This is a genomic window from Halobacillus sp. GSS1 (assembly GCF_017307035.1).
GTDB lineage: Bacteria > Bacillota > Bacilli > Bacillales > Halobacillaceae > Halobacillus > Halobacillus litoralis.
In genome coordinates, this window is sequence record NZ_JAFLHE010000002.1 from 1 (window position 1) to 57671 (window position 57671).

Genomic DNA, 57671 nt, shown 5'->3' on the forward strand with positions numbered 1-57671 from the left:
ATGGTGAGACCCCACAGGACGCAGTCCGAGGAGGCTCACCGCGCTCCCGCGGAAAGCGAGCTATTCCCCGCAGCCCCCATCCACCCAACAAAAGTCTCGAAACTGAGTCTTCCACAAACGGGAGCTTATCTGTAATTTCTAAAGCGATGAGAGGGGAAGGACGTTTTTTCGAGGACATTTTAGGAAATGGATAAATAAAGCATACATTAAAGGCATCTTCCACATTCTATACACAGCAGACATTACAAATGCAAAAGAAGTGTATAGAATAGCATTTAACAACTGAATGATTATTCGGTATAATAGAAGATGACTAATGATAAGGGAGTAGATCAATGAATTGGTATGAGAAGTTGAACGAGTATTTCCCAGTAGAGGAAATGAAATCGAAAGAACACATGGAAGCATTATTAAAAGAAAAAAGTAATGTGTACTACAAAGATGAAGGAGAAAACCACGTCCTTATGTACGCGGAATTCGATTCTTTTCTTTTTATCGACTATGTATACGTTTCCACTGCTTCGCGTGGTCAAGGACTTGGTCATAAACTCATCGAAAAAATGAAGGCGAAAGGGAAGCCGATCATCCTTGAAGTTGAACCTGTCGACTATGAGGACTCGGATACTGAAGCAAGACTCCGCTTTTATCAACGTGAAGGATTTAAGCATGCAAAATCCATCGGTTATACAAGGCGTTCGGTTGTTACAAACGAACTCAATCAGATGGAAATCCTTTACTGGTCTCCTGAAGATGCATCTGAAGAACAGATCTATGAGCAAATGAAAGAAATGTACACAGAAATCCATACGTATAAGGATAAAGAATTCTATGGGAAGTCCTATCAGCATGTTGATGAAGTTCTGACTCACGATGAAGATCGTGATACAAAGAACATTTTAGAACTGGATAAAACCAAAAACTGATCACACATACCCACCTTACATTATGGTGGGTATTTTCAATGGAAGGCGAGTAGTTGAAAATACAGTGTTTTTATATTTTCTATAAAAAAAGGTGTTTATCACTACATAAAACGTGGTATAAGTACATGGAAACGATTTATAATTGCTTTCTGTAACATATGTTCGTGTTTTCATAGATAAAACTTGACAGGTGTGTTATAGTAGAATCATGGTTAGATTATATTGATTACAAATAAAAATAAGCAATTAAAGTTCTACCATAAAATATTGAGGAGTGAAGTTTCTGTATGGTTACACTTTATACCTCACCAAGTTGTACATCATGTCGAAAAGCTAAAGCATGGCTGGAAGAGCACGATATTCCTTATACTGAGCGAAACATCTTCTCTGAGCCGCTAACGTTGGATGAGATTAAGGAAATTCTCCGTATGACGGAGGATGGGACGGAAGAAATCATCTCTACACGCTCAAAAGTATTCCAAAAACTGAAGGTAGATTTCGATCAGCTGCCTATGCAGGATCTCTTTGACTTGATACAGGATAACCCTGGTTTGTTACGCCGCCCGATTATTCTGGATGACAAACGTCTGCAGGTAGGTTATAACGAAGATGAAATTCGACGTTTCTTACCTAGAAGTGTTCGCACATTCCAATTGAAAGAAGCACAACGCTTAGTCAATTAATAAATAAAAAAGCTGTGATGGTAATCTTACCATTACAGCTTTTTTTATTCACTAATGCTTACTAAGAAAATGGGTGTTTTTTTCGTTAGAATGCCGTGCCTTTTCTTTTGTTGGAAAAATAACCTAGAGTAACGACTGCTATTACCATAACTACTGCAAACCACTGATGGATGAATGGGTATGCCTCCGTGTATTGGAGGACGTAGCGGTCTTCCATGACCATCTCGGCAGCTGTGTAAGTTAAAATTCCTGCTCCGAAATAAATCAGGAGTGGAAACTTGTCCATGAGCACGAGGATGATACGACTTCCCCAAACGATGATAGGGACAGATACGAGAAGCCCAATCATGACAAGAATAATGTTGTTGTGAGAGGCTCCAGCTATGGCAAGTACATTATCAAAACCCATCACGATATCTGCAAACACAATTGTTTTTACAGCAGCAGCCAGACTGTCACCTGCTTTGATGTTATCGGTCTCTTCTGTATCAGTTAGCAGTTTCATGGCAATATAAAAGAGAAGCAATCCCCCGATTAATTGAAGGAAAGGGATTTGGAGAAGATAAAGTGCAACCATAGTCAAAAGGACTCTGGCAGCAATCGCTAAGCCTGTCCCAAGAATAATCGCTTTGTTTCTTTGTTCAGGCGGTAAATTGCGGCTGGCCAGTGCTATGACTACGGCATTATCACCGCCAAGAATGATATCAATACTGATAATGATAAGTAATGGTTCAAGCAAGTCCCAGTTCATTGAAAAATCCTCCTGCTATGTAGTGACAAACCTAAGGGAATAAGCTAAAATAAAAAGTCAATCAACCGAATGAGGGCCTATTTCCATGTTTATTCATGACACAAATGGTTATATGCTGAATTCGAGCATTTTGTTTTCCAAACAGCCATTGCTGTCATACAATAGAAGTACATCAACCCTTATCTCTACACATCATTACGGTTGAAGCTTTGGCCTAACGGGTAAGGTTTTATAAGCGACGCAAGGGTGAGTGTTCCCTTCCCCCTTAAAACATGACAAGAAGGGAGAGAAACGTATGGAAATCGAACGCATTAATGAAAATACCGTTAAATTTTACGTGACATATCAAGATGTAGAACAAAGAGGTTTTGACAGAGAAGAAATTTGGTATAACCGAGAACGCAGTGAACAGCTCTTTTGGGAAATGATGGATGAAGTGAACGATCAGGAAAACTTCCAGGCTGATGGTCCGTTGTGGATTCAGGTCCAGGCGATGGACAAAGGACTAGAAGTGATCGTGACGAAAGCCCAGGTATCCCAGGATGGCCAAAAGCTCGAACTTCCGAATGAGGACGGTAAGGCAATTGATGTTCCGGTGGATGAAAAGCTGGAATCACTGCTTGATGATAAATTCCATTCTTCCGAGGACTATGATCATAAGAGTGAATACGATGAGGATCAGGAGGAGTCAGATGAACCTCTGACATTCACACTCAAGTTTAATGATTTTGAAGATGTGATCCAACTGAGCCACTACGTATTGCCAGCTGAAGCAATGGAGCAGCGTTTATTCCATTTTGAAGATCGTTACTATTTATATATTCAATTCAACGATGAAAATATGAGCGATGACGATCAAGAAAATGTGTTGAGTCAACTTATGGAATATGGACATGAGTCAACCCTTACGATTCACAGGTTAGAGGAGTATGGAAAGACGATATTCAACGAGCAGGCATTGGAATCAATAAAAGAATATTTTCCTGTCGATTAATTCAACGAGCACACAACTATGTGTGCTTATTTTTTTTGATTTAAAAAGCTGTACCTTATTTTTTCTTAAAAGTTCTAGTAAGGTTCGGCTAATGTTTGGAAGTTGTAGGTCTTTATGGAGCAGGAATATTGGGGTATTATGTCGAATAAGAGGGGGAGGAGGTGTTTGAATAGGTGTTGTATGCTTTGAATACAAATGGAGACCTAAAATCTTTGTATCAGCTGAGGCAAGAGGAAATAGAACTGGCAAAAAAGTCACCTTATTTTTGTCCAGTTTGTCACGAAAGGTTACAAATACGATCAGGATCACGGACGATTCCTCACTTTTCCCATCTTCCCAAAAGCGATTGTACGATGATAAAAGGAGGAGAGACAATCGAACACAGTCGAGGGAAATGGAGATTGTTTCATTGGTTGAAGAATCAAGGTTATGACGTTCACCTCGAACAATATTTGCCAGAGATTAGACAACGACCGGACTTATATTTATTGGCCAATGATAAAAGAATCGCCATTGAGTATCAGTGTGCTTCGATACCCAAGCTCGAAATTGATAAAAGAACGCTCTCCTACCGGGATGCAGGGGTTTTTCCTCTTTGGATTCTTGGTGCAAAACATCTTCATTCCTCTAACTTCAATCATTATTCCCTCAGTGATTTTACACGCTCTTTCCTTTATCACTTCAATGATGACTATCGATTGTACTTTTTTCATGCTTCAAAAAATATCATCTGGGTGATTTCGAATACTAAATCCGCAGGCGGACGACGGGTATTTGCGAATACTTTCTCTTCCACTATCACTAACCTCAATTTCCCTCAGTTATTTTCCTCTGTACCATCGAGTTACATGGAGGGTCAATTCTTAAGTGAAGTGGAGAGATTATGGTATAAAAATAGGACCGTTTATCAGAGTCAGGTAAGCTCTGAAGAACGGAATTATCGTCAATATCTTTATTTAAGAGGATATCATTTTTCGTTAATCCCAAGCATCTGTTATTTGCCTCTCCCAGGCCAAGTGCAAACCGGGAGAAGGCCTTATGTATGGCAGACGCGCTTATTCCTTGATCATTTCTTTCACCTCCCCTTAGGTTCTCGTGTCGAATTCCCTTTCATCAAAATCCCTTCCACTCCCAATGGATACATCCCTCATTTAAGTCAACAATATTTAGACTTACTTACTCAATTAAATATCATAGAAAAAACAGGGAAGAATAATTATATCAAGATCAAACAGGTCCCCTTCCATAAGCGAGTGGAAGATGCGTTGGAAGATGATCGCAGGACGTTGGAACAGTTGAAAAATTTACAAAGAATTAAGATTTAGGAAGGGATTTACACCTGAATAGAGAAATTTTTAGGGTGACGAATTATTTTGAAGGAGGATGTTGGATGTCGTCTGCGAAAGAGCTACCAAAACGAGAAGAAATACCTGTTGAAAAAACATGGGACCTTGAAGCCATGTTTGCAACAGATGAAGAATGGTATAAAGAACTAGAAGAAGCGAAGAAGCTGCTTCCTGAATTAGAAAAGTACCAGGGTAAACTTGGGGAATCTGCAGAGCAGCTCTATGATCTGCTTTCTTTTCAGGATAAAATCTCCCATAAGATAGGCTTGTTATACACGTATGCTCATATGAGAAATGACCAGGATACAACGAATGCTCATTACCAGGAGATGAATGCTAAAGCTGAAAACTTATATACGAAGATCGCCTCGGCTATGAGCTTTATCGTTCCGGAGATCCTCGCTCTTCCTGAGGGGAAAGTGAAGAGCTTTATTGAATCTTATGAGCCCTTAGAGCTGTATGAACATACACTTGATGAAATCACACGCCAACGGGCACATGTATTGAGTGAGAAAGAAGAGAAATTGTTGGCTGGTTTCTCAGAGATTGGTGCCAATCCTTCACAAACATTCGGAGCTTTAAACAATGCGGATCTTACTTTTCCGACCATCAAAAATGAAAAAGGAGAAGAGGTGGACCTCACTCACGGGCGTTATATCAATTTTCTGAAGTCCCATGATCGGGAAGTGAGAAAATCTGCGTTTGATGCGATGTACGATACGTTTGGATCCTTCAAGAACACATTTGCCTCCACTCTGGGTGGTCATGTGAAGAAGAACAACTTCAATGCGTCTGTAAGGAAGTATGATCGGGCACGACAAGCGAAGCTGGACAGCAACAATATTCCTGAATCAGTTTATGATAACCTGTTGGAAGCGGTCAACGAGAGACTTCCTCTCCTGCATCGCTATGCAGAGCTGCGAAAAGAAGTGCTGGATCTTGATGAAGTTCATATGTATGACTTGTACACTCCGCTTGTGAAAGATGCAGAGATGGAAGTTTCATACGAAGAAGCTCAGGACTTGGTCATCAAAGGCCTGGAGCCGTTAGGGGAAGAATACGTCAATATCTTAAAAGAGGGATTTGAAAATCGCTGGATTGATGTAGAAGAAAATAAGGGGAAACGAAGCGGTGCTTATTCATCCGGACACTATGGGACGAATCCATATATCCTTATGAACTGGCAGGATAATGTAAACAATTTATTTACCTTAGCTCATGAACTGGGGCATTCTCTTCATAGCTATTACACACATAAAAATCAGCCATATCGTTATGGCAATTATTCCATTTTCGTTGCCGAGGTAGCTTCCACTTGCAATGAAGCGCTTCTTAATGACTATATGATTAAGAAAACAAATAGTGAAAAAGAGAAACTTTATTTGTTGAATAACTTTTTGGAAGGATTCCGTGGGACGGTTTTCCGTCAGACGATGTTTGCGGAGTTTGAACATGAGATTCACATACAAGCCCAAAATGGAGAAGCTTTGACGGCTGAAAAACTAACAGAAATTTATTATGATCTCAATAAGAAATATTTCGGGGATAATATTGTCATTGATGAGAAAATTGGACTTGAATGGGCACGGATTCCACATTTCTATATGGGATATTATGTGTATCAATATTCTACCGGCTATGCGGCAGCACAGGCATTGGCAGGTCAAATCCTTGAAGAAGGGGAACCGGCGGTTGAGCGTTACAAGAACTTCTTGAAAGCGGGTAGCAGCGATTATCCAATTGAGGTTCTAAAGCAGGCTGGAGTCGATATGACATCGAAAGATCCGATCTTATCAGCACTGGATGTCTTTGAAGAAAAGTTAAATGAAATGGAACAACTTCTGAAAAAGTAATACACAGGTAAACCCACAGAACAAACGGTTCTGTGGGTTTATTTAAATCCCCGGAATGTTTTCTTGTGGGATGGAATGGATACAATGAAGTAAATCGCCATGAATAATAAAGGAGAGCTGATGTAAATTGGATATAAATTCATGAGTGCAAACAAATGAAAAGCAGATAGAAATACAACACTGATAACGAAGAGAAGGATCATCCAAATTTTCATCGCCACATACACCTCCATGGTTCATTTTATGGAGGTGTATGGGTCCACATGACTCCTTGCCATAGAAAAAACTCCCGTTTCCGGGAGTTTGATCAACTTTCGATATATTGCCAGAAAGCTCCATGCTTAACAGGCACTTCCCGCACTTTCTGCTTTAGTACCAGCTTTTTCATTTCGCGTTTGGCTTCTTGTTCTGTCCAGTCATAAACGACTGCAATCTCTTTGTTGGCGACAAAGCGATAGTGTTGCAAGAAATCCTCCAAAGCTGGTTTTATGCCAGGCTTTGGATCTTTTTGCAGCATTTCTTTCAACACTTTCACATAAACGTCGTAAGTGTATAGTCCTGTGATTTTTAAGCCGGCATCTTCTTCTGATTCATTAAAGACGACAATGGTTGGAGTGGAATCCACATCCATCTCATGAGCTAATTTTAAATCGCACTGTAAAGCTCTTCTGGCTGCGTCTCCTTGGAGATCTTTTTTGAATTCAGTAACATCAAGATGGGATTTTTCTGCACACTCAATTAAAATCGATTCATCAGAAATGTTCTGTTTTTCCAAGAAAACATATTCCTGAACCTTTCTTAAAAAGCGCATTCCCGCCTTTTTCCCTTGCAATTCAGCTGCTTTTACTGCTAGAGCCGTGGCAAGTGGGGAAGATACTGGGTTTTCAAGCCATACATCCCCATCACAGCACATACCTGTACGTGAACCGGTCTTGTCCCATGCCTCTTTTAAGTTTTCAGGCTTCTTCATCTTATTCTGGTGTAAAGAAGCAAGCTTCCCGCTGATGATCGGCCGGAGAGTAAAGAAACGTCCATATTCGATCGTGAGCTTTTTGAGGAATGGTTCCAGTGACCAGCATTCAGGGCATAAGGGATCAATGAAAACATAGATCTCAATCGGTCGTTTCAGTAAATCGAAAAAACCGCTAGCTGTTCCTGTTTTCCCGCTGTCACTGTTTAAACTTTTCCAACTCACATCGATTCTCCTTTCTCATCTTCTGGTGAATTCATCATATGATTTGCTGTCATCGTAAGCCTTTCAAACATGAAAGAACGATGTGGTTCTTGAATATCAACTTCATTCATAGCACCTGACATGCAGGATAACCATGCATCTCTTCTTGTAGGGGTGATTTTGAATGGAAGGTGTCTTGCCCGTAACATCGGATGGCCATGTTCCTCAACGTAGAGTGGAGGCCCGCCGAAAAACTGGGTTAAAAACTGTTTTTGCTTTCTTATCGTTTCTGTAAGATCGTCCGGAAAGATGGGAATCAAATCCGGATGCTTACTTACACGTTTATAAAAAGCTTCTACAAGCTCATCAATTTTTTCTTTTCCAATTTCCTCAAAAAACGTTTCTCGTTGTTGCATAACATCCCTTCCTGTCTGTTCATCATTTTAGCAATGAGGGCTAGAGCACGGCAACTATTCTGATTGTAGTTGCTTTCTGTCATAGAAACGTTTGATCTTATTATCTGTTTCACGGTTAGGAATATTGCATGTGCGCAGAATTTCTTCCATCACTTTATTTCCAGCCTCTTTAGATCCGGCTTCTACTTCCAGTTCATAATCTTCCTTGTCATAATAAAGGCTGTGGTCAAGGACGACGGTGGTCCCTTTGTAGTCAAGTTCTTTCCGTCTCGTTGTAAGAGAACCGAGGTAGTAAAGATCTTCAAAGGAGATACCTAGATCATTCAGTTGTTTAGATACGTGAGGCTTTTCCGTCATTTTGTTTTGAATCCAAAGGTTAGCTTCTTCTTCTGTAAGTGAATCATGAGTTTCAAGCAGACCTTCTGGGTGGGGCTGTTTAAGAGTCAATGTCCATTGAGCATTTTTTTGACGAATCCTCAAAGCAGAACCTTGCTGTTTTAACTTTAGGTCTTCTGTTTCAAAATAATAATTGGTTTGCTCCTTGAGTTCAACTGATTTGAATGGTAAAAAATGATAAACCTTTTCATATTCGTCTTTTGTTAATAAGTTTTTAAATTCGATTTCAATTTCCTGTGCCATAGTTAAGACCTCCTGATCGTAGTATAATGTCAGGCGCTCTGCTTATTCTGCAGGCTAACTTTATGATACAATGAATGATGAAGAAAACGCACATATTTACTATGAAGATTGGATACATAAAGGTGGTTGCTTGATGAATTGGGATATATTTATAGCACCTTATGCACAAGTAGTGGAGGAATTAAAAATTAAATTAAAAGGCATGCGACGGCAGTTTGAATATGAGGAGGAACAATCTCCTATTGAATTTGTAACCGGACGCGTGAAGCCGAAATCAAGCATTATTGAAAAGGCTAGACGAAAAGCCATTAATCCTGAAAACATCGAGGAAGAACTGCAGGATATAGCCGGAGTGAGAGTAGTCTGTCAATTTGTAGATGATATTTATGCCGTTGCCACTATGCTTCGGAACCGCCATGATTTTGAGATTGTCGAAGAGAAAGATTACGTTTCAAGGAAAAAGGAAAGTGGGTATAGATCTTTTCATGTCATTATTCGTTACCCTGTGGAAACCATTCATGGAGAGAAAAAAGTATTGGCAGAAATTCAAATTCGTACCCTTGCGATGAACTTTTGGGCAACCAATGAACACTCATTAAATTATAAATACTCGGGGAAAATACCATCAGAAATAAAATCACGGCTCAAACGTGCCGGTGAAGCTGCCTTTCAGCTCGATGAAGAGATGTCAAAAATTAAAAGTGAGATTCAAGAAGCCCAGCGAGCATTTTTGAGAAAAGAAGAACAAAAGAAGAACCCTAGAAAAACTTAAAGGAGTGGGTGGACCGATGAAGTTCTCGATCCTTTCCAAAGGTGATCAAAAATCGAACGAAATCCGTTCGAAAATTAAAAACTATTTGACGGAGTTTAAGTTGGAATACGATGAAGATGAACCCGATCTTGCCATTTCTGTCGGTGGAGATGGTACATTGCTGGAAGCATTCCATACGTATGTTCACCGGTTGGATAAAACAGCTTTCATAGGAATACATACCGGACATCTTGGTTTTTATGCCGATTGGATGCCCGAGGAATTAGAAAAGCTGATTATTGAGATTGCGAAGACCCCGTTTCAGGTGGTCGAGTACCCACTTCTGGAAGTGACCATCCGTCCGAAAAGCGGGGGAGAAGAAGACCGATATCTTGCACTGAATGAGTGTACGATCAAAACCTCTGAAGGCTCGGTGGTTATGGACATTGAAATCAAAGGTGATCATTTTGAGACTTTTCGTGGAGATGGGCTCTGCGTATCTACACCATCTGGGAGTACAGCCTATAATAAGGCGCTGGGTGGAGCGATTCTGCATCCATCACTTGAAGCTTTTCAAATTGCAGAAATGGCTTCCATTAATAACCGTGTGTTCCGTACGATAGGTTCCCCGCTTATTTTACCCAGCCATCATACGTGCATGTTCAAGCCAAAGCATGACCGCAGCTTTCTTTTCACCATTGATCACATCACTCGTACTTATAAAGACGTAAAATCGATTCAGTGCCGCGTTGCTGAAGAAAAAGTGCGGTTTGCTCGGTTCCGTCCGTTCCCATTCTGGAAACGTGTCCACGATTCCTTTGTGGCCGATGACTACTCAGAGTAATGTGACAAAGAGTTGGCGGGTGACAGATGTTTACACAGGTTATTCCATTCGTGATTTTTTGCTGCAGGCAGGTGAGTTTTCCAGGCAGTTGATCAAGAAGGTACGTATGGATGGTGTGGTATTGATCAATGGAATTCAGGAGAAAATGTGGCGTACATTAGAGGCCGGCGATGAAGTTGTGGTCGTTTTTCCTGAAGAAGAAAAAGGAGCGATTCTCCCTCACCAGGGCCCATTACCGATTGTATTTGAGGATGAAGATATCATGGTCCTTAATAAGCCCGCAGGCATTCCTGTAGTTCCTCCTTTTGACCAAAAAGAGACTTCGATTGCAAGTTTCCTGTTATTTGAATATGAACAAAGAGGATATCCTTGTACCGCTCATATTGTCACGAGGCTGGACAGAGATACGTCAGGATTGATGTTGATTGCTAAACACGCTTATAGTCATAGACTTCTTACCCAGAACCTGGACTTGATTTCCCGGCAGTACGTGGCCATTGTCGAAGGGGAATTACAAGTTAAGGAAGGTTTGATTGATGAGCCAATCGGCCGTGCAGAGGACTCGATCATCCGAAGGGTCGTATCTTCAAGAGGCAAGCCCTCAAAAACTCTGTATCACCTTATTCATCAAGAGAAAAATTACTCAAGGGTCCGTTTTAAACTTCTCACCGGGCGGACGCACCAAATTCGAGTTCATATGGCTTATAAGGGGTATCCTTTAGCTGGAGACACATTGTATGGTGGGAAAAAGGTGGAAGGTATGGATGGTCAGGCGTTGCATTGTGAGCGGCTTCATTTCATCCACCCATGGACGAAGAAAAAGATGACTTTTACATCAGAACCACCAAGAGAATGGGAAGCATTTGCTTGAACAGCAGGACTTCCTAGGAACATACTAAAAAAAGCAGGAGCCATAAGTGCTCCTGCTTTTTAATATCTGAACTTTTCTTCTACAAAAGGCATGCTTGATGGGACACTGAAAATTTCTTCTTCGGGCAATCGGAAAGCAGTCAACCTGCCTCCGAACACGCACCCTGTATCTATGTTAACGGTTTTGTTAACAAAACGGGGTTCGCGGACAGGCGTATGTCCATAGACGATCCATCTTCCTCCCTTGTAATGCTGAGCCCAGTCTCTTCTGACGGGACGACCATCTGGAAGCTTTTCACCAGTAATATCCCCGTAGAGTACGAACGTTTCGATCTTTTTACTTTTATGACCGATATCTTCTTCTCGGATTCCGGCATGAGCAACAACGGCATCCACATCTTTTAAAATCAAATGCAAGGGGGCCTGCTCATACAAATGCTTGAATTGTTGTTTAACATCCATCTGTTCTTTTTTTGACAAGGAACGGTATTCCTCAGCGGTCGTCTCCAATCCGTGCTTTTCCTTGACTGGATTCCCTAGAAAGAAACGATACAATTTGTTGCAATGATTTCCCGGGACATAATGGGCCCCTCTTTCCGTCACTAAACGATAGACGAAGGTAATACATTCTATGGAAGAAGGTCCTCGGTCCGTAATGTCTCCTACGAATACGGGTGTACGTCCCTCTGGGTGTTCCGGCAGGCCATCATTCCATTCATAGCCGAGTTTTTCAAATAACTGGATTAATTCGTCTAAGCAGCCGTGGACATCCCCGATTATGTCGTAGTACATAGTCATTCTCCTTTTTAGTCTCAATAATGGTCTTGGTTCTTTATAGATTGAGCGCTGTCCTATATATGGAAGATATTTTTCCCAAGCCTTCGAAATACTAAACATACGGGGAGTATATTCCCTAACATCGATTCCTTCTGTTAAACTACATTTATGTGATGAATTTGACTGTTGAAAAATTGAGTAACTTTCGTTGACAAACAGGTGTAACGCCATTAAGATTAAACGGTCAAAAACGAAATAGACACTGGGGAGGGTTGCTTATGGAACACTTAGATGACCAGGAGCGCCAAGAAGTTTGGACGAATATTAAAGATGCCTTGTTCAATGATCATATCGACCAGTTTCGTGCAGAATTTCTCGAATTGCATCCATATGACCAGGCCCGTATTTTTGAAGATTTGGATAAAGAAATCCGAATGCAGATTTATACCTACCTCTCTCCGGAAGAGGTTGCAGATGTCATGGAGCACATCGATTATGATGAAATTGAACCTTTCTTTACTGAAATGGACCCGACTTTTGCTGCGCAAGTCTTCGCTGAAATGTCGACGGATGATGCTGTTGATATTTTAAACGAATTAGATAAAGATAAAGTGGCGAGTTTCTTGACGATCATGGATGATGATGCAGCTGACGAAATTAAAGACCTGCTTCATTATGAAGAAAAAACCGCTGGTTCTATCATGACAACAGAATTCGTTGTCGTTAAAGCCGGTATGACGATCAAGGAAGCGATGGTTCATCTCAGAACAGAAGCCCCGGATGCCGAGACGATTTATTACACATATGTCATTAATGAAGATAAACGGCTCGTTGGTGTTATTTCGTTGAGGGATTTGATTATATCTGAAGAAGAATGGCTGATATCAGACGTTATGAATGAACGAGTGGTATCGGTCTCAGTCGGTGAAGACCAGGAAGAAGTGGCACGTATGGTGCGCGACTACGACTTTCTTGCCTTACCAGTAGTTGATTTCCAGGACCATCTTCTTGGAATCATCACCGTCGATGACATTATGGACGTCATGGAAGAAGAAGCAAGTGATGACTATTCTAAACTTGCTGCCGTTTCTGACGTTGACAGCCCTGATGACAATGCTTTTGCTTCAGCCAAAAAGCGTTTGCCCTGGCTTGTCATTCTACTTTTCTTGGGAAGTTTAACAGCCAGTCTTATTGGGCGTTTTGAGGACACCTTGGATCAAGTAGCTATTCTCGCTATTTTCATTCCGCTGATTGCCGGAATGGCGGGAAATACTGGAACGCAGGCACTAGCCGTTGCTGTCCGCGGTATCGCTACCGGGGAAATTGAAAAGCAAGGGAAATGGAAAATGATGATGAGAGAAGCAGGGACCGGCATCATTACCGGGCTTTCTTGTGGTGTATTGATCACTCTTATTGTATATATATGGCATGAAAACTTCTATCTAGGCGCATTAGTTGGATTGTCCATCTTTATGACCTTGGTTGTAGCAACATTGGCTGGCTCTCTCGTTCCCCTTCTTATGCATCGTTTAAAGATCGACCCTGCTGTTGCTTCAGGTCCATTCATCACAACGGTGAATGACTTGATTTCCATTCTGATTTACTTTGGACTCGCGACAGCTTTCATGAATTTATTGATTTAAGGAAGGAGGGCGAGTATGGAACATGGTGCATCAGTAACTTCTCTAGTTATTGTAATTATCGCAGCATTCATAACTCCCATCTTACTACACCGTTTTAAATTGAATATCATTCCGGTTGTAGTAGCAGAAATCATCGTAGGATTAATCATCGGTCAAAGTGGATTTGACATAGTAGAACAAGGAAGCTGGTTAGAAATCCTGTCTACATTAGGGTTCATTTTTCTGATGTTCCTCAGTGGGTTGGAAATTGATTTTTCTATATTTGCAAGTAGAAAGAAAAAAGCGAAGCCGGAAAACAAAGGGACAGGTGCTCCGAATCCTGTATGGGTGGCGACTACGGTCTTCATTGGTATTTTCGTTATATCTCTGGCACTTTCTTATCTATTTGTTCTGGCAGGTTTCATTGACAACGCCTTCCTGATGACACTGATTATTTCCACCATTTCATTGGGAGTAGTCGTTCCAACGTTGAAGGATGCACAAATGATGAAGACTACGATTGGTCAGACAATTCTCCTTATTGCGGTCATCGCCGATCTTGTGACGATGATTTTACTGGCTGTTTTCGTATCCATTTATGGGGAAAGCGGTGGAAACACATGGTTACTGCTTATACTTTTTGCAGCAGGTGTGCTTTTCTATTACATCGGCAAAAAGTTTCGTCACCAGTCGTTCGTCGAGACGATGGCCAAAGGGACCATCCAGATCGATACGCGTGCTGTGTTCACACTCATCCTTCTGCTAGTCGCTTTATCGGAAACGGTAGGAGCAGAAAATATTCTTGGTGCTTTCTTAGCAGGTACACTTGTTTCGCTGTTGTCTCCAAACCCGGAGATGGTCAAGCGCTTGGACAGTTTCGGATATGGCTTCTTAATTCCAATCTTTTTCGTAATGGTTGGTGTGGAAATTGATATATGGAGTCTATTTACAGATTCACGTGTTCTCATATTAATTCCACTGTTATTTATCGCCTTGCTCGTCTCTAAGATTGTTCCTGCATTAATTTTGAGTAAGTGGTATGATAAGAAAACAGTTTTTGGATCAGGTTTTATTCTTACTTCCACACTCTCTCTTGTGATTGCTGCGGCTGCCATTGGGAAGCGGGAAGGGATGATTGATGACCAAATGGAAGGAGCCCTGATTCTAGTGGCTGTCCTGACATGTCTTGTGGCACCGATTGTTTTCAAAAAGATTTATGGACGTTTTGAAGATGAAGACCATAAGACGGTCGTTTCCTTTATCGGTTCCAACCGCATGACCCTACCAGTGGTTCGAGAACTGGACATTCATGCTTATGAAACTCATCTATACCATACAAAAATGGATAAAATTGATGAGCGGATCAGCCGTAATTGCTTTGATATCAAAGAGTTAGATGGATATGATGTCGAAAAGATGAAAGAACTTGGAGTCTTCGAGGTAGACTTGTTAGTCGCTTCTACGGGCGACGAAGAAAGAAATGCTGAGATTGCCCGGTTTGCTAAAGAACAAGGAGTAGAGCGAATCATTGTCCGAGTGGAGTCCCCAGACTTATCTCAGGAAATGAAAGACCTCAATATCAATGTTTTCTCCGTATTCTTATCATCAAAAGCACTTCTTAAAGCGATGATTGAAGCGCCAAATGTTGTCGACATATTAACCAAACAAGATAGTGCGCTTTATCAAATCAATATGAACAACTCGGTTTATAATGGCATTCACCTTCGTGAGTTTCCTTTTACTGGAGATGTGATCATGGTTCGTATTTTCCGCGGGAAAGATTCCATCGTCCCTCACGGAGATACAGAATTGAAAATGGGTGACCGTCTAATCGTTACAGGCTCTCATGAGTACGTGGAAGAACTAAAATTGGAACTGGAGTATTGTGAATGGTGTTAACCTATAACCGCTCTTTCTCATCACGAGAAGGAGCGGTTTTTTATATTTCCCTTCTTCCACTATAGCTCCCGTTTGTGGAAGACTCAGTTTCGAGATTTTTGTTGAGTGTATGGGGACTGCGGGGAATGACTCGCTTTCCGCGGGAGCGCGGTGAGCCTCCTCGGACTACGTCCTGTGGGGTCTCACCCTGCACTTTTTCCTCCTAGATATCCGGTTCCGGCGCCTAGCGTCTAGTGAGACTTCCCTCGCTTCTGTACGATAAGTCAACATCGAATCACTTCGTTCTTCGTGTTTCCTTTATCTCCTCCAGCTCAGTCCAGTCCATACGCCGCTGATCAAGGCGCCTGCACACTTAAGATAGGAGTCTCGCCATTCCCCTCCGCCCCTTTGCTATATCAGTGTCTCGAAACCACTTCATGAATAATCAGCTATTCTATTTGATGAGAGTATAAGGATAATACTCCCAAGCCGAGGTACTTGAACCCTGAAAGCTTGATACAGAGCGTTTTATGCTTACACCAACCGGGATAAGACCATCCAACTTTGGTGAAGGGGTTCGTTTACCCCCTCTTTGAATGGGGTGGTTGGGAAGCTGGGAGACTCCCGTGGGAGAAAGGAGATCGGCGAGATCCCGCAGGGCGTAGCCCGAGGAAGCTCGCCACTCCCCCACAGGAAAGCGAGTAGCTTCCCAGCCACCCCCCCTCTGACGCCCAATAGCATAACGAACCCCGAAAATATCTCGATACTGAGTCTTCCACAATCCTGCCAGTTTATTGTATAACATCATTTGTGTTCCTGTTTTTGGATAGGGAGTGGGCTTATGTGAGTGGAAATAGGGAATGGATAAAGGGAGGTTTGTTTTTCGAAAGTTTATGGTTTAAAATAGGAGCAGGTACTAATAACAAATACTAATTCTTATACTACTACCTCAAGGAGGGTGTTCAATATGAACTTTTCACTAGAAGGACGCACGTATGTCGTCATGGGAGTGGCGAACAAACGAAGCATTGCCTGGGGAATTGCCCGCTCGCTTCACTCTGCTGGAGCACGTTTGATTTTTACAGTTGCATCAGAGCGTTTCAAAAAGTCGGTCCAGGATCTTGCTGACACTTTGGAAGGTGGCGAGGAGTCACTCGTTTATGAGTGCGATGTAACAGACGATGAAGCGATCATCCGGACGTTTGAACAGATCAGCAAAGATGTAGGGACGATTCACGGCCTTGCGCACTGTATCGCATTCGCGAATCGTGAGGAATTAAAAGATGAGTTCTTGAACACAAGCCGGGACGGTTTTCTTACTGCCCACAACATCAGTTCTTACTCTCTCACTGCCGTCGCTCGTGCGGCTCAACCGTTAATGGTGGATGGAGGAAGTATCGTCACCCTTACTTATCTTGGTGGAGAACAAGTTGTGAAAAACTATAACGTCATGGGTGTAGCGAAAGCAAGCCTGGATGCCAGCGTCAAATACTTAGCGAACGACCTCGGCAAACATAACATTCGGGTGAATGCTATTTCCGCCGGTCCAATCCGTACCCTTTCCGCTAAGGGAGTCGGGGATTTCAATCAAATTCTTAAAGTGATTGAGGAACGGGCACCATTGGGACGTCCTGTTACCCAAGAAGAAGTCGGTGACACTGGTTATTATTTAATGAGTGATTTATCCCGAGGTGTGACCGGAGAAGTGATTCACGTGGATTCTGGATTCAGCATTGTAGCATATTGATTCAACTCCAAAACCCCGTTTCTACATAGAGTAGAAACGGGGTTTTTTATGAGAATCAGAATCTAAGATACGGCCATATATTTTCTTCCATTTTATTATCACAGGAGGCAACCAACCGCACCACTTCCGTTATGGGAAGCACTTTATTTCCATTAGAACCTTGGATGAGGGCAAAGTGGTGATCATAGCTTCCATGATAAGAAGAGATCCATGTCAATATCTCAGAACATGTAGTCCACTTATCAATTTTCAAAGGAAACATTTGACTGTTTCTTTCTTGCTTCAACTGTTCAGAAATGGATCTTGGCAACGGGGGAGGGGGATAACTTGGCTTTGCAAAATAATACCCTTGCATAAGGGAGATTCCCATTTGAATTAAACAAAGACATTCGCCTTCTCTTTCCACTCCTTCTGCAATAATCCCTGCACCTAACTTCTTTCCGATGTGTTGTAATGCCTCCACCATGTATTGTTTTTCGCGAAATTGATCGATATCGATAATTAAAGACCGGTCAATTTTTAAATAATCCGGTTTTAATTCAGAAATCATTTGCAGTGAGGAATACCCTGCACCCACGTCATCAATCGCTATTTTAAATCCTTGTTTCCTATAATGTTCAAGAAGCTTTCGAAAGTTTTGAAAATCAGAAATGGCGGAGTGCTCTGTAACTTCAAAAACAATCTGGTCCGCGGCGACCCCTGTATTTTTTAATACGGTGTGTGTGAAACCAGGAGTGAAAGACTCGTCATGAATGACATTCGGAGTTAAGTTCACCCACAATTGCTGTTCCTTATGCAGATGGTGGGCAATTGAATCGATGGCAAGTTCTCGTGTGTGTTTTTCGAGATGAAATAATCGGTTCGTTTGATCGGCAAACTGGAAAAGCTCGACGGGGTTGGTAAAGGAAGCGTTCGGAGGGAATCTTGTCAGCGCTTCGTAACCGATTACGCATTCTTTATGTATATCGACGATGGGTTGATAATGGATAAAAAGCTTGTCTTCCTTCATGTATGTAGCAAAAACATCTTCTGATGACTTATGCTCTCGTTGTTGAGCAAGGCTCATGAAAACACTCCTAATCTGTGGTCTACATTTACTTTATCAATCGTAAGATAAAAGAATCGTCGGGTTCTGTTAAATTAGTGTAAAATTTTGAGAGGTTTTGTCAAATGAGGACAGAAGTGAACATGGTCTGCAACTTGGGCATATATATAAAATGATGACCGAATGGAAAAGGAGAGATCTTGATGGCAGAAGAAAAGAGACTTGCTAAGCAGCCGATGCTTTATATTGTCCAACCTAAAGGCTTGAAACCAGCGGAAGTTCCGATGCAAACAAGCTTTCGAAGCCAACGGCCTTCTAAAACAGAAGAGAAGACAGAGCAGCCGCAGGCAGAAGCTCCATCGACTGAGCATGAAATACGGATGCGCAGACAGAACTCCCCCCACCGTCAAGAGCTGGCCAAATTGAACAGATCCGATGAGGGGGAGACAAGTGGTAAAGAAAAGAGTGGAGACCCTTCCTCAGTAAGTACAGAAGAAAAGGATGCACCCCGCGATCGCAGGCAGCGTTTCCATGACATGACGCTTGAGGAAAAAGTTTTATATTTCTTCAATCTTTCCCCACATGTACCGAAAATGAAGTGTGAAGTTTCTACAGAGGAAGAAAGCTATCGTGGGTATATTACGGACTATGTAGATGGAGTCGTGCATATGAAGGTTTTTCAACGCCCGTTTCAGCGGGAGGTAGTGTTTGAAAAAATTAAAGATATTAGGCTTCTAGGGTTTTAGTGAATGATAAAAAACCGCGCATTTGTGCGCGGTTTTTTGTGAATCTTAAAGAGTTGCTGCTGCCGGTAGACATGTTACGTGGCAGAAGCAATTCAAGTCTACTGTGATACAGATTCCTGAAGCACGAAGGTTTCTGCAGCTTTGGTCAGCTGGTGATTTTGGATCGAAACCTCTGTGATGTCTGGATCCTTCCACGTCGTCATCGTCGTCACCATGCCAGCGGTCAGCAAAAAGAAGTTCAAGGATGGCGCAACCATCGTCATCTACAGATTTAACTCTGAAGAAGAAGCTTCCTTTCACTTCACAATCGTCGCCACTTCGTTTTGAACCGTAACCTTTAAAAGGTGTACATCCATCTTTGCAGTAAAGAATGACAGGGACCGTATCAAACCCGGAACCTCCACCAGTGTCACCTAAAAGGTCTGCGATTGAACGCTCACAGCTTGTTGTGCAATCGTGCATGACGTCATTCTGTGCATCGACGATATCTTTAAGAATATCAATCACACATGAACCTGAATCGTATTTTTTTCCACAGCTCATTTTCTAATTTCCCCTTTCCATACGCATTGACGTATTGTCTTTACTAGAATATGAAATGTGTCCGTGTAGGTGTGGGCATTTGTCTCTTTTCTCTTCATCCGGACTTTTTTTGTCGTTCATGGGCAGGAGACTATACCCAACAGGGGCAAACGCCATAGAGTAGAAGTGAATTCGAATAAGGAGTGAATGGAATGTCTGATAAAAAGAAGGTCATCCATGTGAAAGACCTTGTCATTAAAGCGGATAATGTCGTCATCGAGCCTCAGCGTCATGACCGTCATGACCGTGACGACCGTGTCGATCCATTTTTCGGCGGACCGAAACGACGTAGAGAAGAAGATGTAAGAGATGAAAGCAGTTCAAGTAAACGTCGCCATGAAGATGAATCTTCTGACCGCCGTGGGGGATTCCGTTGGTTTTAAGTAAATAAAGAATGAGCCACTACAAGGAACGTAGTGGCTTTTTCTTCATGGGAGAGAGGGAAAATGATGTTAAGTGTGATGGAAATCGTATTGCTGGCACTGGCCACTTTTCGTCTGACACGCCTCATTGTCAGAGATTACATCATGGAATGGGTACGCCGACCTTTTATCGAAGTGAAGGTCATCCAGAATGAGCACGGCATTGAAGAAGAATGGGTGGAACCAAAAGGTTTTATCGGTGAAGGACTCAGTTGTCAATGGTGTGTGGGTGTGTGGTCTGCTTTCATAATGCTTTTCTTCTATATAATAATTCCGTATGGAGAGTGGCTGGTGCTATTACTCGCTCTGGCAGGCTTGCAATCCATCATTTATACGTGGGTCGACCGACAGTGACGGATAAAAAAGAAAAGTCTTTGTTTGAAGTATTAAAGGAAATTGATATGGAAACGTCGAAAATGAATGGAATCATTAAACATCCTGAAAAGAAATTCAACGGATGGGAAAAGGACTTTCAGGCCTGGGATCGTCGCTTCTCGAAGCGGATGACAGATATGGAAAAGTTTCTAACCAAACAAATGGGAAAGATGGAACGTTTCTTTGAGTAGGAAAAAAGGTATAGATAAGCAAAGGAGGCGTCGGGATGGGATATATTCTGCCTGTCAATCATTATCAGTACCAGGATTATCAAATCAGAACGACCCAGCATGAGCGTTCACCTTTTGTCCTTGAAAGAATTTTCAAAGCCACGTTGGATAACAAGATGAAACACAATCAAACTCGTGATCAGGAACCTTTGGGAGACCAGCGGAGGAGTTCAATCCATATACCTGCGAGTACCCACGTAGTGAACAGCATTCATCCTTCATTTCAGAGAAGTGGGACAGAGAAGATTCTTTCTCATATGACAGGAAAAGGACGTCACTTTAGCGAAACTGTATGAAAAAGCTAAAGGAGTCGTGTATATGTCTTTTCAGCAGTTGAATGAATGGTGTTATTACTATCAGGGTTCCGTTAATATTGGATACGTACATCAAGGGGAGGATGGGTTACTCATCGATGCAGGTATCGATGCTTCATCCGTGAAAAAGGTGCTCAAGGAGCTAGAGGAAAGAGAGCTCCCTTTGACGCACCTTTTTATTACCCATGCCCATGCGGATCATTATGGAGGGGCACGGTTTGTTCAGGAAAATTATAATGTACATACTGTAGCTCCCGTATTTGAAGAAGCTATTTTAAGAAATCCAGGCCTTGAACCTCTTTATTTATTCGGAGGGAATGACCCGCTTCCGGAGTTACATAATAAATTTTTGGAAGGACCGGCGATTCGGGTGGATGAAGTCGTGGGGGAAGGGAAAGTAAGGTTTGGTTCGCTAAGAGCGGAAGCTTACCATCTTCCTGGTCATAGTTATCATCAGTTGGCCTTAAAGGTCCATGAAATTCTCTATGCGGCTGACAGCTATTTTAGTGTAGATACCCTGAAAAAGCACAAAATTCCTTTTTTGACGGATGTCAGTTTGACACTGGACAGTTTAGACCGTGTCTCTCAAATTCTATGCAGTGGGGCGGTTCCTGGTCATGGGAAGTTTGAAACTAATCCTATGCTGACGATACAAAACAACATGGATTACCATGAACAGCTGTCTGCCTGGCTGCATCAATACCTTGCTGAAGAGGGTCTGGTTGCACACGAAGTCATCGTCAGAGCTATGTGTAACCAATACAATGTCGAAGCCCAGGGTTTATCCCAATGGCTGTTATTCAGAACGGCGGTCACTGCCTATTTGATTGGATTAAAAAAAGCGGGCCTTGTAGAGGACCGCATCATGAACAATACGTGGAGTTTTTCTATCACAGACCAATAACGAATAAGTCCGGCTCGCCTTCTTTGTGTTCTGCGTACATGATTTCAGCAGGATCGTTGAAGTTCTGTGCTCTCAGTTGTTCTTTTAGCCACTTCTCATCCAAACCTGCTTCTTTGAGATTATCCCATACGACTTCCCCATCACTAATGATCGTACGAGGAAGAGGAACGGGTTGAGGGGCTAAGTTCATATCATCGCGAGTGACATTTTGGTACTGGGATGCTTTTAAAACAGAAATCGTACCGTCTGTCTCAAGGACAGCATATTGAACTTCCTGTATAGAAAAAACATCCTTAGAGCGCAGCAAGTGCTGCAGTTGATTAAGGTCCAGCTTATTCTTCTTCAGTTGATCACGATCGATTTTTCCTTTATATATGACGAGGGAAGGGCTTCCTTCCAAAACCTTACGTGTTCCTTTAAATTTTTGGGTAATCACTTCTGTCGTGTAGATGAGAATAGTCCATAACAAGATGGCAAATCCAACATTAAGTATTCCGACATCTTTATCGTATAAAGCATTACCGACAAGTTCTCCCAGGACAAGAGCAGAAATGAAGTCAAATGCAGTAATTTGGGTGATCTGTGTTTTTCCAAGCAATTTCGTCATAATAAATAGTGCAGAAAAACCAAAAAGTGTTTCCAAAGTAATTTGTAAGTATTCCATACTTCTCACGACCCTTATCTGTAGCCTATACGCATCATTTTAGACAAAAGGGTCTGAGGATAAACGAAAAAACTCCGGAATCCCGGAGTTTCTTTTATTATTATCATTTTATAATTTTTTCACCATCGTTACGTGAGGGATTCCGGCATCCATGAATTGGTCTGAAATGGTCACATATCCAAGAGATTCATAGAAAGATTCTGCTTGGGTTTGAGCGTTCAATTTGGCTTTATCATAAGCATAATCACGGATGACTTCTTCCATAGAATCAATGATTTGTTTACCTAACGATTGGCCCCGGTAATCCTTTAGGACACAAATTCGTTCAAGTTTTCCAAATCCATGAACAAAACGTAGTCGTGAAGCGGCAACCGGCTGTTTTCCCTCATACCCTACAAAATGGATGGCGGAATCATCAAACTCATCGATTTCTATTTCCAAGGGAACCTGTTGTTCCTCTACAAAGACGACGCGTCTCACATAGAAAGCGTCGTCTTTCTGCTGTTTATTCTTCACTTTAATGATATCCAAGGAGCATCACCCTTTGCCGAGGCGGAAGGTTTCATACACACTCCATGCCCCGTTTTCGAGCTGATAAAGCAACTGGAAGCGATCAACTTTATCATTCAAGTCGAACTTCAGCATGCGCAGGCTGCCATATACATCAGAAAACTCTTCATCCGAAAGTTTTTGGGCAATTGTAATATGTGGGACAAACGCGAAATCTTTTTCCTCGGGAAGTTCACCAGCGTGCAATTTGTCATTCAGTTCAAAGATCTCATCGGACGGTTCAATTTTTAAGTAAATCGTATTTGTAACGGGAGAGAAAGAGCTCACCTTGTACACGCCATACGAAAAAGGCTGCGTGTTTTTAGCAATTTCACTCAATTCAGGAATGATTCTATTTTCAATTTCTTCTTCTTCTGCTTCAAAAGCTTCTTTCATCGTGATATGTGGGGGAATCAACGCATAGTGGGGATCGTACCGCTTGCGGTATGAATTCGCCACATCCTGTACTTTTTTTGATGGAAAAACTGCTATTCCGTATCTCATTGGACTAACCCTCCTGTTTCCTTCTATATCGCTATTCCTTACCAAACATCTTCAATAAAGCACGTTCAAAATCCTTCTGCCATGTGCCCCAAGTATGGTCACCGTCTAATTCATGATACGTGTAGGCGAGTGGCTGGCGATTTAAAAAATCGCGCAGTTCACGGTTCGGAGCAAGAAAATTCTTTCTTGCTCCTTCAGTCGTTTCAACATCTGTTTCATCCAACCCAATGGTATGATAAATGGTCAAGGAAGAAAAGTCTTTGGTGGATTGCACGACCTCTTTTACATGTTCATCGACATAAGGACTCTGCATGATGACATTGCCGAATATGTTCGGGAACTTCACTGCTGTCATCAACGCGAGCGTTCCTGCTAAAGAGTCACCGACAAGCGTCCGTCCTCTGCCCATGCAGTAACCAGGCAATTCTTCATCTAAGAAAGGCACAACTTCGCGAATGAGAAAATTTACGTATTCGCCTTGTTTCTTTCCGTCTGGATGGTATTTGTCCTGGCGGTCATATTTGTCATTATAATGGATACCGATGAAAATAGTGTTCTCAATTTCTTGTTCTTTATGGAGCTTGTCACTCAATGTGGCCGCGCGTCCCATCGAGTAATAATCGTTTCCATCCTGCATGATACAGAAATGGTATTTGTATAATGGAGAGAAATTCTTCGGGGTGTACACCCTTAGTGTCATTGTCTCCTGTAAGTATTGACTATCAATGGTATATTCTGTCATGGATCCGTCTCTACCCATTTTCCGACCACCTCCTTACAGCATGGAAAGTTCCTTTAGGCATTCCCATAAAATTTTTCGTATAAACGTTCCATTATTCATTTTATCATATAATTGTCGAAAAAGTTGAAAAGATGATAGTTGGATTTTCAGGTAAAATGTTCTTATGTATTCTTATCGAAGGCCAGGAAATGTCATTCATTATTTCAACGAGACATGGATTCCTTTGAGGATGCCCGGTATGCGCTCCCGCGGAAAGCGAGTCATTCTCTCCATCCCCATCCGCCCAACATCGTTTCGAATCGGAGTCTTCCACAAGCCGGAGCTTTAGTGAAGGAATGGAGCTGCTATTTAGCACGAGCTTGTTGACATGGTTCGTATTTCATAGTATATTATTTCTTGTCAGCAAGTTAAACTCCTTACATACGATTCCGTAGCTCAGCTGGGAGAGCGCCACCTTGACAGGGTGGAGGTCGTTGGTTCGAGCCCAATCGGAATCACTATTAAAAAAGAGAGCATTCATATTGAATGCTCTCTTTTTTTTTTGTAACCTTTAAAATGATGAGTTTAATTTGGAAACGAATTGGCCTATGAGTTACTATCAGGCCCGGGACGTCCCTAGACTTGCTATACTATGACTTTTGTAAGCGGAAGTTTTTATTACAGGCTTCTGCTAATTTTTCTACTTCATTATTAAATCTCTTGAAATCGAGTTTATCCAATTCCTCAACTTTTACAGCATTGATAATCGTTTTTCCGAATATCCAAACATCCTCTTGAATGGCTTGGTCGTGCATGGCGGCGATTTTGTACAAAGATTCGACGACACTATTCATAACAGATATGTCATGATAGCCATATATTTTGATTTGGTAGAAACTCTTATACAAATATTCTTCAAAGGATTTCGGTTGTGCTATTAAGCGAAGTTCCTCATCACCATCAATGTAGTAGCGGATCGGCTCATAAACAGAGGCGAGCTCTATAAGAAGAGAACCAATCCGGTTTATGCAGTTGGTCGCTGTATGAGGATCGTTCAGGCTTGGAGAGATGGCTCTGACTGCAATCTCAACAAGCTTTTGAATAGAGAACTCGACATCCTGTGTATCGATCCGCTCATTCCCGATCAAAACATAGGCTGCGCATGACCCAGGGTTTTCAAGATCTCGATCTGAATCTTTCCAATAATAAAAAAGGGGCATACCTTTTTGGATATAGTCTCCCATTAAAAAGCTTGTTTCGAGAATGAGAGAGTGGTTTTTTGCCCACTTAATAAGGGCGCCGTACTGAACATTCTGAATATAACCCGATTTCTCAGCTGGAATCACTTGGGCTTTTGATTGGTCCAGCGCTTTTAGTTCGTTGTCATCCCATTCGGTGGCTGTATTATAATTTTTTTCTTCAAATGTTTTTACAATAAGTGCGGAGGTGCTTTTTCTTATTGAGCCAATTAAGTTATTCACTTTTAGGAACCGAGAAGAATGGTGAATGAACAATATAAAAAACGCTAAACAAATAATAGATACGATAACCGTAAAGAGGGGACTGACCAAACCTAGGCCTGGTTCTTTTCCCAATAGAAACAGGTTGATGAGAGAAAAAATAAAGCCAAAAGAAAAGACACCTAACACATGTTGAGTCACACGACTCTTCATGAAGTCTTGTAAGGTTCGTGGTGAAAACTGAGTAGTGTACGTTGTCAGTACCACCATGATGGTCGAAAAACTAATCGTGGTCATCGTTAAGATAGAAGTTACCATCGAGCCATATAACGTTTGGGCAACCGATGACTTCGTCAAAAAGAGAGAAGGGATGTTGTTCTTATATTCTGAAATAATCCATTGATCAATCAGGGCGGTTATCGCTACAGCAATGATTGAAAGGATACTGTATATTGTAGGGAGAAACCAAAAGCTGTCTCTGATATTTATCCAAACCTTACTTTTGTTCATTGAAAAACCTACTTCCTCGTATAGTGTATGTTTCTTAGTATGACCGAATTTGGCCGGGATAAAAAGATGCATTTACGTAAACTTAAAAAACTCTTAAGATTTTATTGACACTTTATTTGTTCCGTAGTATATTATTATTTGTCAGCAAAACAGCCGACAAATTTCTACATACGATTCCGTAGCTCAGCTGGGAGAGCGCCACCTTGACAGGGTGGAGGTCGTTGGTTCGAGCCCAATCGGAATCATCCATACTAAGTGCCGGAATGGCGTAGTTTCTCATCCAGGGAGAGGCTGCGTCATTTCTTTTTTTTAGGATAGGATCATCTACTTTTTCTCAAAAGAAAAGAGACAGATCTGTACTGTCTCTAAAATACTTTAAACCTTTTATACTTCCTTGAAGTTGATCGATATGATTCGGTCTGTGGATGGGTTATAGATGACTGTCCCTTCGATACTCATTGTTTCCTGAGGGGATTCCATAACAAACTTGTAAACTTCCTTCACGTTACCGTTCTGCTGGGTTTGGCTCACTTTACTGTAATCGGTAGCATTGTAATTCGGGTAGGCCGATTGAGCAATCTCTAGAAGATATTTGCCCCATTTTTCTTCTTCTAATTGAGGGTTCGGTGTGATTTCTACATTGATAACACCAAGCTCCACACTTGCACCTAAAGCTTCAAAGGCTTTTCTGTGAAGGTTGATTTTATTTTCCGGATAGTTAGGGACCTGGTCGACGACCGTGACTAACACGACCCTTTGGTTGGCAACATTTTTCACTTTGATTGTCTGCCCGCATTGGTAAGGTGAATTTTGACCGACAGCCGCTGTCATGTATCTGTTATTCGACCATGGAATGCCACATTTGGTTACTTCTCCGCCTTCTGTCCAGCTGGCCTGGCCGCGCACCGGTTGTCTTTCACTATAGCCATAGTAGTATCCTGGGTTTCTGTAGGCTTGAGGATAAGCATACCGAGAATAAGGCTGATAGGGATGTGCCCCATAGGGATAGCCATAACCATAAGGGCCATGATTAAAATTGACGTACATTCATTTTCCCCCTGTCATTACTTTAGATCCTCAATAGCCTATGTCATTTTTTGTTTTTGTGTGAACGTCCATTATGTACTCCCGTTTTTCTTTTGAAACAACATATGTAAAGCAGGGCTAATCTACGAGTACCACCCAGTGATCCCCTTTTAATGCATCAGGTGGATCTTTAAAGATGTTCTTATATACAGCCTTCATTTCATCGTACAGTTTTTTTGAATGTATGGTCCTTAAGTACTTGTCTGGATTGTCTTTATATGATTGAAGCTTCTTTAAATCAAGTCCTATCTTATAGGAGTAGAAACGTTCAGAAGACCGCAGAAAAGATTTTTCTGTTGGCTCCGCATCACCTTGGGCAAGTGGGTATTTGCTGTGAATCCGTAATCTTCTTGACGTCTTGTTATCCTCATCAAGTTCCTCACTTACGTCGTAAAATTTCATGAAGGGTGCTGCCGAATCACTATCGATATAACTGGTACGGAAACTGAACTCTACAGCTCCATGCTCACCAGATACGACACAAAAAGCGAGATATGTAATATGATCTGTGACTCCTTGGTCGATTTCCTCCTTGTTACTAAAGCAGTGACAAAAGCTTTTCCTCATGATTACACACCCTCTTCTAATAGATTTTGACCTATTATACCACGCTTAACCTATCATTCGGTGAAAATTAAATTCCAACCAATGTACCTAATCCAATTGTCTTAATTTGTTAATTTACGCTAGATTTACAGTTTTTTAACCATTGTTTCATATTCTCCAAGTAATATGCATACTGCATCGACATAAAACGAGGAGGAATGAAGTTGTTTAGTAAAAAGTATATGAAAAAACTATTGCCTGTGGCTCTAACTACATCTTTGATTCTAGGAGGTTCTGCTTTTACATTTAACGGAGAGATCCTTGCTAAATCTAAAGAAGATAAAGGAAAGGTAGAGAATATTATTTTTCTAATTGGGGATGGAATGGGACCTAACTACACATCCGCTTACCGTTACTTCAAGGATGATCCTGCTACTCCTTATACGGAAAACACAGCATTTGATGAACATTTAATTGGTATGCAGGAGACCTATTCCTGGGATCCGGAAGAGAGTATTACAGATTCCGCTGCTGCTGCAACTTCAATGGCAGCCGGAATTAAAACTTACAACAATGCAATCGCGGTGGACATGGAGAAGAATGAAGTGAAAACTGCTCTAGAGTTGGCGAAGGAAAAAGGCAAAGCAACAGGCCTTGTAGCGACATCTCAAGTCAATCATGCTACACCTGCATCATTCGGTGCTCATGATGAATCCCGACACAATTATAATGATATCGCTGATGATTATTTTGATGAAAAAGTGAATGGTGAACATAAAATTGATGTCTTGCTTGGGGGAGGTACTTCTTATTTCAAAAGGGAAGACCGCGACCTGACTACTGACTTTCAGAAAGATGGATACAGCTATGTGGAATCTCGTGAGGAACTAATGGAAGATTCCAATGAACAAATCGTCGGTTTGTTTGCGCCTAAAGGTATGGACAAAATGATTGACCGTTCTTCAGATGCTCCTTCTCTGGAGGAAATGACTTCTACCGCCTTGGACAGGCTCAGCAAAGATAAAGATGGGTTCTTCCTCATGGTTGAAGGCAGTCAGATTGACTGGGCGGGTCATGATAATGATGTAGTAGCGGCTATGAGTGATATGCAGGATTTTGAAGCTGCCTATGAAGAGGCCATTGAGTTTGCAAAGAATAATAAGAATACATTGGTTGTTACGACAGCTGACCACTCAACAGGCGGAATGACCATGGGTCGTGATGGAGAATATCAGTGGAATCCGGAACCTTTAAAAGCTGCGAAACGTACACCGGACTTTATGGCTTCTGAGATTGCAGAAGGTGCAGGGGTTGAGGAAACATTAGAGCAGTATATCGACCTTGAATTAACAGACGATGAAGTTCAATCCGTCAAAGATGCAGTAGAAAATGGATCAGTCACGGAGATTGATAATGCCATTGAGCACATTTTCGATATTCGCTCCGGTACCGGTTGGACAACTGGCGGCCACACAGGGGAAGATGTAATTGTTTACGGTTATGGGCCTCAGTCTCAGCAATTCGCAGGACTGCATGATAACCATGAGGTTGGACAAAAGGTCATGAACTTGATGGAGAATGGAAAGATGAAAAAGCAGGCACATAAATAAAAGAAAAAGCTTCCCTTCCATAGGGAGGCTTTTTTAGAAAAAGGAGAGAAACCCGTTGAAACATATACTGCTACTATTGAGTTTAGCTATTTCCATTATCCTCACTGGTTGTTCAAACCAGGTGGCTGGAGAAGAAAATGAATCGAAAAATCAACCTCCTTTATTTGAAATCCCGGAACAAACGAAGTATAAAAACAATCCCCAAGCGCCCGATGATCAGGATTTAAAGGAAGTAGGGGACCAAGCAGAGGATATGGATGGGCAGATAGCCCTTAAAGCTATTAAAGAGATGGAGAAGTATGTAGAATTGGGACCGGTCCAAATGGTGGTAAAGGATGTGAAAGTGCTCAATTATTCTCCATCGCCTGACTTGGTGGATTATTTCCATGCCTTTACTCACAATGAAACCAATTTTAATTATATAAAGTTTACCGTCGCTATAAAAAATACGGGAGATCAGAAAGTGAATGTGGCTCCTGTGGAAGTTTTGAAGACGAATACGGGTGAGAAGCTGGGGTTCAATGACGATTTTTATTTGGAAAAGCTAAAAGGAGAGTACGAACCAGGCGAAACACGAGTAGGGCAAATGGGATTCGTCCTCGAACATGATTGGGAAGAATTAGAGACTGTGATGATAGAGACCAGTGATGTTTTGGATCAGGAAGGTAATACGTTGGCAGAAGGAGAAAAAATAGAAGTACAATGGGAATAACCATTTACGTTCGGTAAATAATAGAATAGAAGAAACAAGCGGCCCTCCATCTTCTTAAGATGCAGGGACCGCTTATTTTTGTTTTTCCTCATGCGTTACCCGTTTACAGGTATTCCACCATTCACGTGAATCATTTGACCTGTCACGTAGCTGGAATCATTGCTTGCTAAATAGACATATGCAGGAGCGAGCTCATACGGCTGTCCCGGACGCCCCATGGGATTCGTTGAACCGAATTCCGCGACTTTTTGTTTATCAAAACTTGCAGGGATCAATGGTGTCCAAATGGGTCCAGGTGCGACGCCGTTCACACGGATGCCTTTACTTACTAAGGACTTGGCGAGAGAACGTGTGAATGTGGTAATGGCTCCTTTGGTTGAAGAATAGTCAATCAATTGCTCATTCCCCTCATAAGCAGTAACGGAAGAGGTGTTAATGATGGTGCTTCCCTTTTGCAGGTGAGGGATAATCGCTTTAGCCATATATACATAAGAAAAGAAATTCACCCGAAAGGTCTTCTCAAGCTGCTGATTCGTAATAGCCATGAGGTCTTTTTGCGGGAATTGCATCGCTGCATTGTTTACGAGCACATCAATTTTTCCGAAGTCTGCTTTGATACGCTGGACGGTTTCCTCACAGAACGCTGCACTTCCGATATCTCCATTATATAGGTGACATGTGCGACCTTCCGATTCAATCAGCTGTTTGGTTTTATCAGCATCTTCCTGTTCGTTGAGGTATAACACAGCAACATCTGCGCCTTCCTTAGCGAAATAAAGGCTTACTGCCCTTCCAATTCCACTATCTCCTCCAGTAATAACCGCCACTTTCCCTTTTAATTTTCCACTTCCTATATAGTTTGGATCCACATATTCCGGAAGCGGCTTCATTTCATATTCAAAACCTGGCTGCCGTTCCTGATGCTGCTTCGGCTGAATTTCCTTCTTTTGATTGCTCATCAGAATCCTCCTGTATGTAAAATACTGGATGACCTGGTCACCCAATATTAGGATGCCCAGGTCATCCAGTTTTACCCAAATCGTAAATATCCCCTTACCAAAAGGTCATTGTGTCAAAATGGGAGGTTTTTGATTTGACACTTCGTCCATTGATGTAGGAATTTTCTGAATTTATAATATATTTGAAGGGTGTAAAGGAACAGAATCTACGAGTAGAGGTGAAAAAATGGAGACAACTTTCTCAAAAAAGAATCAGGTAACGATCAAGAACTTCATTGGTGGCGAGTGGGTTTCGGCGGAAAGCGGGCAAGTGGAGGACGTACCCAATCCTGCGACAGGAGAGATCATTGCCCAAGTTCCCATTTCATCAAAAGAGGATGTAGATAAAGCGGTTCAGTCAGCCAGAGAGGCATTCAAGACGTGGAAAAAGGTGCCGGTACCAAAGCGTGCCAGAGTAATGTTCAAGTACCATCAGTTGTTGGTGGAAAATCGTGAGGAGCTTGCGAAAGCCCTCACACAGGAAAATGGAAAGACGATGAAAGATGCGACAGGTGAAGTACAGCGCGGCATTGAATGTGTGGAATTCGCAGCAGGTGCACCAAGCCTTATGATGGGTGATGTTCTACCTGATATTGCGGAAGGAATCGACTCTGGGATGTACCGCTATCCTGTAGGAGTCGTCGGTGGAATCACACCATTCAATTTCCCAATGATGGTGCCTTTATGGATGTTCCCGCTCGCGATCGTTTGTGGGAATACATTTGTATTGAAACCGTCTGAACGTACTCCAATCCTTGCGAAAATGCTCGTCGAGTTGATTCATGAAGCGGGTCTTCCGAAAGGTGTACTCAATGTTGTTAACGGTGCTCATGATGTTGTAAACGGATTACTCGAGCATGACGAAGTCGACGCCATTTCATTCGTTGGATCTCAGCCTGTTGCAGAATATGTGTATAAAACGGCCGCTAACCATGGTAAGAGAGTTCAAGCACTCGCTGGAGCAAAGAACCACTCCATCGTTCTCCCGGACTGTAACTTAGATAAGTCGGTAGAAGGTATCATCAATGCCGCTTTTGGAAGTGCAGGAGAGCGTTGCATGGCATGTTCTGTTGTTGTAGCGGTAGGTGATGTAGCTGACGACCTTGTAGCCAAATTAAAAGAAGCCGCTGACCAGTTAAATGTAGGAAATGGTTTAGATCAGGAAACCAATCTAGGACCATTGATTCGTGACTCCCACCGCGAGCGTGTTCTCGGCTATATCGAAGCCGGGGAACAGGATAATGCGAAGCTCGTACGTGATGGTCGAGTAGAACTTCGAGAGAATGAGTCCGGTTATTTCCTTGGTGCGACGATTTTTGATTACGTCACCGATGAAATGAAGATCTGGAAAGATGAGATTTTTGCTCCTGTTCTTAGTATTGTTCGTGCCGATTCACTTGACGAAGCAATCGAAACGGCCAACAAATCTGAATTCGCCAATGGTGCTGTTATTTACACATCAAGCGGAAAAGCCGTTCAACAGTTCAGAGAAGAGATGGATGCCGGAATGCTTGGTGTTAATGTCAACGTTCCTGCCCCAATGGCGTTCTTCCCGTTCTCTGGAAATAAGAAGTCCTTCTATGGCGATCTCCATGCCAACGGTAAGGATGGCTTAAATTTCTATACGAAGCGTAAAATGCTGACTCAACGCTGGTACTGATTATCTGGTGCGCGGACTTTTGAACATACCGCGCACCTTCCACTTAACATCCACAAATTCCCTGCCAATCTTACAAAAAATCTAAACAAAACATGCAACATTTAACATTATGTATAATGGAATTGTTGAATTTTTCATGTAAAGTGAAATTAGTTATTTAAAAATTCAGTAAATAAAGAAAATTAAATCATAGGAGGTGAGTCTGGATTTAAGAAATCACAATCTTGGGGGATTTGATTTCAAGGTGAATGGACAACAAAACAGGATTACATAAGGAGGAATTATAGTGTCTGATAAAGTCCAAATCGGTTTGATCCAGGCATCACATGATGTGGATGGAAGTGAGCCTGTAGAAGTTCACAAACAACATTCCATAGAAAAGCATATCAAACTAGTGAAAGAAGCAGCGGAAAAAGGGGCGCAGATCATCTGCCTTCAGGAAATCTTCTATGGTCCATATTTTTGCTCGGAGCAAAACCCGAAGTGGTACGATTCCGCAGAAGAAATTCCAAATGGTCCAACGACGATACGTTTCCAGGAGCTTGCGAAGGAGTTAGGCGTCGTCATTGTTCTGCCTATCTATGAAAAAGAGGGGATTTCGACGTACTACAATACAGCGGCGGTCATCGATGCGGATGGATCTTATCTAGGAAAATACCGTAAACACCATATTCCACAAGTAGCTGTAGGGGACAAAGGGCACGGATTTTGGGAGAAATATTACTTCAAGCCAGGAAACCTCGGCTATCCTGTATTCGATACGGCCTTTGCCAAAGTTGGTGTTTATATCTGCTATGACCGCCACTTCCCTGAAGGGGCTAGATTGTTAGGTTTGAACGGGGCAGAAGTGGTCTTCAACCCATCAGCAACTGTAGCTGGACTTTCTGAGTATTTATGGAAACTTGAGCAGCCTGCTCATGCCGTAGCGAATGGGTATTATCTTGGTGCTATCAACCGTGTCGGTTATGAAGGACCGTGGAATATGGGTGAATTTTATGGACAGTCATATCTTGTCGACCCGCGCGGAAACTTCGTCGAAACGGCCAGCCGTGATCAAGATGAAGTCCTCATTGCAGAAATGGACAAGAAGTTTATCCGTGAAGTACGTGACACGTGGCAGTTCTATCGCGACCGCCGTCCTGAAACTTACGAAAACATGGTTGAGCTTCTCCCTTAAAACCTATTCATCAGACACAAAGTAGAAGTTCTGCATAGAGCAAAAGAAAATGAACCATTTTCTCTATGTGGAACTTTTTTATTAAGAGGCCTATCCAAAAGCCTCTCTTTTATTAAAGGAGGGAAACATCTTGACCCAGTTAAAGAGCAAAGGAATTTCATTAGAAAATCTGAAGGTGAACTTCGAGGAAGTCCATGACGGACTGAATGCTCAGGAAGCGATGGAAGAATCGAACCGATGTCTATATTGTTACGACGCACCTTGTATCCAGGCTTGTCCAACAGGAATTGATATCCCGAAATTCATTAAAAAGATTGCCTCTGGCAACTTAAAAGGATCGGCGACAACCATCATGTCGTCCAATCCTGTCGGAGCGACCTGCGCCCGTGTTTGTCCGACGGAAGAGTTGTGCGAAGGCGCTTGTGTATTGAACCATTCCACTGAACCGATTTTAATTGGAGATTTACAACGGTTTGCCACAGATTGGGCCATCAAAAATGAACAGCTGTTGTTCAAGCCTGGCAAAAAGAACGGAAAAAAAGTTGCCGTTGTGGGTGGAGGCCCTGCGGGGTTAGCGGCAGCCAGAGAACTTGCCAGGTTTGGTTATGACGTGACAATTTTTGAAGCCGAAGCTGAAGCAGGCGGTCTTGACACCTACGGAATTGTTTCTTTCCGGCTTCCACAGGATATATCCCGCTGGGAAGTCGACCAAGTCGAGAAGCTTGATGTTGAAATCCGCACCAATACGCGTGTAGGCACAGATGTTTCTTTTGAAGAGCTGACCAATGATTATGATTCGATCGTTTTGACAATCGGAATGGGGAATGTTCCAATGCTAGGCATTGCTGGAGAGGATCTGAACGGTGTGCATGACGCGATTGATTTTGTGAAAAGTACAAAATCCGGACCGATCACCGACGAGCTCCTTGGGAAAAATGTCGTCGTTGTCGGAGCTGGTAACACAGCTATTGATGCAGCGACTTGTGCCGCTCGAAAAGGTGCTGGAGATGTAAAGATCGTCTATCGCCGGACAAGGAATGAAATGACTGCTTATGAGTTTGAATATGATTTCGCGAAGCAGGATGATGTCGAATTCAACTGGCTCACACAACCCGTTGAAATCATTGGTGACGATAACGGGAAAGTCACTCAATTAAAATGCGTGAAGATGGCGCTCGGTGAACCGGATGCAGATGGACGACGCCGACCATCTCCTGTGGAAAACTCTGAATTTGTTATGGGAGTGGACGCTGTCATTAAAGCGATTGGACAAAGTCGTTATACCGATCTTATTGAAGGGTTTGGGCTGGATCATGAAGGTGGCGTTGTCACAGTCGATCCAGAAACATTGCAGACATCGAACCCGAAAGTTTTTTCAGCGGGAGATGTCATTTTTGCCAAAGGTCAGGGAGAAGCGATGGTCGTGACAGCTGCACAGCAAGGAAAAGAGGCGGCGATGGCGATCCACAAACAACTGGCACCTGAACCGACGAACGCCTACAAATCTTTCAACAAGGAGGAACATACATGGCTGACTTAAGTTTGAATTTAGCAGGAATTAAATCACCAAATCCATACTGGCTCGCGTCTGCGCCTCCAACAAACTCAGGCTATCAGGTCCAGCGCGCATTTGAAGCGGGGTGGGGTGGAGCTGTTTGGAAAACTTTGGGTGAACCGATTTTAAACGTATCCTCTCGTTTTGCTGCCGTAGGGTTTAACGGAAAACAAGTGGCTGGATTCAATAATATTGAGCTGATTACAGACCGTCCATTGGAAGTGAACTTGAAAGAAATTTATGAAACGAAAAAAAGGTTTCCAAACCATGCGATTATCGCTTCGTTAATGGTTGAACCGACTCAGGAAAAATGGCATGAAATCGTCAAACGTGTCGAAGATGTCGGAGTGGACGGACTGGAGTTGAACTTCGGGTGTCCACACGGGATGGCGGAGCGCGGCATGGGGGCAGCATCCGGGCAGGTTCCAGAGCTTGTTGAGAAGCAGACGATGTGGGCTAAAGAAGTCGCACAAACGCCTGTCATCGTAAAACTCACACCGAATATTACCGATATTACTTTCACAGCAGAAGCAGCCGTTAATGGCGGCGCGGATGCGGTCAGTATGATTAACACAATCAACAGTCTAGCTGGGGTCGATATCGATTCATGGGATACGATTCCTAACGTAGCCGGAAAAGGAGCCCACGGTGGATACTGTGGTCCTGCTGTTAAGCCAATTGCATTGAACATGGTGGCTGAATGTGCCCGTCATCCGAAAATCAATGTTCCGATTTCCGGAATGGGCGGAGTATCGAGCTGGAGAGAAGCGGTCGAGTTCATGCTGATGGGCGCCACAGGTGTCCAGGTCTGTACTGCTGCGATGCACCACGGATTCAGCATCATTGAGGATATGGTCGATGGTCTGGACAATTATCTTGATGAAAAAGGCATTGATTCTGTAATGGATCTTGTTGGAAAGTCTGTCGAGAAGTATAGCGACTGGGGCAATCTGGACCTCAACCACCAAGTTGTTGCTCAAATCAATAACGATGTATGCATCAACTGTAATAAGTGTCATATCGCGTGTGAAGATACTTCTCACCAGTGTATCGACATGTTGAAGGATGCTGACGGTAACGACATTTTGAAAGTACGTGAAGAAGATTGTGTAGGGTGTAACCTCTGTAGCATCGTATGCCCAGTTGATGGCGCGATTGACATGGTCGAGTATGCGAACGGCAAGCCACCGATGACATGGAATGAAAGACAAGCAGCGATCGGTGCCGCCTCTTCATGTGATGTGAATTTAATAAAATAAATATAACGGAGGGATAAGATGAAGAAAATCATCAAAAATGGAACGATTGTGACAGCCGCTGATACGTATAAAGCAGATATTCTTATTGAAAATGAAAAGATTGCCTTGATCGGTCAAGACTTGAACGATTCAGCCGCGGAAGTTGTAGATGCGGAAGGAAACTACATATTCCCTGGTGGAATAGATCCGCATACGCACCTTGAAATGCCGTTTGGAGGAACAGTCAGTAAGGATGATTTTGAAACAGGTACGATTGCGGCAGCGCACGGTGGAACGACCACAGTCATCGACTTCTGCCTGACAGATAAAGGTAAACCTCTACAAAATTCCATTGATCAGTGGCACGCGAAATCAAAGGATAAATCCGTCATCGACTACAGCTTTCACCTTATGATTGGTGAAATGAACGAAGATGTCCTTGAGCAGTTACCAAGTGTCATTGAGGACGAAGGGATTACCTCATTTAAGGTGTTCATGGCCTATAAAAATGTGTTCCAGGCAGATGACGGCACTCTTTTCCGTACATTAGAACAAGCGAAAAAACTGGGTGCATTAGTCATGGTCCACGCCGAGAATGGTGATGTGATCGATCATCTGGTCAATAAAGCGTTGGAAGCTGGACAAACAGATCCGATCTACCATGCGTTGACGCGGCCTCCAGAAGTAGAGGGTGAAGCGACAGGTCGTGCAGCAGAATTGACGGGACTTGCTGATTCTCAGCTGTATGTCGTCCACGTGACTTGTGAACAAGCGGTCGAAGCGATTGCAAAAGCTCGTAAAAAGGGGTACAACGTCACAGGGGAAACGTGTCCGCAATACTTGGTTCTCGATCAAAGTTACTTAGAAAAGCCAGACTTCGAAGGTGCGAAATATGTGTGGTCTCCACCACTTCGTGAAAAGCACCACCAGGAAGTGTTATGGAACGCGCTTAAGACAGGAGATCTGCAAACGCTTGGTTCAGACCAGTGCTCCTTTGACTTTAAAGGTCAAAAAGACTTAGGTAAAGGCGACTTCACGAAGATTCCGAATGGTGGACCAATCATCGAAGATCGCGTCAGTATTCTTTTCTCTGAAGGGGTGAAGAAAGGAAGAATTACACTGAATGAGTTCGTAGATATTACGTCTACGAAAATTGCGAAGACATTCGGCCTTTTCCCGCAGAAAGGAACGATTTCAGTCGGCGCAGATGCGGATATCGTCATCTTCGACCCGACTGTAGAACGCACGATTTCTGTAGAAACGAGTCACATGGCTGCCGATTACAATCCTTTTGAAGGAATGAAAGTGACTGGGCAGCCGGTCAGTGTCCTCTCCCGTGGTGACTATGTCATTAAGAACAAAGAATTTGTCGGTAAACTTGGAAAAGGAAATTATTTGAAACGCTCCAGATACGGGGAACTGACATCCTCCAAAGAAGAACTTTATCAGAAGTAACCTGTCCGTATGCCATGGAATGTAGGCTGCCTCGCTTCAAGCCAGGCAGCCTTTTAAAAAACAGGTATAGGTAGGAGGAGTCCAAAAGTATGGACAAAAAAACAAATCATTTAATGTCACCAGATTTAATGCCCATCCCCCACAATGAGAAAAAAATCAGCACCCTGGGTTTTTCATTCATGTGGGTCGGAATGGCTGTTGTACTGGCAGCTTTCGCTATAGGTGGAGCGGGTGTTCAGGAGATATCCTTGATCTGGGTCGTTCTCGGCACATTGTTGGGAACGATTCTAATCGGTCTTGCCATTTCAGTAACGGCTGATATTGGAATTGAACACGGGATATCTTTCCCTGTTTACATGAGAGCCCCCTTTGGGACGATAGGTACCCATTTTCCATCTATCGTGCGTGGAGTGGCTGCATCCATGTGGTTCGGGATTAATACGTTCTTCGGTTCAACAGCTATCAACGGAATTTTAAACATCTTATTCGGTTTTGATAATTGGTTTGTTTGTTATATTCTTTTTGCTTTATTCCAATTATTCAACACGGCATTAGGAATCAAAGCGGTAGAAAAGTTCGCCGACCTGGCTGCCCCGATCATCATTTTAATTGGAGTATGGATGTATTTTACTCTTGCGGGAACAGCTTCTGAACAGGGGAAAGACATATGGAGCTGGGTGGAAAGCCCTGTAACCGGAGGAGCAGCTTTTACAGCTTTTGTAGTCGTCGTTGTTGGGAATATGGGATATTGGTCAACGCTCGCAGCTGATATAGCTTCCATCTCCCGTTTTATAAAAGCACCGAAACTGGAACGTAATTGGGTGAAAAGAAACAAAGGGGCTCTCGTAGGCAGCCTTGTAGCACTGCCTTTGACCCAAACATTCATCGTGGTTCTTGGTGCCGTTTCCTACATTGCTGTCTCCAACTTTGACCCTGTGGTCGCTTTACAGGAATCAGCCAGTGGACTTGTCTTAGGTATCCTTCTATTAATGATCGTTCTTGCTCAGTGGTCGACAAACGTATCAGCAAACATTGTACCTGCGGCTACCATCTTTTCAAATGTCGGTGGACCGAAGCTGCCATTCTGGGCCGGCGTTTTCATTGCAGGCCTTGTAGGAACAGTCATTCAGCCCTGGAGTATCTTCAATTTATTGATTCCGGTATTATTGATTGCCGCAGCCATTCTCTCTGTTATCGTAGGCATCATTTTTGCCGATTACTATTTATTGAGAAAACGGAGAATGAACGTTTATGATTTGTATAAACAAGGGGGGCAATTCCGATACGATGGAGGTGTCAACTGGGCTGGTATCATTTCATGGGTAATTGGAAGTGCTTTTGCGTATACATTTTCCACCTATTCTTTCTTCGTCGGATTTGGCGTAGGAGCCCTGTGTTATTACTTATTAGCTAAGCATTGGTATTTCAAAAAGCATCCCCAGGCAGAAATCGATAACCCAAGTGACGATGAATACCTCGGCATCACTGTAGGTCGTGACTGGGTAATTGGTGAAAAATTTGTAGAAGAAAAGCTGGGGCAGAAAACAGGTACAGAAGGATCAACACAGAAAATGGATGCATAACGAGGAGGAATTGAAATGTCTGACCATCGCGAGTTTGAAGCGGAACGTGAAAAAATTGATTTCTTATTAGAACAGGGTTATGTCATTAGCGGCGTCACTGAAAATCTGAGTGGTGCTTTCGTGGAGTTTCAATATAAGGGGAATGATTCTGATAAAAGTGGAATAGAACGACTTCACATCCTACACCCGGACTCCAGGAAGTATTTCTCTACTATACTTGTTCAACAACAGAAAAAACAGAGTGTCAAATAGAAAGAAGAGGACTGGCTCACGCCAGTCCTCTTTTATTTCTTCTCCACCTTCCACTTAAGCTCCCTTTAGTGGTAGACTCAGTTTCGAGACAATTGTGTGGTTCTAGGGGCTGCGGGAAAAGGTTCGCTTTCCATGGGGCGGGCGGTGAGCCTCCTCAGGCTACGCCTTCCGGGGTCTCACCTGTCCCACACGTCCCATAGGAGTCTCACCGTTTCCCTCCGCCCCTTTGCCATGGGAGCTTCTCTAAACTACTCCTAAAAAGTCAGCTTGTATGGATACGGGAAGTGGATGATCAGAAGACCTCCATAGTACGTAAAACCTTGATCCGGAGCGTTTTATAACTTTAACAGTTGGATAGTTGAAGACCACCCAACTTGGTACATGGGTTCGTTTCTCCTTTACATCGAAAGGAGGGTGGGAAGCTGCGAGACTCCCGCGGGAATGGATTGGCTGGCAAGACCCTACAGGACCAAGTCCGAGGAGGCTTGCCGTCATCCCCGCAGGAAAGCGAGTAGCTTCCCAGCCACCCCCGACGCCCAATAAGGTAACGAAACCCGAAAACATCTCGAAACTGAGTCTTCAAGAAACCTGCCAGTTTGTTGAAGATCAGGCGTGTGTTAGATTCACTAGGACTATTAAACTTTTTTGTAAGAAAATCTCACAATCTATTAGATTTTTCTGAAAAATTGTTGTACTTTAAAAGAGGGGTCATTCAATGAACGAACACATGTCGATTGAAAACATCCTGAAAAGGGACCATTTCGCTTCTGCTGAAGTTATTGCTGGTCAGAAGGGCATTGACCGGCTGGTCAAATGGGTTCACGTTTATGAGATGATCGAAGTGAGAAAGAACCTGAAAGGTGGAGAGCTTGTCCTTTCAACAGGATTTGGTTGGAAGGATGATGATGAGCTTTTTCTTCACTTATTAAAACAATTGATAGAAAAAGAAGTAGCCGGAATTTGTATTGAAATCGGAAGTTTCGTTGATTACATAAGCCAGGAAGCGATTGATTTTGCCGAAGCCAACGATTTTCCGATCATCTTATTCCGGGAAGAAGTTTCTTTTGTGGAAATTACCCAGGATATTCATGCGGATCTCATCAATCAGCAGTATGAGTTTATTACGAATTTAGAAGATTATTCGCAGCGTTTGAACAAACGGTTATTATCCATTGATAATTACTTTGAGATTCTAAAAAACTTGCAGCAATATGTGAATTGCCAGCTGGTCTATATTGCCAAGGATCATACGGTCGTCACGATCCCGGCTTTGAGAGAGAAAGAACGCGAGCAAGTATTGATGGAGCTGAGCAAGCCCGACATCGGATCGAGAAGGGTTTTAAAACAACCGGTGCAAGTATTCGATCGGGAATTTGCGAATATTTACTTATTGTCCAACCGTAGAGAGTTCGGTGAATTCGAATCTTTATTATTGGACAGGACGGGGACTGCGCTTGCGCAATACTTGTTAAGAGAACTTTATACTGAAGAAAAAAGAAAAGCAAAAGAAACGGAATGGCTGACGGAATGGTTGCAGGGAGAGCATGAGGAAGAGGAAATTCGTGATCGGCTTGCTGTGTACAAATTGGATAAAACCGTTAAAGGAGCCATTGTTCTAACCATTAAGTTAAATATGGTGGATAGACAGAAATCGAACCCTGATGTGACATATATGAATATGCTCATTCACAATATCTTTGATCAAAACGGCTATTATGTTTTTCCGGTGGAGAAGAGACATCAGCTTACTTTTATTCTGTTGAATAGAAAAGAAGCAGAAGATTGGAAGGAAAGGATCAAACGCGGGGTTGTAAGGCTGCAGAAGATTAGTCTGTTGAATGACTCTAGTATCTCATCTTTTCAAATTGCCGGGGGGAAATACGTCAAAGAACTTTCCAAGCTTCATGAAAGTTTTCAAACCGCCCAGGAGACTTTAACTTTACAGGAGAAGCTTCCGGAAAGTCAGTCCAAATTCTTTTATGATGACTTACACATGTACAGATTGATATCCCTTGTCCATCAGCACAGCAACCTCGATGGATTGGTGGAGGAGTACTTAGAACCGATTATCAAGTATGATGAAAAGAATAACACGAACCTCCTTGAGACATTAAGGGTCTATTTGGCGTGCAATGGATCTAAAAAAGAAACCGCTTCCAAAGTTTTTGTAGTGCGTCAAACATTATATCATCGCCTTGAGAAGTTAGAAAAACTGCTGGGACCTGACTTTATGGAATGTGAAAAAAGGCAGGTCATCGAATTTGCGCTTCTCGCTCATGAATATCAAAGAGCCGTAACCTAACCACCATCCTTAACACTTATTCTTTTCTTCTGAATAAGTGTTTTTTTTTCACCCTTTTCCTACTAAAGCTTCCTTTAGTTGAAGACTGTCTCACCTGTCCCACACGTCCTTTTGGTTATCCGGTTCCAGCGCCTAGCGGCTAGTGAGACTTCCCTCGCTTCTGTACGATAAGTCAACATCGAATTGCTACGCTCTCCGTGTTTCCTTTATCTCCGCCAGCTCAGTCCAGTCCATACGCCGCTGATCGAGGCGCCTCACCGCGCTCCCGCGGAAAGCGAGTTATTCCCCGCAGCCCCCATCCACTCAAAAAACATCTCGAAACTGAGTCTTCAACAATAAGTTCTCTTGTCATTATGTGAAAGTGGGGAGTTGACTGTTTGACACTATGTCTAATGAAAGCGCATCTTAAATGTTAGATAATTAAGATAATTCTAACAAAAGAACATTGAGGAGGAATCTCCGTTGACTAAAGCTGATGTGAAAAGCGAAATGCTTTCAAAAGATGAGAAATATGTATGGCACTCCATGAAACCTTATAATCCTGATGCAACAATGGTAGCAAAAAGTGCAAAAGGTTCCTGGATTACTGACATAGACGGGAACCGGTTCTTAGACGCCATGTCAGGCTTATGGTGTGTGAACGTAGGATATGGACGAGAAGAACTCGCGAAAGCAGCTTATGAACAGATCAAGGATCTTTCTTATATGCCACTTACACAAAGTCATGAAGCAGCGATACAATTAGGAGAGAAAATTAATCAGCTGCTTGGGGATGATTATGTTGTCTTCTTCTCAAACAGTGGTTCGGAAGCCAATGAAGCAGCGTTTAAAATGGTTCGTCAGTATCATCAGCAAAAAGGAGACCATTACCGCACGAAATTCATTTCAAGGTATCGAGCTTATCATGGAAACTCCACAAGTGCGTTAGCGGCCACAGGTCAGGCACAGCGGAAGTACAAATATGAGCCTCTTGGACCCGGTTTTCTGCACGTGTCTCCACCTGATGAATATCGGAATGATCATAGTGAAAAAGATCGGTGGGGAGCAAAGGAAATTGATGATGTGATGACATGGGAATATAGTGAATCGATTGCCGGGGTGATTATGGAGCCGATCATAACTGGGGGTGGAGTGATTGTCCCGCCGGAACAGTATATGAAAGAGGTTCAATCCATTTGTGAAAAACATGGGGCCCTTATGATTGTGGATGAAGTGATTTGTGGGTTCGGCCGTACGGGTAAGCCGTTCGGTTTTATGAACTATGGGGTGAAGCCCGATATCATTACGATGGCGAAAGGAATTACGAGCGCCTATCTTCCTCTTTCAGCAACGGCAGTCAAACGGGAAGTGTATGAAGCGTTTTGTGGAGATGATACGTATGACTTTTTCCGTCACATTAATACATTCGGTGGTCATCCGGCGGCGTGTGCCGTTGCACTTAAAAATATTGAAATTATGGAAAGAGAAAACTTGTTTGAGCGTTCGCGCGATTTGGGAGTGACGGCAATAAATGATTTGAACAACCGTCTTCAGAACCATAACCATGTGGGTAATGTGAGAGGGAAGGGCTTGCTCATTGGAATTGAGATGGTGGAGAGCAAAGAAACGAAGGAACCACTGGCCGTGGAGAAAGTTAATCAAATTATTGCCTATTGTAAAAATAAGGGTATTCTGATTGGGAAAAATGGGATGACAGTGGCTGGATTCAACAATGTCATTACTCTATCTCCTCCATTGTCTATTGAAGAAGAGGATTTGACTTATTTGCTTGATAACGTGGTAGAGGCGATTCATTCGATATGACCTTGATGGGAGGTTCCTAACATGCAGATAGGGATACCGAAAGAAATTAAAAATAATGAAAACCGCGTAGCAATCACTCCGGCTGGTGCGGTTAACTTAATCAACGAAGGGCATGAAGTTTTTCTAGAGTCCAATGCTGGGGAGCGTTCTGGTTTTTCTAATCAGCACTATGAAGAAGTTGGAGTGGAAATTGTAGGTACAGCGGCAGAAGCATGGGCTAAGCAAATGGTCCTGAAGGTCAAGGAGCCGCTTGCAGAAGAGTACCGATATTTTTATGAGGGATTGATTTTGTTTACGTATTTGCACCTTGCTGCCGATGAAGAATTGACAAAGGCATTGGCAGAGAAAAAAGTGGTCGCTATTGCTTATGAGACCGTTCAGTCTGAAAATGGATCCCTCCCCTTGCTCACACCGATGAGTGAAGTGGCTGGAAGGATGGCCACTCAAAAAGGTGCACAGTATTTAGAGCGTACCCATGGTGGAAAAGGCATTCTTCTTGGCGGTGTTCCCGGGGTGAAACGAGGGAAAGTAACCATTATTGGTGGCGGAGTTGTAGGGACAAACGCTGCAAAAATTGCTATCGGGCTGGGGGCAGACGTGACGATGATCGATCTAAGCCCAGACCGGCTAAGGCAGCTGGATGACATATTCGGATCTTCAATCAACACACTTATGTCGAATCCTTTGAACTTGAGTGAAGCTGTCAGAGAGTCCGATTTGGTTATCGGAGCGGTTTTAATTCCAGGGGCAAAAGCGCCAAAACTTGTGACAGAGGATATGGTGAAGTCGATGAGTCGGGGAAGTGTGATTGTAGATGTTGCTGTGGACCAGGGCGGGATTGTCGAAACGGTTGATCACGTCACGACTCATGATGATCCAATTTATGTGAAACATGGAGTTGTCCATTATGCAGTTGGTAATATGCCAGGAGCTGTTCCGCAAACATCAACCCTTGCCCTGACGAATGTCACGGTTCCTTATGCTATCCAAATCGCGAACAAAGGGTTTCAAAAAGCATGCATGGAAAACGGCGCCTTACTGAAAGGAGTCAATGTTGTCAATGGAAGTGTGACTTATCGTGAAGTGGCAGAAGCTCATGGGCTGGACTATATGGAGGTGGAGAAAGCGCTAGGACCGAAGTCATTTGTTTCATAAAGAATAGCGTCTCGCCCAAATGTTAGGCGGGACGTTATTTTTTTGCAGAAAGTACTTCAATCTTCTTATCATGAATAACATGGAATAAGCCCTTATTCTATATTAAAGGAGATCAACCCATGGATTTCATGATTGACTTCACCCCATATGCGGGACTTGCTGTGTTGTTATATGCGGTGAGGCAGACTAAACGCGTGCCAAACCGGTACATCCCCATCATAGCTGTTGTCCTAGGAGTTGCTTTTTCCTATTGGCAGCAGGGTATCTCTCCTTCAGCAACGGTGGAAGGGTTGAAGTATGCATTGCTTGGCATCGGAACCGTGGCAGGAGTTAAGTATTTTTTAGAGAAAAAAGAAGATGGAAAAAAGGACTGAGCACTTGTAGCTCAGTCCTTTTTGTCTTAAAAATATAGAAAACAGATCACAACAATTTGAGAGAGAAACGAATAGATAAGAGAACAAAAAGAAAAGCACATAGGAAGCATACTGTAAAAATAAGGATCAGATGACCATTTGGAAATAGGCCGGTTTATTAACAAGGGACAGCATACTCGCTACGAGTATGCTTGGGATCGCCATGATAAAAGTGAAATCCGTTGCAGCTCCTTGGCTCAATCCCATTAACACACTGCTGGTTAATAAACTCCATCATCTCCATAAACGGACACCTTTTCCTTTACGCATCCACCAAATGGTAAGGAAAGCGACTGCAGTGATGATGCCATACGTCCATATGGAGTACACCTTCATATAGAGCACAATATCACGCCACGAATCTTCAAGAACGACCCCAGTGTAGATTAGAGCTGTATTCCAAATCAAACTGCCCGAAAAGGTAAGGAAAAGAAAAGGGATGAGGGAGAAACGTGCCATTCCAGCAGGGAATGAAATAAAACTTCTGACAAGTGGAAGCATACGGCAGAAAAAGACTGCCCAATATCCATAATTCTCAAACCATTGGAAAGTTTTGTTTACATCTGTTTTCGTGAGGCGCAGATATTTCCCGTAACGATCCACCCACTCTTCCAGTTTGTGTTTGCTGATGGACATCCCGATTCCATATAAAAGAAGAGAGCCGGTCAAAGAACCTGAAGTCGCATAAATGACGACAGTCGTCACCGTTAAATCCGTCCTAACTGACATAAACCCACTGAGTGGCAGAATAACTTCTGATGGAATAGGGGGAAAGAGGTTTTCGATCGCCATCAATGCGTAAACCCCTAGATACCCGAACTGTTCCATCATCCAAATGATCCATTCTTCCATGAACTTCTCCTCCAAAAGATGATCGATGTATTGTATCGGACAAGCTCACAAAATAGAACCTGAAATCAGTTTGTGAATATGTCTTTAAGTGCATCGATATTCAACATACCCCAACTGAATTCAATGGAAAAGGTGTCCCAGTCGGCACCTGACAGCCATCCTGCCAAAAAATGACGTGAGCGTTATTCCTGAAAACAGATAGTACAGGGTTAGGCGATCATCATTTTTCTTCAACGTTTTACCCCTTTCATTATTTACGAACGCATATTCCCTTTATGATTGAGAATATTATAGCAGTTGAAAAAGCGGATAGATATATAATATTTAATTTTGATTGAACAGAATAAATCGTTTTAAAAAGTACCTTCCTTCCTTGAAATAGATGCTTTCTGGATAGGAAAAGTTAGGAATTGTATCAATTATCTTTACATACAAAGGAAGCTGTGTATAATTAAAGTGAGTAATCACTCACATAGGAGGGATCGAATTGAATTCCATGGTTGAAATGCAAAATGTCATCCATCGTTATAGTAAGAACACCATTATCGATAAGGTGAATCTTTCCATTCAAAGCGGAGAAATTTTTGGGTTGCTGGGCCCTTCGGGAGCAGGAAAGACTACACTAGTCAAGTTGATAGCAGGAATATTAAAACCTACAGAAGGAACCATTTCACTTAAAGGGACAGCATTACGTCATCTTGCGCAGATGAAGAATTATGGATTCATGGCGCAATCGGATGCTTTATATCAAGAATTGACAGCATGGGAGAATCTTGATTTTTTCGCCTCCATTTATAACCTATCCAGAAAAAGAAGGAAGGAAAGAATCAGAGATGTACTGGAAATGGTTGACTTGTCCTCTTTCAAAGATCAACCCGTCGAAACATTTTCAGGAGGTATGAAAAGGCGGTTGTCCTTAGCGGCAGCTCTTGTTCATGAACCGGAACTGATCATTCTTGATGAGCCCACTGTCGGTATAGATCCTGTTCTGCGACGTTCCATTTGGGATGAACTCTATGAGTTAAAGGAAAAAGGAGTGACGATTATCGTAACCACGCATGTCATGGACGAGGCGGAAAAGTGTGATCGTCTGGCTCTGATTAAAGGTGGAAAAGTTATTGCTCTTGATACTCCGCAGAAATTAAAGGAAAAGGTGAATGTAACGTCTATGGAAGAAGTGTTTCTGCATTATGGAGGTGAAACAAAATGAATACCTTCCATGTAATGAAAAGAATCCTTCTCCAGTTTAGACGAGATAAAAGAAGCGTTGCCCTTATGGTGGTGGCACCACTCCTTGTTTTGTCACTTATGTGGATGGTCCTGGATCATGATGATTCCAAACTGGAACTAGGAGCCGTAGACGTTCCAGAAACCATGCTTGAAAAATTGTCGTCTGACACCCTTGATATTGAAACGCTGTCTTCTTCTAAAGCAGAAGAAAAGCTGGAAGAAGGGACATTGGACGCGGTGTTATATTTTGAGAATAAGGAAATATCACTGCTTCTTGAGGGAAGTAACCCAAATACTGCAGGCGCCATACAAAAAGAATTGCAATCGCTACGGGAGGATCAGCAAAACATGGTGGACGTAGAGTATTACCATGGATCAGAGGATCTGGGGTTGTTTGATTACGTAGGACCTGTCCTCATCGGTTTTTTTGTCTTTTTCTTCGTATTTATAGTAGGCGGTGTTTCTTTTTTAAGAGAACGCACACAGGGCACATTGGAAAGATTGTTGGCTACACCAATCAGACGGTCTGAAATCGTGTTCGGTTATCTCGCAGGATTTGGGTTGTTCACTATTGTTCAGTCCCTCATTATCGCGTCGTTTTCCATATACATCCTGGGGGTCTTTATGGAAGGTAATTTCCTATATGTGCTCATCGTCACCATATTACTTGCTTTAGCTGCTTTAAGCCTGGGTACATTGGTCTCGGCATTTGCTAAGAATGAGTTTCAGATGATTCAGTTCATTCCTTTGATTATTGTTCCTCAAGTGTTCTTTTCCGGTCTTTTCCCGACAGAAGGCCTTGGAACATGGGTACAGATGATTGGTGATATAATGCCTTTGACGTATGGTGCCGAAGCTATGAGAGGGATTATGCTGCGTGATGCTTCTTTTGCGGATATCCAATGGGAAGTTTATATTCTGCTTGGATTTACCGCTCTGTTCACGACGTTAAATATATTCGCATTGAAGAAGCATCGCCGTTTATAATGGTACAAGGAAAGCCATAGGAGGATGCTTGTATGACTGATTTTAAGAAGTTGGTGGAGACATTAGATCAGACCACAGAGGAAGATCGGAAGTTAACACCAAAACAGGAACAAATATTAAAAGCAGCGGTAGAGATTTTCGCTGAAAAGGGGTACGCATCTTCTTCCACAAGCGAAATTGCAGCCAGAGCGAATGTTGCAGAAGGCACGATTTTTCGACATTATAAGACGAAGAAAGACCTCTTGATTTCTATTGTGACACCATTTATGACAAAGTTTACACTCCCATTTTTTGCTTCTCACTTTGCCAATAAAGTGTTTGAAGAGCCCCCCGAGGAGTTAGAAGGGTTATTGCGAACTCTGTTGAAGAATCGGTTTGAATTTGCCAGGGAAAACGCTCCGCTTTTGCGAATTGTGATTCAGGAAATGGCCTTTCACCCGGAGCTTCAGGAAAGGTTTCAAGATGTGTTTCTTGAAGAAATTTTTCCGAAATTCGAAAACGCTTTGAACCAATTGAAAGGAAAAGGGAAGCTTGTAGAAATCCCTAATACTTCCATCATACGTATGATCATTTCCACCGTCATCGGTTTTTTGGTTACGCGTTTTATTATTGCGCCTGATCTGAATTGGGATGACGAAAATGAAATCGATTATACCATCGATTTCATCATGCATGGTTTGGCAAAGAGCTGAAAGAAAGGTCTATCCTATAATAGGATAGACCTTTCTTTGGTTTTTTAATTTTCACAGCACCGAATGAGTTGATTGTTTCACGTCCAAATTATTTCCCCTTGACACCTTACCTGATTTCTCGAGTGCTTGCAATTTGCTTGGGTATCCTAAGATCTTAAGGTAGATTTTTGTTTTTTAATGGCAGGATGAATAAAATACTTTCTTAAGTAAAAAAAAGCGAACCATAATGGTCCGCTGAATTAGGGGGATGGTTAAGGTCATTTAATTTTCCCTACGTACAAACAACAGGCCACCACTCAATAGAAACAGCCCCATCCCGAGTAATGCATATGTAGCATACGGTGTTGCAGTTTCAGGGAGCTCACCGCCTTCTTCCTCTGAGGATTCCTCCTGAGTCCCGTTCTCTTCAGAATCTTCCATTGGTTCATCTTCTGATGCTTCTGAATCACCAGAGTCGTCAGCTGAAGAGCTGTTACCTAAACTTTCACATGGGACGCCATCTTTATCTCGGTCCAGTCTATCCGGATCGTTGTTTTCATCGTACCCATTTTCTTCCCAATATTTTTCTGCTTCTGCTGTCGTGTCAAAATCGCTGCAGTCCTTGTCTCCATCATGACTGTCCGCACTTACGACTCCTGCGCTGCCAAAAGTCAAAGTCAAGACAAACAAAAAAATCAAGAATCTTTTCATTTTGTGAAAACCCCTTTTTGATAGATTCCCATCACCCCTTGGATATTTTTGTATATCTTTCTATTGCCTATATTTTTACAAATAAAACCATATTTTGAGTATTTGTTAAATTTTATTCAAAATAAAATGATGATAGGAGATGGGTTCTCTAAATGTGAAGGCGTGCCTGTCTGAATAAAAATATGGGCTAAGAAAAAAGCATGGGGCTTGAGCCCCATGCTTTTAGTTCATTGGCATTTTTTTCTTTTTGCGTGCTTTTTCTTTTTCGATCTGCTTACTGCGCAGTTGTCCGCAGGCGGCATCGATGTCTGTTCCATGTTCCGTACGCACCCCGCATTTAATTCCGCGGTCCATCAACGTTTGATAGAACGTAAGGATCGCTTCTTTTTCACTTCGCTCATAAGGGTTGTCCGCGACCGGGTTGTATGGAATCAAGTTGACGTAGGATAAGTGACGTTTATCCTTCAACAAGTCCGCAAGTTCTTCCGCTTCTTTCTTATGGTCATTGACGTCCTTGAGTAGAATGTACTCGAAGGTGATCCGCCTGTTTGTTTTTTCGAGATAGTAATCAATCGCCGGCATCAATTTTTCGAGTGGGTAGGCACGGTTGATTTTCATAATCTGGGTACGCAGTTCATTATTTGGTGCGTGAATGGAAAGGGCCAGATTAATCTGGATACCTTCATCTGCGAACTCATACATTTTAGGTGCAATTCCACTTGTGGAGACGGTGATATGACGTGCTCCAATGGAAAGGCCTTTTTGATCGTTCACGACCTTCAAGAAGTCAATCAAGTTGTCATAGTTGTCGAACGGTTCACCGATTCCCATTACCACGATGTGGCTGACGCGTTCATCGTTGCCTTGTTGATCCAAGTGCTGTTGGACCTGCATGATCTGTTCAACAATTTCACCACTGGAGAGGTCCCGGTTCTTACGAAGAATTCCACTTGCACAGAAGGAGCAGCCGATGTTACAGCCTACCTGTGTGGTTACGCATACGGACAGTCCATAGTTGAAACGCATCAGAACAGTTTCAATGACGTTACCATCATCCAATTTAAATAGGAACTTGACGGTACCATCCTTTGATTCTTGTTTTATTTCTTCAGAAAGTGTCTCAATCGTAAAATGTTCATGGAGAACATCAATACAAGATTGATTCACGTTTTTCATTTGTGAAAAATCGGTCACACGCTTTTGGTAGAGCCAGTCCCATACTTGCTTGGAACGGAACTTTTTCTCACCATGATCTATAAGCCAATCAGTCAGTTGGTCAAACGTCAATCCGTAAATGGATCGTTTCATAAATACGCTCCTCTTTAAAAAAAATCGCTATTCCTATCATACTCGAAATGGAGAACTTAAACAACAGGATGAGGAATGTTGAAATTTTACAAACATTTGCTGGTAGGGATTGATCTGAGTGAAGAAATGTAATGAGAAAGGGGTTACTTCAACATTTTTATGGGCCAATTACCGTGAACCAAAACCTATGATGTCCATGGTCCCTTTACTGAGGCTATGGAAGCAATTTTCTGCAATTACGTTATCTTTTTAAAATAAAGGGAAGGTGTTTTTTCAGAACTTCAATTTTCACCATAACGGAGGCACGCTTATGTTTACTTTGAATGATATTCCTATGTTTATCATAAATTTTTTTCTGATTCTACCTCTCGTCACACTCGTTCATGAAACAGGTCATGTTCTAGTCGCTCGTTTATTTGGAGGGAAAATACGTTACTGTATCGGTACGGGGAAATTATTGTTCCATGTGGGCCCTTTGGAAGTGAGGCGAATGTACTTTATGGAGGGCTGGTGTCAGTATGAGAAGCTTTCCTACAATAAGACGTGGGCGCATGTGTCTATCTATCTTGCTGGAAGTATTTTCAATTTGGCCATCATTCTAATGTTGAATTTAATGATTACCAAGGAGGTCCTTCCTGTTGATTTGTTTTTCTACCAGTATTCCTATTTCTCTGTATATTTCATCTTCTTTTCACTATTTCCCTATCGAAATGGGGACGGCAAGCCGAGTGACGGCATGGCCATCTATGATGTGATTCGTTATGGAAAAGCTAAAGATCCGATTGACTAATAGAAAGAGGGGAAAGCCATGCAGGCTTTCCCCTTACCTATGATCACTCGTCTTCAATATCCAGAAGCATCGTACGATTATGGAAAGCTCCACGCTCTTTTCTGCGATGCTGGCGAATGTGTTCCAGTTCTTCGATCGTGGCCCCGTGTGAATAAGATAAGGCATGAATAACTTCCAGAAGGTCAGCAAGTTTGGTCAAGGATTCCTTGTTTTCAACAGTGTGGAAATATTCTTCAACTTCATCTTTTAATTTGTTTTTCAATGAATCATCATACTCCTTTTTATTAAGAGTTCGAGTACGGATATTTCTCCCCGAATCTCTCAGTAAGTTAGGAATGTGATCTCGAACTAGTTTGTTGTGCTCTGTCAATGTTCCACTCTCCTTTCGGCTATACCCATCCTTAACCGTTTCCAGGAAAAAGAAAACACTAAATTGTTCATACCGTTTTGTATAGTTGGTGAGATAATAATCTCTTGAAAATTAAATGCAGACAAGTGAGGGACACTTGTCTGCATTTTTTCGATTTTTAATAGGGTCGTTTTTCCCATGAATCACTTTTTACTTCTATTGCCTTTCCGTTTATTTCCAAATCGTCAATATACCAGCCGCGGTTGTTAACACTTCCATCGGTTTCATAGATGAAGCGGATATGTGTAGTATCTGATGGTAGTTCAATATTTTGTGAGACCCATCCGTTACTGTCGCCTGTAAATCGATCCAGTGTTGTCCAGGTCTTCCCATCGTCTGATACTTCTATTGTTCCGAAGTCATACCCACTTTCGATTTCAAACCATGTACGGAAGGAAAGGGAAGCCGTTCCGCTGAGATTTACTTTTGCGAGCAGCTGTTTTTTCGCTTGGTCTCCGTAACCTGCAAACCATGGATTCGCTTTTTTATCCATGTCAATTGGAATAGCATCCGCTACTTTTCGTGCAAACCCTCTTCGCGCCCCGTTCGTAGAAACTGTCTCTCTTGTAGGGTGGACACGATTCGTTAATAATATAGCGATTGTTTCATTTGCAGGGTTGACCACGATGGAGGTTCCTGTGTACCCCGTATGTCCATATGTGCTTGGGCTCGAGAGAGCATCCATATACCATCCTTGTTGGAGTTCCCACCCTAACCCGTGGTCATCACCAGGAAATTGGGGGATGCGATTTTCAGTAAGCAGCTTAACGGTTTCAGGCTTAAGAATCTCGGTGTTTCTATAAGTACCCTCATTTAAAAACATATGCGCGAATTTGGCTAAATCATTTGCGGTGGAAAAAACTCCTGCATGACCAGCTACACCATCCAGTGACCAGGCGCTTTCATCATGCACTTCTCCCCACACAAGTCCACGATTCGTCCAAGGTTGGTCTTCCGTTGCAGCAATACGGGATTTTAATTTCTCATCTGGATTATACATCGTATCTTCCATTTTTAATGGTGTAGTAATGTATTTTTCAACAAATTCATCTAATCGCATATGAGAGAGACGTTCGACGAGAGCTCCTAATGTAATCATATTTAAGTCGCTGTAAGTATAGGTTGTTCCAGGCTCATTAGCAAGGGGATATTGTAAGACATGTTGTAAACGGTCGTTTCTGTCACCTTCAACTTTATAAAGGGGAATCCAGGGTTTGAAGCCTGAGGTATGTGTCAAAAGCTGTTCAATCGTCACGCTTCCCTTACCATTTTCGGCAAATTCAGGGAGGTACTTTGCGACTGGGTCGCTTAGTTTGAACGCGTCCTGTTCATATAAAATCATAGCGGCGGTGGATGTGAAAATTTTGCTGATGGAAGCGAGATCAAAGATTGTATCTTTCGTCATGGGGACGGGGTTCTCCGATTGAGTGAATTCATCGTCCTCATACTTCATGGCGTATCCGTAAGCTTCTTCTTTTACGATATGCCCTCTCCTTGCGACAAGAACTACGGCTCCGGGCATCACATTGTCTTCTATAGCAGAGAGTAGGAGAGGATCAATTTCTTGTAAAGGCTCATTTCTCATGCCAGCTCCTCGGACAGATCCTGGATGCAGGATGGGTGAGGAAGGCCCAGGTTGATCCCAGGAAAATGCAGGGTGGACAGTGCTTGAGTTTGTATGGACATTTGTTTTTACTCCTTTCTCTATATTCGGACCAGGTGCTGCAAGAATCGTATTCGGGATTAACAGGGTGGCTCCCAGAGTCGTTATTAACAGAGGGGATACTTTTTTCTTTTTCAATTCACAACCTCCTTTTTCAGATAATTCAATCATAAGGTTTTGGAATCTAGTTGTCTATACCACTTCTGATAAAATGGTAAATTATACCGAAAAGGGTAATAATGGCATGGGCTGAAGGGATTGGGAGGGGCCTTTCGTTGATCAAATGCAACAAGAATCCTTCAGGACTTTCATCAGCTCTGAGAGACAATTCTAGACTTTTACTCCCATTTCTCCCTATATGAGGAGGTTTCATTTGATTTTGGGTCCATTTACCCTAAATGTCGCTGCGGAGTTTTACCTTTCTAAAACTGAGGTATGTATTTATAAATCCAGATAAAGGAGGAATGAAAATGAAACTGATTCGCTCGGTAATCCATACTATCGTAGATATTCTCTTATTCATTCCACGTACGATAGGAAGATTGATTAAGAGAATCGTATAATTCCTAAACATAGAAAAGGGCCGCTCTTTTAGAGAGGGCCTTTTTTAATGGAAATGAAGGTTGAAATGGTGGGGCACGAAAGTAGAGGCTCCCGTAGAAAGGGGGAAGGAAACGGATGAAAGGGAAAGGGATTGCTCTGGTTCTCATAGGGGCTGCCAGCTTTGGGTTCACCCCGATTTTTGTAAAAACAGGTTTTTCTTTCGGCTACACACTCGGTGAACTGAATATTGTCCAAATGGTGATCGCATTTGTATTTTTGTGGGGAATCAGCCTATTTAAAAAGATTTCCTGGAGAGGGACAAGCAGAGGCGATCTGTTCAAAGTTATGTTGACGGGCACATCCGTTGGTTTGACGAGTATCTTCTATTATGGTGCTATGCAGTATTTGCCAGCATCTATTGCTATCATTCTACTTTTCCAATTCGTGTGGATTGGAATGATTTACGAATGGATCTTTACAAAAGTTATCCCTACCTCAATCAATTTTCTTTCATTGGTGGTCACACTCTTAGGGGTTGTGTGTGCGTCAGGTGTAATCGGAGGCGGCTTCTTTGAGCTTCCAATGGCTGGGCTTCTGCTTGGGCTGCTTTCAGGCTTTTCTTATGCGGGGTTTGTCTTTTTCAGCGGGCAGGTGGCGACAAAGACCGATCCTATTGTAAGAAGTGCCCTGATGGTAACTGGATCGTTGATTCTTGTGCTGGTTGTATTTGTACAAGACCTACCCACACTGCCGTTATTCGATATGCAATTATGGAGCATCGGCGCAGGAGTGGCTTTAGTAGGCGCAGTCATTCCGCCATTATTTTTTGCTCAGGGTGCTCCGTTGATTCCTGGGAGACTTGCCAATGTCTTGAGTTCTATTGAACTTCCAGTTGCCATCGTTTCAGCCATGATCATCCTATCTGAATCTGTATCTTTGATTCAGTGGACGGGGGTGAGTTTAATCATAGCTGCCATTTTCCTTAATGAGCTAGGGGGATTATGGTTAAAAAGGAAATCGGCAGAAAAAAGCCAGACCTTATAAAGGCCTGGCTTTCAATCATACGACAGCTTTTTGTTTTGATGAATCTTCTTTTTTGTTCTTTACATATTGGAAAGCAGAAACGGCTCCAAAAATTCCTAAACCAATGAGAGATATGATTAGGTTCGGATACACGAGCATGAGTCCACAAAAGACAAGGGCGATTCGTTCGATCCACGTGACTTTTGTTGCGAAATATCCGATCAATGCAGAGCTGATGGCCGCCATTCCTAATAAGGCTGTAATGACACTGATGGTTAAGTTGAATGCGTTGACGTCTCCTTGCAGCAATAAAATTGGATTGGTAACGAACACATACGGAATGATAAAAGCGGCAATCGCAAGTTTTACCGCGGTTACACCAGCTTTCATCGGATTGGCTCCGGCAATACCCGCTCCAGCATAAGCTGCGAGACAAACGGGAGGAGTGATATCTGCGACAATTCCGAAATAGAAGACAAACATGTGCACGGCAATGACTGGCACGTCAAACGCTAACAAAGCTGGCGCCGCCATCGTAGCAGTTACCACATAGTTTGCTGTCGTAGGCAGCCCCATCCCTAAAATAATACAGGCAATCATAGTAAAGAACATGACAAGGAAAAACTGCCCTTGAGCAAGATCAATGATACCTCCGGCGATTTTAGGTCCGAGACCGGTAGTCGTTACTGTTCCTGCTATGATTCCTGCAGTCGCACAGGCAGCAATGACGGGAAGGGCGACACGGGCTCCTTCTTCAAGCAATTTAATGATTCCTTTCCAGGACATGCGTGTTTCTTTACGGAAAAAACTGATAACAAAAGCCGTGACGATTGCAAATAAAGCAGCATAAGTAGGTGTGCGTCCGGCAAGTAGGAATCCGATAATGATAACGAGCGGAAGAAATAAGTCCAGTCGTTTGACCAGCTTATTTGTTTTAGGAAGTTCTTCTTTTGAAAGCCCGCGGATGTTTTGTTTTCTTGCTTCAAAGTGTGTACCTAAAAAGACCCCTGAAAAATACAAAAGAGCGGGTACAATCGCGATAACGATGATTTCGTTATAAGGGATCCCCGTGTAAGACGCCATGATGAATGCTGCAGCACCCATGATCGGCGGCATAAGCTGTCCCCCTGTTGAGGCAGAAGCTTCTGATGCTGCGGCGAAGTGAGGTTTGAACCCTGCATTTTTCATCATCGGGATCGTAAATGATCCAGAGCCCACGGTATTAGCGACTGAGCTTCCGCTTACCATTCCTTGAAGACCACTTGCTGCGACAGCAGCTTTGGCTGTTCCGCCCGTATATTTTCCTGTTAAGCGGAGGGCAAGATCATTGAAAAACTGACCAATGTTCGTTTTGACGAGAATGACTCCGAAAAAAAGGAAGAGAAAAATATAGGTCGACGATATTTGAATGGGAATACCGAAAATAGCACTGGAACTGAAAAACATTTTCGTTGCGAGCGTAGGCCAGTCATTGCCTGCGTGACCAATGATAGGAATGAAGTTTCCAAACATACCATAGAGCAGGGCGACAATCGCTATGATGACAATTGGAAGGCCGACGACTCGCCTTGTCGCTTCAAGTAACAAAAGAATGCCGGCTGTTGCAACAAATTGATCCATATAGGTGAATCCGAAGATAATCGCA

General features: G+C 42.6%; 57 protein-coding genes and 2 tRNA genes (1 of these 59 running past the window's edge). 37 read left to right on the plus strand and 22 right to left on the minus strand.

Going from position 1 to position 57671, the window contains the following annotated elements; translation table 11 throughout:
* The first annotated feature begins 335 nt into the window (after window positions 1–335).
* Window positions 336–923 (plus strand): GNAT family N-acetyltransferase, encoded by a 588-nt coding sequence (locus J0K78_RS06430; RefSeq protein WP_160912019.1) that lies wholly within the window; start codon window positions 336–338, stop codon window positions 921–923.
* 287 nt (window positions 924–1210) lie between these two features.
* Window positions 1211–1606, plus strand: a complete 396-nt coding sequence (gene spxA / locus J0K78_RS06435) for a transcriptional regulator SpxA (protein WP_160912021.1) — start codon at window positions 1211–1213, stop codon at window positions 1604–1606.
* 85 nt (window positions 1607–1691) lie between these two features.
* Here the strand turns inward: spxA and J0K78_RS06440 are convergent, their stop codons facing one another.
* Window positions 1692–2357, minus strand: a complete 666-nt coding sequence (locus J0K78_RS06440) for a TerC family protein (protein ID WP_206945930.1) — start codon at window positions 2355–2357, stop codon at window positions 1692–1694.
* 295 nt (window positions 2358–2652) lie between these two features.
* Here J0K78_RS06440 and mecA point away from each other — a divergent pair, with 295 nt between their 5' ends.
* From mecA to pepF, 3 genes are all read left to right on the plus strand, one after another.
* Entirely contained in the window at window positions 2653–3351 is a 699-nt protein-coding gene (mecA, locus tag J0K78_RS06445; protein ID WP_206945931.1) for an adaptor protein MecA, read from the plus strand.
* 173 nt (window positions 3352–3524) lie between these two features.
* Window positions 3525–4676 carry a competence protein CoiA gene (locus J0K78_RS06450; RefSeq protein WP_206945932.1) on the plus strand — a complete coding sequence of 384 codons (1152 nt, stop codon included), beginning with the start codon at window positions 3525–3527 and terminating at the stop codon, window positions 4674–4676.
* A gap of 65 nt (window positions 4677–4741) precedes the next feature.
* Entirely contained in the window at window positions 4742–6550 is a 1809-nt protein-coding gene (gene pepF / locus J0K78_RS06455; protein WP_206945933.1) for an oligoendopeptidase F, read from the plus strand.
* A gap of 38 nt (window positions 6551–6588) precedes the next feature.
* Here pepF and J0K78_RS06460 read toward each other — a convergent pair whose 3' ends face one another.
* From J0K78_RS06460 to J0K78_RS06475, 4 genes are all read right to left on the minus strand, one after another.
* Complete coding sequence (locus J0K78_RS06460; protein ID WP_206946310.1) at window positions 6589–6765, minus strand: hypothetical protein; 177 nt, start codon at window positions 6763–6765, stop codon at window positions 6589–6591.
* A 92-nt stretch (window positions 6766–6857) separates the two neighbouring features.
* Window positions 6858–7745 (minus strand): ClpXP adapter SpxH family protein, encoded by an 888-nt coding sequence (locus tag J0K78_RS06465; protein WP_206945934.1) that lies wholly within the window; start codon window positions 7743–7745, stop codon window positions 6858–6860.
* Window positions 7742–8140 (minus strand): globin domain-containing protein, encoded by a 399-nt coding sequence (locus J0K78_RS06470; protein WP_206945935.1) that lies wholly within the window; start codon window positions 8138–8140, stop codon window positions 7742–7744. Before J0K78_RS06470 ends, J0K78_RS06465 begins: the two co-directional genes overlap by 4 nt.
* A 54-nt stretch (window positions 8141–8194) precedes the next feature.
* Window positions 8195–8779 carry a CYTH domain-containing protein gene (locus tag J0K78_RS06475; RefSeq protein ID WP_206945936.1) on the minus strand — a complete coding sequence of 195 codons (585 nt, stop codon included), beginning with the start codon at window positions 8777–8779 and terminating at the stop codon, window positions 8195–8197.
* A gap of 133 nt (window positions 8780–8912) precedes the next feature.
* Here J0K78_RS06475 and yjbM point away from each other — a divergent pair, with 133 nt between their 5' ends.
* From yjbM to J0K78_RS06490, 3 genes are read left to right on the plus strand one after another with little or no spacing between them, the layout of a single operon-like run.
* Window positions 8913–9551 carry a GTP diphosphokinase gene (gene yjbM / locus J0K78_RS06480; protein WP_160913719.1) on the plus strand — a complete coding sequence of 213 codons (639 nt, stop codon included), beginning with the start codon at window positions 8913–8915 and terminating at the stop codon, window positions 9549–9551.
* 16 nt (window positions 9552–9567) lie between these two features.
* Window positions 9568–10374, plus strand: a complete 807-nt coding sequence (locus J0K78_RS06485) for an NAD kinase (RefSeq protein WP_160912035.1) — start codon at window positions 9568–9570, stop codon at window positions 10372–10374.
* 19 nt (window positions 10375–10393) lie between these two features.
* Window positions 10394–11245, plus strand: coding sequence for an RluA family pseudouridine synthase (locus tag J0K78_RS06490; RefSeq protein ID WP_370551082.1), 852 nt, complete (start codon window positions 10394–10396; stop codon window positions 11243–11245).
* 59 nt (window positions 11246–11304) lie between these two features.
* Here the strand turns inward: J0K78_RS06490 and prpE are convergent, their stop codons facing one another.
* Window positions 11305–12036: a bis(5'-nucleosyl)-tetraphosphatase PrpE gene (prpE, locus tag J0K78_RS06495; RefSeq protein WP_206945938.1), complete on the minus strand. Its 732-nt coding sequence runs from the start codon at window positions 12034–12036 to the stop codon at window positions 11305–11307.
* Between the two features lie 263 nt (window positions 12037–12299).
* Between prpE and mgtE the strand changes: the two genes are divergently transcribed.
* The 3 genes from mgtE to fabI all read left to right on the plus strand — a co-directional run bounded on the left by mgtE (window position 12300) and on the right by fabI (window position 17268).
* Window positions 12300–13664, plus strand: coding sequence for a magnesium transporter (gene mgtE / locus J0K78_RS06500; RefSeq protein WP_160912041.1), 1365 nt, complete (start codon window positions 12300–12302; stop codon window positions 13662–13664).
* 15 nt (window positions 13665–13679) lie between these two features.
* On the plus strand, window positions 13680–15542 hold the full coding sequence (locus J0K78_RS06505) for a monovalent cation:proton antiporter family protein (RefSeq protein WP_206945939.1): 1863 nt from the start codon (window positions 13680–13682) through the stop codon (window positions 15540–15542).
* Between the two features lie 946 nt (window positions 15543–16488).
* Entirely contained in the window at window positions 16489–17268 is a 780-nt protein-coding gene (gene fabI, locus J0K78_RS06510) for an enoyl-ACP reductase FabI (protein WP_206945940.1), read from the plus strand.
* Between the two features lie 55 nt (window positions 17269–17323).
* Here the strand turns inward: fabI and J0K78_RS06515 are convergent, their stop codons facing one another.
* A complete protein-coding gene (locus tag J0K78_RS06515) occupies window positions 17324–18334 on the minus strand; it encodes an EAL domain-containing protein (RefSeq protein ID WP_206945941.1) in 1011 nt (336 codons plus the stop codon).
* A gap of 182 nt (window positions 18335–18516) precedes the next feature.
* Between J0K78_RS06515 and J0K78_RS06520 the strand changes: the two genes are divergently transcribed.
* Window positions 18517–19059, plus strand: a complete 543-nt coding sequence (locus tag J0K78_RS06520; RefSeq protein WP_206945942.1) for a CotO family spore coat protein — start codon at window positions 18517–18519, stop codon at window positions 19057–19059.
* 45 nt (window positions 19060–19104) lie between these two features.
* Here the strand turns inward: J0K78_RS06520 and J0K78_RS06525 are convergent, their stop codons facing one another.
* Window positions 19105–19602: a CotY/CotZ family spore coat protein gene (locus tag J0K78_RS06525; RefSeq protein WP_206945943.1), complete on the minus strand. Its 498-nt coding sequence runs from the start codon at window positions 19600–19602 to the stop codon at window positions 19105–19107.
* Window positions 19603–19793: 191 nt separating this feature from the next.
* Between J0K78_RS06525 and J0K78_RS06530 the strand changes: the two genes are divergently transcribed.
* The 5 genes from J0K78_RS06530 to J0K78_RS06550 all read left to right on the plus strand — a co-directional run bounded on the left by J0K78_RS06530 (window position 19794) and on the right by J0K78_RS06550 (window position 21886).
* Entirely contained in the window at window positions 19794–20024 is a 231-nt protein-coding gene (locus J0K78_RS06530; protein WP_160912052.1) for a hypothetical protein, read from the plus strand.
* A gap of 63 nt (window positions 20025–20087) precedes the next feature.
* Entirely contained in the window at window positions 20088–20417 is a 330-nt protein-coding gene (locus tag J0K78_RS06535; protein ID WP_242517750.1) for a DUF1360 domain-containing protein, read from the plus strand.
* On the plus strand, window positions 20414–20629 hold the full coding sequence (locus J0K78_RS06540) for a hypothetical protein (RefSeq protein WP_206945944.1): 216 nt from the start codon (window positions 20414–20416) through the stop codon (window positions 20627–20629). Before J0K78_RS06535 ends, J0K78_RS06540 begins: the two co-directional genes overlap by 4 nt.
* 35 nt (window positions 20630–20664) lie before the next feature.
* Entirely contained in the window at window positions 20665–20964 is a 300-nt protein-coding gene (locus J0K78_RS06545; RefSeq protein ID WP_206945945.1) for a hypothetical protein, read from the plus strand.
* 22 nt (window positions 20965–20986) lie between these two features.
* Window positions 20987–21886 carry an MBL fold metallo-hydrolase gene (locus tag J0K78_RS06550; RefSeq protein ID WP_206945946.1) on the plus strand — a complete coding sequence of 300 codons (900 nt, stop codon included), beginning with the start codon at window positions 20987–20989 and terminating at the stop codon, window positions 21884–21886.
* On the opposite strand, the gene J0K78_RS06555 is transcribed toward J0K78_RS06550, so the two are convergent.
* The 4 genes from J0K78_RS06555 to J0K78_RS06570 all read right to left on the minus strand — a co-directional run bounded on the left by J0K78_RS06555 (window position 21873) and on the right by J0K78_RS06570 (window position 24363).
* Window positions 21873–22550, minus strand: coding sequence for a YetF domain-containing protein (locus J0K78_RS06555; protein ID WP_206945947.1), 678 nt, complete (start codon window positions 22548–22550; stop codon window positions 21873–21875). The genes J0K78_RS06550 and J0K78_RS06555 overlap by 14 nt on opposite strands.
* 108 nt (window positions 22551–22658) lie before the next feature.
* A complete protein-coding gene (locus tag J0K78_RS06560; RefSeq protein WP_206945948.1) occupies window positions 22659–23081 on the minus strand; it encodes a GNAT family N-acetyltransferase in 423 nt (140 codons plus the stop codon).
* Between the two features lie 6 nt (window positions 23082–23087).
* On the minus strand, window positions 23088–23603 hold the full coding sequence (locus tag J0K78_RS06565; protein ID WP_160912063.1) for a 2'-5' RNA ligase family protein: 516 nt from the start codon (window positions 23601–23603) through the stop codon (window positions 23088–23090).
* Window positions 23604–23634: 31 nt separating this feature from the next.
* Window positions 23635–24363 carry an alpha/beta hydrolase gene (locus tag J0K78_RS06570; protein WP_206945949.1) on the minus strand — a complete coding sequence of 243 codons (729 nt, stop codon included), beginning with the start codon at window positions 24361–24363 and terminating at the stop codon, window positions 23635–23637.
* A 406-nt stretch (window positions 24364–24769) separates the two neighbouring features.
* Here J0K78_RS06570 and J0K78_RS06575 point away from each other — a divergent pair.
* Window positions 24770–24842 (plus strand) — tRNA-Val (locus J0K78_RS06575).
* A gap of 132 nt (window positions 24843–24974) precedes the next feature.
* On the opposite strand, the gene J0K78_RS06580 is transcribed toward J0K78_RS06575, so the two are convergent.
* Window positions 24975–26294: a DUF2254 domain-containing protein gene (locus J0K78_RS06580; RefSeq protein ID WP_206945950.1), complete on the minus strand. Its 1320-nt coding sequence runs from the start codon at window positions 26292–26294 to the stop codon at window positions 24975–24977.
* A gap of 172 nt (window positions 26295–26466) precedes the next feature.
* Between J0K78_RS06580 and J0K78_RS06585 the strand changes: the two genes are divergently transcribed.
* A tRNA-Val gene (locus J0K78_RS06585) sits at window positions 26467–26539 on the plus strand.
* Window positions 26540–26678: 139 nt separating this feature from the next.
* On the opposite strand, the gene J0K78_RS06590 is transcribed toward J0K78_RS06585, so the two are convergent.
* Together J0K78_RS06590 and J0K78_RS06595 are read right to left on the minus strand one after the other, a co-directional pair.
* Window positions 26679–27341: a DUF3889 domain-containing protein gene (locus tag J0K78_RS06590; RefSeq protein WP_206945951.1), complete on the minus strand. Its 663-nt coding sequence runs from the start codon at window positions 27339–27341 to the stop codon at window positions 26679–26681.
* A 117-nt stretch (window positions 27342–27458) separates the two neighbouring features.
* The gene (locus J0K78_RS06595; RefSeq protein WP_206945952.1) at window positions 27459–27947 is read right to left on the minus strand and encodes a hypothetical protein; all 489 of its coding nucleotides are present in this window, start codon (window positions 27945–27947) and stop codon (window positions 27459–27461) included.
* A gap of 197 nt (window positions 27948–28144) precedes the next feature.
* Here J0K78_RS06595 and J0K78_RS06600 point away from each other — a divergent pair, with 197 nt between their 5' ends.
* Complete coding sequence (locus tag J0K78_RS06600) at window positions 28145–29536, plus strand: alkaline phosphatase (RefSeq protein WP_206945953.1); 1392 nt, start codon at window positions 28145–28147, stop codon at window positions 29534–29536.
* A 55-nt stretch (window positions 29537–29591) separates the two neighbouring features.
* Entirely contained in the window at window positions 29592–30248 is a 657-nt protein-coding gene (locus J0K78_RS06605; RefSeq protein WP_206945954.1) for a hypothetical protein, read from the plus strand.
* 95 nt (window positions 30249–30343) lie between these two features.
* On the opposite strand, the gene J0K78_RS06610 is transcribed toward J0K78_RS06605, so the two are convergent.
* Window positions 30344–31207 (minus strand): SDR family oxidoreductase, encoded by an 864-nt coding sequence (locus tag J0K78_RS06610; protein ID WP_206945955.1) that lies wholly within the window; start codon window positions 31205–31207, stop codon window positions 30344–30346.
* 226 nt (window positions 31208–31433) lie between these two features.
* Between J0K78_RS06610 and J0K78_RS06615 the strand changes: the two genes are divergently transcribed.
* The 11 genes from J0K78_RS06615 (at window position 31434) to J0K78_RS06665 (ending at window position 45800) form a co-directional block, all read left to right on the plus strand.
* Window positions 31434–32906: a CoA-acylating methylmalonate-semialdehyde dehydrogenase gene (locus tag J0K78_RS06615; protein ID WP_206945956.1), complete on the plus strand. Its 1473-nt coding sequence runs from the start codon at window positions 31434–31436 to the stop codon at window positions 32904–32906.
* Window positions 32907–33192: 286 nt separating this feature from the next.
* Window positions 33193–34083: a nitrilase-related carbon-nitrogen hydrolase gene (locus J0K78_RS06620; protein ID WP_160912079.1), complete on the plus strand. Its 891-nt coding sequence runs from the start codon at window positions 33193–33195 to the stop codon at window positions 34081–34083.
* 130 nt (window positions 34084–34213) lie between these two features.
* Window positions 34214–35623 (plus strand): NAD(P)-dependent oxidoreductase, encoded by a 1410-nt coding sequence (locus J0K78_RS06625; RefSeq protein ID WP_206945957.1) that lies wholly within the window; start codon window positions 34214–34216, stop codon window positions 35621–35623.
* Window positions 35611–36897, plus strand: a complete 1287-nt coding sequence (gene preA / locus J0K78_RS06630; RefSeq protein WP_206945958.1) for an NAD-dependent dihydropyrimidine dehydrogenase subunit PreA — start codon at window positions 35611–35613, stop codon at window positions 36895–36897. The genes J0K78_RS06625 and preA overlap by 13 nt, the downstream gene beginning before the upstream one ends.
* A gap of 18 nt (window positions 36898–36915) precedes the next feature.
* Window positions 36916–38331, plus strand: coding sequence for a dihydropyrimidinase (gene hydA, locus J0K78_RS06635; protein WP_206945959.1), 1416 nt, complete (start codon window positions 36916–36918; stop codon window positions 38329–38331).
* Window positions 38332–38420: 89 nt separating this feature from the next.
* Complete coding sequence (locus tag J0K78_RS06640) at window positions 38421–39914, plus strand: NCS1 family transporter (RefSeq protein ID WP_206945960.1); 1494 nt, start codon at window positions 38421–38423, stop codon at window positions 39912–39914.
* Window positions 39915–39929: 15 nt separating this feature from the next.
* A complete protein-coding gene (locus tag J0K78_RS06645; RefSeq protein WP_206945961.1) occupies window positions 39930–40166 on the plus strand; it encodes a hypothetical protein in 237 nt (78 codons plus the stop codon).
* A gap of 715 nt (window positions 40167–40881) precedes the next feature.
* On the plus strand, window positions 40882–42468 hold the full coding sequence (locus J0K78_RS06650; RefSeq protein ID WP_206945962.1) for a PucR family transcriptional regulator: 1587 nt from the start codon (window positions 40882–40884) through the stop codon (window positions 42466–42468).
* Window positions 42469–42930: 462 nt separating this feature from the next.
* On the plus strand, window positions 42931–44271 hold the full coding sequence (locus J0K78_RS06655; RefSeq protein WP_206945963.1) for an aspartate aminotransferase family protein: 1341 nt from the start codon (window positions 42931–42933) through the stop codon (window positions 44269–44271).
* 21 nt (window positions 44272–44292) lie between these two features.
* Window positions 44293–45426, plus strand: a complete 1134-nt coding sequence (gene ald / locus J0K78_RS06660; protein WP_206945964.1) for an alanine dehydrogenase — start codon at window positions 44293–44295, stop codon at window positions 45424–45426.
* A gap of 119 nt (window positions 45427–45545) precedes the next feature.
* The gene (locus J0K78_RS06665; RefSeq protein ID WP_206945965.1) at window positions 45546–45800 is read left to right on the plus strand and encodes a phage holin family protein; all 255 of its coding nucleotides are present in this window, start codon (window positions 45546–45548) and stop codon (window positions 45798–45800) included.
* Window positions 45801–46073: 273 nt separating this feature from the next.
* Here the strand turns inward: J0K78_RS06665 and J0K78_RS06670 are convergent, their stop codons facing one another.
* Window positions 46074–46691 carry a DedA family protein gene (locus tag J0K78_RS06670; protein WP_206945966.1) on the minus strand — a complete coding sequence of 206 codons (618 nt, stop codon included), beginning with the start codon at window positions 46689–46691 and terminating at the stop codon, window positions 46074–46076.
* Window positions 46692–47187: 496 nt separating this feature from the next.
* On the opposite strand from J0K78_RS06670, the gene ccmA reads away from it, so the two are divergent.
* The 3 genes from ccmA to J0K78_RS06685 are packed head-to-tail and all read left to right on the plus strand — an operon-like array spanning window position 47188 to window position 49600.
* Entirely contained in the window at window positions 47188–47901 is a 714-nt protein-coding gene (ccmA, locus tag J0K78_RS06675) for a heme ABC exporter ATP-binding protein CcmA (protein WP_206946281.1), read from the plus strand.
* A complete protein-coding gene (locus J0K78_RS06680; protein WP_206945967.1) occupies window positions 47898–48908 on the plus strand; it encodes an ABC transporter permease in 1011 nt (336 codons plus the stop codon). The genes ccmA and J0K78_RS06680 overlap by 4 nt, the downstream gene beginning before the upstream one ends.
* A 32-nt stretch (window positions 48909–48940) precedes the next feature.
* Window positions 48941–49600, plus strand: coding sequence for a TetR/AcrR family transcriptional regulator (locus tag J0K78_RS06685; RefSeq protein WP_206945968.1), 660 nt, complete (start codon window positions 48941–48943; stop codon window positions 49598–49600).
* A gap of 261 nt (window positions 49601–49861) precedes the next feature.
* On the opposite strand, the gene J0K78_RS06690 is transcribed toward J0K78_RS06685, so the two are convergent.
* Both J0K78_RS06690 and rlmN read right to left on the minus strand, forming a co-directional pair.
* On the minus strand, window positions 49862–50290 hold the full coding sequence (locus J0K78_RS06690; RefSeq protein WP_206945969.1) for an excalibur calcium-binding domain-containing protein: 429 nt from the start codon (window positions 50288–50290) through the stop codon (window positions 49862–49864).
* Between the two features lie 222 nt (window positions 50291–50512).
* A complete protein-coding gene (gene rlmN / locus J0K78_RS06695) occupies window positions 50513–51598 on the minus strand; it encodes a dual-specificity RNA methyltransferase RlmN (RefSeq protein ID WP_206945970.1) in 1086 nt (361 codons plus the stop codon).
* 310 nt (window positions 51599–51908) lie between these two features.
* Between rlmN and J0K78_RS06700 the strand changes: the two genes are divergently transcribed.
* A complete protein-coding gene (locus tag J0K78_RS06700; protein ID WP_206945971.1) occupies window positions 51909–52388 on the plus strand; it encodes a site-2 protease family protein in 480 nt (159 codons plus the stop codon).
* 43 nt (window positions 52389–52431) lie between these two features.
* On the opposite strand, the gene J0K78_RS06705 is transcribed toward J0K78_RS06700, so the two are convergent.
* Window positions 52432–52650, minus strand: a complete 219-nt coding sequence (locus J0K78_RS06705; protein WP_206945972.1) for a nucleoside triphosphate pyrophosphohydrolase family protein — start codon at window positions 52648–52650, stop codon at window positions 52432–52434.
* 265 nt (window positions 52651–52915) lie between these two features.
* Complete coding sequence (locus J0K78_RS06710; RefSeq protein WP_242517751.1) at window positions 52916–54598, minus strand: serine hydrolase domain-containing protein; 1683 nt, start codon at window positions 54596–54598, stop codon at window positions 52916–52918.
* Window positions 54599–55138: 540 nt separating this feature from the next.
* Between J0K78_RS06710 and J0K78_RS06715 the strand changes: the two genes are divergently transcribed.
* The gene (locus J0K78_RS06715) at window positions 55139–56047 is read left to right on the plus strand and encodes an EamA family transporter (RefSeq protein WP_206945974.1); all 909 of its coding nucleotides are present in this window, start codon (window positions 55139–55141) and stop codon (window positions 56045–56047) included.
* 15 nt (window positions 56048–56062) lie between these two features.
* Here J0K78_RS06715 and J0K78_RS06720 read toward each other — a convergent pair whose 3' ends face one another.
* Window positions 56063–57671: the 3' portion of a TRAP transporter permease gene (locus tag J0K78_RS06720; protein WP_206945975.1), read on the minus strand. The gene runs 362 nt beyond the window's last position; the window shows 1609 of its 1971 coding nt (coding positions 363–1971); the start codon falls outside the window, past its right edge — the gene reads right to left on this strand; it ends in the stop codon at window positions 56063–56065.

What these genes read in the sequence shown, in the direction of transcription:
- J0K78_RS06665 (WP_206945965.1), top strand. Translation starts at nt 45,546, where the DNA reads ATGGATTTCATGATTGACTTCACCCCATATGCGGGACTTGCTGTGTTG.
- J0K78_RS06685 (WP_206945968.1), top strand. Translation starts at nt 48,941, where the DNA reads ATGACTGATTTTAAGAAGTTGGTGGAGACATTAGATCAGACCACAGAG.
- mgtE (WP_160912041.1), top strand. Translation starts at nt 12,300, where the DNA reads ATGGAACACTTAGATGACCAGGAGCGCCAAGAAGTTTGGACGAATATT.
- J0K78_RS06535 (WP_242517750.1), top strand. Translation starts at nt 20,088, where the DNA reads ATGATGTTAAGTGTGATGGAAATCGTATTGCTGGCACTGGCCACTTTT.
- J0K78_RS06555 (WP_206945947.1), bottom strand. Translation starts at nt 22,550, where the DNA reads ATGGAATACTTACAAATTACTTTGGAAACACTTTTTGGTTTTTCTGCA.
- J0K78_RS06600 (WP_206945953.1), top strand. Translation starts at nt 28,145, where the DNA reads ATGAAGTTGTTTAGTAAAAAGTATATGAAAAAACTATTGCCTGTGGCT.
- J0K78_RS06690 (WP_206945969.1), bottom strand. Translation starts at nt 50,290, where the DNA reads ATGAAAAGATTCTTGATTTTTTTGTTTGTCTTGACTTTGACTTTTGGC.
- J0K78_RS06520 (WP_206945942.1), top strand. Translation starts at nt 18,517, where the DNA reads ATGGCAGAAGAAAAGAGACTTGCTAAGCAGCCGATGCTTTATATTGTC.
- J0K78_RS06485 (WP_160912035.1), top strand. Translation starts at nt 9,568, where the DNA reads ATGAAGTTCTCGATCCTTTCCAAAGGTGATCAAAAATCGAACGAAATC.
- fabI (WP_206945940.1), top strand. Translation starts at nt 16,489, where the DNA reads ATGAACTTTTCACTAGAAGGACGCACGTATGTCGTCATGGGAGTGGCG.
- J0K78_RS06615 (WP_206945956.1), top strand. Translation starts at nt 31,434, where the DNA reads ATGGAGACAACTTTCTCAAAAAAGAATCAGGTAACGATCAAGAACTTC.
- hydA (WP_206945959.1), top strand. Translation starts at nt 36,916, where the DNA reads ATGAAGAAAATCATCAAAAATGGAACGATTGTGACAGCCGCTGATACG.
- ccmA (WP_206946281.1), top strand. Translation starts at nt 47,188, where the DNA reads ATGGTTGAAATGCAAAATGTCATCCATCGTTATAGTAAGAACACCATT.
- J0K78_RS06700 (WP_206945971.1), top strand. Translation starts at nt 51,909, where the DNA reads ATGTTTACTTTGAATGATATTCCTATGTTTATCATAAATTTTTTTCTG.
- J0K78_RS06430 (WP_160912019.1), top strand. Translation starts at nt 336, where the DNA reads ATGAATTGGTATGAGAAGTTGAACGAGTATTTCCCAGTAGAGGAAATG.
- J0K78_RS06610 (WP_206945955.1), bottom strand. Translation starts at nt 31,207, where the DNA reads ATGAGCAATCAAAAGAAGGAAATTCAGCCGAAGCAGCATCAGGAACGG.
- J0K78_RS06590 (WP_206945951.1), bottom strand. Translation starts at nt 27,341, where the DNA reads ATGTACGTCAATTTTAATCATGGCCCTTATGGTTATGGCTATCCCTAT.
- J0K78_RS06595 (WP_206945952.1), bottom strand. Translation starts at nt 27,947, where the DNA reads ATGAGGAAAAGCTTTTGTCACTGCTTTAGTAACAAGGAGGAAATCGAC.
- spxA (WP_160912021.1), top strand. Translation starts at nt 1,211, where the DNA reads ATGGTTACACTTTATACCTCACCAAGTTGTACATCATGTCGAAAAGCT.
- J0K78_RS06670 (WP_206945966.1), bottom strand. Translation starts at nt 46,691, where the DNA reads ATGGAAGAATGGATCATTTGGATGATGGAACAGTTCGGGTATCTAGGG.
- rlmN (WP_206945970.1), bottom strand. Translation starts at nt 51,598, where the DNA reads ATGAAACGATCCATTTACGGATTGACGTTTGACCAACTGACTGATTGG.
- J0K78_RS06525 (WP_206945943.1), bottom strand. Translation starts at nt 19,602, where the DNA reads ATGAGCTGTGGAAAAAAATACGATTCAGGTTCATGTGTGATTGATATT.
- preA (WP_206945958.1), top strand. Translation starts at nt 35,611, where the DNA reads ATGGCTGACTTAAGTTTGAATTTAGCAGGAATTAAATCACCAAATCCA.
- J0K78_RS06530 (WP_160912052.1), top strand. Translation starts at nt 19,794, where the DNA reads ATGTCTGATAAAAAGAAGGTCATCCATGTGAAAGACCTTGTCATTAAA.
- prpE (WP_206945938.1), bottom strand. Translation starts at nt 12,036, where the DNA reads ATGTACTACGACATAATCGGGGATGTCCACGGCTGCTTAGACGAATTA.
- J0K78_RS06460 (WP_206946310.1), bottom strand. Translation starts at nt 6,765, where the DNA reads ATGAAAATTTGGATGATCCTTCTCTTCGTTATCAGTGTTGTATTTCTA.
- J0K78_RS06475 (WP_206945936.1), bottom strand. Translation starts at nt 8,779, where the DNA reads ATGGCACAGGAAATTGAAATCGAATTTAAAAACTTATTAACAAAAGAC.
- mecA (WP_206945931.1), top strand. Translation starts at nt 2,653, where the DNA reads ATGGAAATCGAACGCATTAATGAAAATACCGTTAAATTTTACGTGACA.
- J0K78_RS06645 (WP_206945961.1), top strand. Translation starts at nt 39,930, where the DNA reads ATGTCTGACCATCGCGAGTTTGAAGCGGAACGTGAAAAAATTGATTTC.
- J0K78_RS06570 (WP_206945949.1), bottom strand. Translation starts at nt 24,363, where the DNA reads ATGGGTAGAGACGGATCCATGACAGAATATACCATTGATAGTCAATAC.
- J0K78_RS06640 (WP_206945960.1), top strand. Translation starts at nt 38,421, where the DNA reads ATGGACAAAAAAACAAATCATTTAATGTCACCAGATTTAATGCCCATC.
- J0K78_RS06470 (WP_206945935.1), bottom strand. Translation starts at nt 8,140, where the DNA reads ATGCAACAACGAGAAACGTTTTTTGAGGAAATTGGAAAAGAAAAAATT.
- J0K78_RS06515 (WP_206945941.1), bottom strand. Translation starts at nt 18,334, where the DNA reads ATGAGCCTTGCTCAACAACGAGAGCATAAGTCATCAGAAGATGTTTTT.
- J0K78_RS06550 (WP_206945946.1), top strand. Translation starts at nt 20,987, where the DNA reads ATGTCTTTTCAGCAGTTGAATGAATGGTGTTATTACTATCAGGGTTCC.
- J0K78_RS06545 (WP_206945945.1), top strand. Translation starts at nt 20,665, where the DNA reads ATGGGATATATTCTGCCTGTCAATCATTATCAGTACCAGGATTATCAA.
- J0K78_RS06440 (WP_206945930.1), bottom strand. Translation starts at nt 2,357, where the DNA reads ATGAACTGGGACTTGCTTGAACCATTACTTATCATTATCAGTATTGAT.
- J0K78_RS06505 (WP_206945939.1), top strand. Translation starts at nt 13,680, where the DNA reads ATGGAACATGGTGCATCAGTAACTTCTCTAGTTATTGTAATTATCGCA.
- J0K78_RS06680 (WP_206945967.1), top strand. Translation starts at nt 47,898, where the DNA reads ATGAATACCTTCCATGTAATGAAAAGAATCCTTCTCCAGTTTAGACGA.
- ald (WP_206945964.1), top strand. Translation starts at nt 44,293, where the DNA reads ATGCAGATAGGGATACCGAAAGAAATTAAAAATAATGAAAACCGCGTA.
- pepF (WP_206945933.1), top strand. Translation starts at nt 4,742, where the DNA reads ATGTCGTCTGCGAAAGAGCTACCAAAACGAGAAGAAATACCTGTTGAA.
- J0K78_RS06580 (WP_206945950.1), bottom strand. Translation starts at nt 26,294, where the DNA reads ATGAACAAAAGTAAGGTTTGGATAAATATCAGAGACAGCTTTTGGTTT.
- J0K78_RS06650 (WP_206945962.1), top strand. Translation starts at nt 40,882, where the DNA reads ATGAACGAACACATGTCGATTGAAAACATCCTGAAAAGGGACCATTTC.
- yjbM (WP_160913719.1), top strand. Translation starts at nt 8,913, where the DNA reads ATGAATTGGGATATATTTATAGCACCTTATGCACAAGTAGTGGAGGAA.
- J0K78_RS06565 (WP_160912063.1), bottom strand. Translation starts at nt 23,603, where the DNA reads ATGAGATACGGAATAGCAGTTTTTCCATCAAAAAAAGTACAGGATGTG.
- J0K78_RS06715 (WP_206945974.1), top strand. Translation starts at nt 55,139, where the DNA reads ATGAAAGGGAAAGGGATTGCTCTGGTTCTCATAGGGGCTGCCAGCTTT.